Origin of the sequence: Streptomyces humicola (genome assembly GCF_024436035.1) — a bacterium.
Taxonomy (GTDB): Bacteria; Actinomycetota; Actinomycetes; order Streptomycetales; family Streptomycetaceae; genus Streptantibioticus_B; species Streptantibioticus_B humicola.
Genome location: NZ_JANFNG010000043.1, coordinates 1 through 48,323 on the forward strand (window position 1 = coordinate 1; position 48,323 = coordinate 48,323).

Sequence of the window (48,323 nt, forward strand, 5' to 3'; positions counted from 1 at the left end):
GAGCGCTACCGCACCCGCGCTGGCGTCGAGGGCAGCATCTCCCAGGCCAAGGCGCACCGGCGCGCGCCGCACCCGCTACCGAAGCCTCCCCAAAACCGCTCTGGGCCACATCCTGACGGCCGCTGCCCTCAACCTCTACCGCCTCGACGCCTGGTGGACCGGCACCCCGCTCGGCACAACCCACGTCTCCCACTACGAACAGCTCGCCCTCACGTCAGCGGCATGAGCCCGACCATTAGGTCACATCGGCCAACAAGGTCTTACAGGGATCAATGTGTGGACAGCCCTATTCCGGGCGAGCGAAGGATAGGTATCGGCCTTGGCCTCCCTGGGGCCAGGACCAGAGGGTGTCACGCCTCGATCCGTCCGAGGCGCACCGAGCTCGGATGGCGCTTTCGCCACCGTGCGTACGCCGGGGAGGCGGCACATGTGGCCAGATAGCCCTCGCCGACCCTACGGAGGATGTCGTCGCCTTGTGCGGCCAGCGGGCCGTCACGGTGCCAGGCCAGCACATGGCGGTACCAGAGTGGATCCCCGGCGAGAGGGCGGACCGCCACTCCGGGCACCTCGATGAAGGTCGCCTGGCAGAGACTGACGGCCAGACCCGTCCGTACGATCTCGATCAGCTGACGGCCTTCCGCCTCGTAGGGGGTGCGGGGCTGACGGTCCATCAGGGAGAAGACGGAGGCCCAGTACTCCCGGGTGCGGTCACTGTCCGGGTGAGGCATGGCCCAGTCGTCCTCGACGAGCTCGGCCAGGGTCGCCTCTTCTCGTCCGGCCAGCGGGTGGCCGGCTGGTAGCAGAGCGAAGACCGGCTCGGTGACGACCGGATGCAGGACGACTCCGTCGCGAGGCGAGAGCTCCTTGCCGGGGTTGTCGCCGAGGACGGCCGCGTCCAGACGTCCTGCGACGAGGTCGTCGAGGAGTGGCGTGGCGGAGTACTGGCACCGGGCCGTCACCTCCGCCCCGGGGATCAACTCCCGTACTGCCACGATGAGATCGGCCAGGAGCGGGGCGCCCACCGATCCGACGCGGATGCGATCGTGTGCCATGGCGGCGCGGGCGGTGTCGGCCAGCAGGCCGTCGATCCCTGGCAGGATGGCCCGGGCCCGGGACAGCACCAGCTCGCCGAACGCGGTCGGCACGGCACCGGCCTGCCCACGATCGAAGATCGACCCGCCCAGCATGGCCTCGATGCGCCGCAGCTGGGCGCTGAGTCCGGGCTGGGTCATGCGCAGCGATGCGGCGGCCCGGGTAAGACTTCCGGCGTCCGCGATCGCGCAGATCACTCGCAAGTGCCGTACCTCCAGATTCATGGCGCGGATAGTAGGGCGGAGCAGGAGCTTTCGAACAGCGCCGGGACATGTGAAATGTCACACGTGATCTGGCTAGTGCGAGGTGGCTGTCGGGGCCGACCGGGCTGATCTCGGCAGACTCTTGGCAGCGGCTGTGCAGTGTGAAATATTACTGTGAATGTCCACAAGAAACTCCTCGGACGCCATCGTCGTCGGCGCAGGTGTGGTCGGTGCGGCCTGCGCCTACTACGCTGCGCAGGCCGGTCTTTCGGTCACCGTGGTCGACCGCGGTCCGATCGCCGGCGGGACCACCGGTGCGGGCGAGGGGGTGGAAAAGGTCCCGTCGGACCACCGGCTACTGCGGGAGGAGGTCTTCGGCCCGATCGCCGCCGTGCTGTCCGCGGACGACCTGGCCCACGCCGTACGGATCACCAACTGCGTCCCCTACGGCCTGGTCACCTCGGCCCACACGGCCGGCCTCGACGCGGTACCTCGAAGCCGGCGCACAGTCCACCGGCGTCGACTTCCACCTGCCCTTCGGCGGCACCAAGGCATCCAGCCACGGCTCGAGGGAACAGGGCAGAGAGGCCCTGGATTTCTACACCACGAGCCGGACGTACACACTGGCGCCCGCGAAAACAACGTGACATTGTACGCTGGTGCTCCGGTTAGGCACGGAGGGAACACCATGGGGCAGATGACATCGCGCAAGCTCATCACCGCCGGGGAGCGGCTGCGCGACCAGGTCGCCCATGCCCTGCGAGCTGCCCTCATCTCGGGTGAATTGCGCCCCGGCCAGGTCTACTCCGCGCCGGGGCTCGCCGAGGAGTTCGGCATCTCGGCGACACCCGTGCGCGAGGCGATGCTCGACCTGGCCCGCGAGGGCCTGGTCGAGCCCGTCCGTAACAAGGGCTTCCGGGTCACCGAGGTCAACGAGCGCGACCTCGACCAGTACACTGAGATCCGCACCCTCATCGAGGTCCCCATGGTGGGCCGGATCACGAAGACCGCGTCCCGCGAGGATCTCGAAGCGCTGCGCCCGATCGCCGAGGAGATCGTGCGCGCCGCACGCGAACACGACCTCATCGGCTATCTGGAGGCCGACCGCCGGTTCCACCTCTCCCTGCTTGCGCTCTCCGGCAACAACCGCCTCGTCGAGACCGTCGGCGACCTGCGCAAGCGCTCCCGCCTGTACGGCCTGACCGCCCTGGACTCGCGCGGCGAACTGATCCCGTCGGCCGAGGAACACCTGGAACTGCTGGACCTGATGCTGGCCGGCGAAGCCAAAGCGGCCCAGAAGTGCATGACTAGGCACCTGGGCCATGTGCGCTCACTGTGGGCCAAGGGCGAGAGCGAGGAAGGGTCGGCCAAGCACACGCCAAAGAAGAAGTTGGACGCGGCGTGCTGAGATGTGGGCTGCGCCCATGACCGAGCCGACGCCAAAATTTTCCCTTCAGGTCCCGAGAGCCCACCTTCGAGCAGGAATACTCACTGCATCTATGCGGACGTGAGGCGAGGAATCCCTGCCATCGCAAGGACGCGCGCTCCGGGGCCTGAGCTCCCTTCCAACCTCCATTTGAGGCGTTGAGACGCAGGGTGAGGCCATTCCGCGCCGCGACCGTGTGCTTGGAAACTGCCCAGCCCGCCTCGCGCCGGTCGCGAGTGATCCTCGGGGGACCCGTAGGTGCCGCGCGAGGTGCGCGACGCCAAATGCGCTTGCCGTTGGCGACGATGCCGGCGGTGTGGGGGTCGTACAGGTAGGTCGGGGAGAAACTGACCGCCTTCGCGGCCTTGTTGGCCACGATGTAGAGCATGTCGTACTTGGAGAAGTTGACATACGGCTTCGCGGCCTCGACCGCCTCGCGCACATACAACTCGTGCTGCTGGAAGGTGATGCCACGCTGGAAGCCGTAGGTGGTGGAGTCCTGCGGCATACGCACCCAGCGCTTCAACGGGGTGATGTCGAGCTGGATTCGCCCGTAGGAGTCCTTGCGCATCCAGTCGGGCGCCCCGGCGAGTTCGTTGTAGTACGCGGCGGTGGAATCCGTGGCCTGTGCGTCGGGGAAATCGACGAACAGCATCAGCACGTGCTTGGTGCCGATGGGCCGCTGGAACTGGGTGTAGTCGGTGTTGTGCCCCTCATCGGTCCAGCCGGTCTTGCCGGGAAGGGCGCAGCCGGCGGCTGGGGCGGTGCTGCCGGTGGTCGGGAGGTGTGAGGCGGCAGCCGCCACCGGTATGGTCGCCATCAGGGGGATGAGCACGCTCAGAGCAACACCGAGCGGACGAACCTTGCGTCTGATCTTGGACATATCTCTCCTTGCATTTCTTCTTGCGGTGGCTCCCGAACGTCAGGCCCGTCCGGCGGCCATGTCCATCAGGCGGTCCAGAACGCGGTCACTTGAGGCGGTGACCCCGTCGTGCTCCCACTCGTTGGTGACCCAAGCGCGCAACCCACCGACCGAGCGTGCGGTCTGCAACGACAGGTCCGCGTCCACGTACATGTCGTCGTGGTAGATCACCGCAGCCACCGGGACGCGGTTGGCCGCCAGCTTCGGCAGGTCGTAGAGCGCGGGCCAGTCGGACCGCTCGGCCAGCAACTCGACCGCCCCCGCAAAAGGGCGGAGCCCCGCGATCTCCCCGAACATCCAGGGGTAGAACATCTCACCGGTGAACAGCAACGGGTCGGCGTCCTCGTCGAACTCCGGAAAAGCGTCCATAACGCGGGCGGCTGCCCAGTCGGTGGACTTGTCTCCCTGCCCGAAGATGGATTCCTGCAAGACGACGAAAAGCGGGTTGTCGGCGAAGGCCGTCAGGTTCATCACTTGGTACAGGAACGTCGCCGAAAGCTCGCCTTCAGGGCCGATGGCCTCGTCCAGCAGCCAGTGCAGGCGTTCAAAGCCGTCGCCCATGCCCAGCATCAGGCCCAACGTGCGAAACCGGCGCACGGTGAGCTGGTCGCCGTCGGGCAGATGGACGGTCTGCCGGTCGAGCAGGTCGGCGATCCGCCGGACCAGCTGACGGTCACCGGGGTAGCGGTCATAGTAGGCGGTCACTTTGTCGCTGACCCGCGGATAGGTCGCGGCGTACACGGCGTCGGCGGTGGCGTCCAGTCCGGGCAGACCGCCGGTGATGTAGCAGGCACGCAGCCCATCAGGGGCCTGGGAGAGATACGTCAAGGTGATGAAGCCGCCGTAGCTCTGGCCGAGCGTCTCCCACGGCTCGTCTCCACACAACTGATGCCGAATCAGTTCCGCGTCCGCGGTGATCGAGTCGGCGCGGAAGAAGGAGAGATAGTCGGCCAGCTCCCGGGCGGAGGAGAACCGCTCGGCCGACCGCGAGGTCACCGGGGTGCTTCGACCGGTGCCCCGCTGATCCAGCAGCAGCACCCGGTGGGTGGTGAGGGCACGGGCCAGCCAGCCGGAGGTGGCGTTCAACGGCCGCGGCGACTTGCCTCCCGGTCCGCCCTGAAGGTAGAGCAGCCAGGGCAGCTTCTGTCCGGCCAGAGCCGGGTCGACGAGCTCGCGCGCGAACACCTGAATCGAGGGGCGGGCCGGATCGGCATGGTCGAGCGGCACGGTGAAGGCATGATCGGTCACCGCGAGACCAGGCAGGCGGTAGGTGCGGGTCATGGGGTCCCTTCGACGGTAAGCGGCTCGGGAAAGTGGCAGGCGACCTCCTGGCCCGGAGCGATCAACCGCAGTGCGGGCCGCTCGGCGGTGCAGATCTCGGCCGCCTTGGGACAGCGGGTGCGGAACGGGCATCCGGTCGGTGGATTCAGGGGACTGGGCAGGTCGCCTCGGAGCACGATGCGCTCGCGGGCTCGCTCGGCGTCCGGGTCCGGCAGCGGCACGGCCGACAGCAGGGCGTGCGTGTAGGGATGCGCGGCGTGGGCGAAGAGCGCGTCACGATCGGCCGCTTCCACGACGGTGCCCAGGTACATGACGACGATGCGGGTGCTGATCTGACGGACTGCGCCGAGGTCGTGGGCGATGAACACGTAGGCGAGCCGGTATTCGTCCTGCAGGTCCTTGAGCAGGTTGAGGATCTGAGCCTGCACAGAGACGTCGAGAGCGGAGACGGGTTCGTCGCAGACAACGAGCTTCGGTCGCAGGGCCAGTGCCCGGGCGATGCCGATGCGCTGTGCCTGGCCTCCGGAGAACTCGTGTGGGTAGCGGGCGGCGTGCTCTGGCCGCAGTCCGACCCGCTCCAGCAGGTGCTCCACCGGCTCGTCAGGGGCCAGCCCTTGGTAGCGGAATGGAGCGGTCAGGATCTGCCGGACCGTCTTGCGGGGGTTCAGCGATGAGAAGGGATCCTGGAAGATCATCTGGAGGTCGCGGCGGACCGTACGTATCGCCGCCTCGTCCAGCTTGTGCAGTTCCCGGCCGGCCACGCGGATGGTGCCGGAGGTCGGCTCGATCAACCGGGTTATCAGACGGGCGACCGTCGACTTGCCGCAGCCGGACTCGCCGACCACGCCGAGCGTCTCCCCGGGCTCCACCCGCAGTGATACACCGTCAACGGCCGTGACGTATCCGGCCAGCCGCCGGGTCAGTCCATGCCGCACCGGGAAGCGCTTGACCAGGTCCTGGACTTCGAGCAACGGCGCATTCACGGCGTCACCTCCGGTGTCTCGAGCGATGCCTGTTCCTCGACCGGTGCCTGCAAGGTGGGCAGACGGAGAGGCAGCGCGCCGTCGACGCGGGGCACGCAGGCGAGGAGGCCCTTGGTGTAGGCGTCCCGGGGGCGATAGAACACCTCACGGACCGCGCCGCGCTCGACCGCACGGCCGCGGTACATGACGACGACGTCATCAGCGAGTCCGGCGATCACACCCATGTCGTGGGTGATGAGCATGATCGCTGTGCCGGACCGCTCGCGCAGCCCCTGCAGCAGGTCCAGGATCTGGGCCTGCACGGTCACGTCGAGCGCGGTGGTCGGCTCGTCCGCGATGAGCAGGTCGGGCTCCAGGCAGAGTGCCATGGCGATCATCACCCGCTGCCGCATGCCACCGGAGAACTCGTGCGGATATGCGCGGGCGCGCCGGTCGGGCTCGGGGATGCCGACCTCGTCGAGCATGCGCACCGCGACGTGGTGGGCCTCGCGGCGTCCCGCCCGGCGGTGCGCCCGGTAGGCCTCGGCTATCTGGAAGCCGACCGGGTAGTAGGGGTTGAGGCAGGACAGTGGGTCCTGGAAGATCATCGCGATGCGGTTCCCGCGGATCCTGCGCAGTGCGCGCTGGCCCAAGCCCGTCAGGTCCTGCCCGGCGAATCGGATCTCCCCGGTGACACGGGCGTCGGGTAGCAGGCCCATGACCGCCAGGCTCGTGACGGACTTCCCGCTTCCGGACTCCCCGACCACGCCAAGAACAGCGCCCGCGTCGAGCTCCAGGTCGAGTCCGTCCACCGCGCGTACACCGGAGCGGAATTCAACGCTCAGACCGCGTACTGACAACAGAGTCATCCCACGGCCCTCACTCTCGGGTCCAGAACCGCGTAGACCAGGTCCACCACGAGGTTGGCCAGGACCACGAAGCCCGCGGCGAACAGGGTTACTCCGAGGATCACCGGCTGGTCGGCGCTGTTGATCGCATCGGCGGCGAGCTTGCCCACGCCGGGCAGGCCGAACACCGACTCGGTGATGAGCGCGCCGCCCAGCAGTGCGCCGAGGTCCATCCCGAAAATCGTCACGATGGGCATGAGCGCCGGACGAAGTGCATGCCGACGCAGCACGGTCGGCTCTGGCAGACCCTTGGCGCGTGCGGTGCGCACGTAGTTCTGGCCCAGGCTGTCGAGCATCTCACTGCGGGTGATCCTGGCGTAGACCCCCGCGTAGAGCATCGCGAGCGTGATCCACGGCATGACCAGCGATTCGGCCCGGCCGACGGGATCGCTGGTGAGCGGGACCGCCTGCGGGTAGGGCAGCAGCCCGAGCTTGACCACCAGTAGGTACTGCAGTACCAGGGCGGTGAAGTAGATCGGCAGCGAGACGCCGCCGAGGGCGGCCACCATGGCGGCTCGGTCCCACAGACTGCCGCGCCGCAGCGCGGACACCACGCCGGCCGTGACACCCACGGCCAGCCACAGCACCGCGGCGCCCACCGCGATCGAGATGCTGACCGGGAGCCGATCCGTGAGCAGTGTCCAGACGGGCTGGTCGGTCTGGAAGCTGAAGCCGAGACAGGGGAACGGGCATCTGACGGCTTGCGCTCCGGTGCCGTAGCTTCGGCCGGCCACGATGCCGACGAGATAGTCACGGAACTGCACGGGCGGCGAGTGGTTCAGCCCGAGGGTCGTGCGGATCTCGGCAATCCGCTCGGGGCTGCAGGCCTTGCCGCAGGCCGCTTGGGCCGGGTCGGCCGGCATCACGTAGAAGATGGTGAAGGTGGCCGCGCAGATCACGAGGAGGATCGCCGCTGTCGCGGTCAGCCTGCGAAGCATATAGAGAATCATCGTCGCTGGCTCCGTGGATCGAGCACATCCCGTATGGCGTCGCCCAGTACGTTGAACGCGAGAACGCTGACGAACAAACAGGCGCCGGGGATGAGGAAGTAGACGGGGTCGGCGGCGTACCAGGGCACCGCGGAGGCAATCATCTGGCCCCACGACGGGGTGGGCGGGCGCACGCCGATGCCGAGGAACGACAGGCCAGCCTCGGTGGCGATGTAGCTGGGGATGGACATGGTCGCCACCACCAGAACCGGTCCGCTCAGGTTGGGCAACACCTCTCGCAGCAGCAGTGCCCGCCGGGAGGCGCCGAGGACCCGGGCGGCAGCCACGAACTCCCCTCTGGCCAGGACCATCGCTTGACTGCGAACGATCCTTCCGACATACGGCCAACCGAAGAAGCCGAGCACGACCACGAGGAGCAGTTCCCTGTTCACGCCGGGCGCTGCGGAGATCAGCGCGATCATGAAGATGAGGCTGGGAAAGGACAGCAGCAGGTCCATCAGTCGGCCGACGACCGCGTCGGCCCAGCCGCCGAAGAATCCGGCGGCAAGGCCGAGCGTCGTTCCCAGCACCAGGGACAGGCCGGTGGCGAGGACGGCGATCAGTAGCGAGACCCGGGCACCGTAGACGACACGGGCGAGGATGTCTCGGCCGCTACCTGGCTCGACTCCCAGGAGGTGCTTGGCGCTGATGCCCCCTGCGGCCCCGCGAGGCAGTCCGCCGAGCGCCGGGTCCACTGCTTCGCTGTGGAATTGGGTCGGCGAGGTGCCGGTGGCCAAGGTGATCAGCGGAGCCATGAGTGCGATCAGCACCAAGATCGCCACCACGGTCAATGCGGCAGCCGCCGAGGGTTGTTTCAGCAGCCTCCGCAACGCGGATACCTCTTGCCGTCCGACACTCCGCGTCGCGCCGGACGGCACCGAGGTGGTCAGTGCGGTGGTCACTTGCGCAGCCCCAGAGAGACGAGATCGAGTCGGCCGACGTACGCGATGTGCCCGTAGGCGCCCGTGACGTGAGGCCCGATCAGGATCGCTGCCTTGTCCCACAAGAACGGTACGACGGGGGCGTCCTGCATGATCTCCTTGGCCAGCTGGCCGTAGGCGGTTGCGGCGGCGGCAGGGTCGGTCATCTTGGCGATCTGGTCCAGCCGGGTGTTGACCTTGTCGGAGTTGTACTGCGAGTAGTTGTTGTTGCCTTGGGCGGTGATCTGCCGTCCGTCGAACACGATCGGCAGGTAGGTGGAGGCGCCAGGCCAGTCCGGCGTCCAGCCGGCGATCACCAGGTCATGCTCCTGGGAGGTGTTCCCTACGGTGCTGTAGAACGCCGATGTGGCGATCGCGTTGATGTTCACCTTGATCCCGGCCTGGCCCAGGGATGCTTGCACCGCCTGGGCCTGCGCCTCGCCCGTCGGCGTTGCCGGAGCGTCGAGCGTGAGGCTCAGCCCCGAGGCATGGCCTGCCTCGGCGAGCAGCGCCTTGGCCTTGGCGGGATCCCCCTTTTCGCCGGGGCTCGGGTAGGGGTCGTCGGGCACGAAGCCGGGTGTCGAGGGCGGAAGCAACGTGGTGGCGATGTCTCCGGCGATCGGGCCGCCGCGAGCGGTGCGCAGCGCGTCCTTGTCCAGCGCGTATTCGATCGCCTGCCGTACCCTGACGTCGTTCAGCGGCTTGTGCGTGGTGTTGATGCTGATGAAGCGGGTGTTGATCGATTCGCCGATGACCAGACGCTGGCGTACTGCCGGGTTGGCCATCACCGGACCGACGGAGGCCGGGCCGATCGGCTCGAACGCGACCGCGTCGGCGTCCTGCCCCTGACCGGCGATGAGCCGCTGGTCGACCACCGCGGGATCCAGGTTGAGATCGATCACGATCTTGTCTGGAAGGGCTTTGCGCACGGAGTCGGTGGCCGCACTCCAGTAAGGGTTGCGGACCAGCGTGAGCGCCTTGTGGGGTTCGAAGCTGGCGATCTTGTACGGTCCGGAGGAGAAAGGCCTGGCGTCGTAGCCGACGCCGGTGTCCTTGTCCGGAGGTACCGGGGCGAACATGGGCAAGGACACCGCTGAACCGAAGTCCGCCACAGGCCGGTTGAGTTTGAAGACGATGGTCTTGTAGTCAGGGGTCTCGATGGATGCAAGTCCGGTCTTGTCCTTGTAGGGACCCTTGTATGCGTTGCCTCCGGCCAGCCACATGCGAGCGTAAGGCGGCCCTTCGGGCAGTTCGGCGGCGAACGTCCGCTCAACGCCGTACTTGATGTCTTCACTGGTGATGGGACGGCCGTCCTCGAATCTGACGCCGGGCTTGAGCGTGAAGGTCCAGGTCCGGGCCCCGTCGCTCGGGCGGCCGGTGTCTGTAGCGAGGTCCGGCACGATCTTACCGCCGGCCTCACCGGGTGCCGCCGCGTACGTTGTCAGCGTCCGGTAGATGAGCCGACTCACATCTTCCGACGAGGTGACGTAGTTGCGGGCCGGGTCGAGGTGTTCCAGGTCAATGCTTGACAGCACGTACAGGGTGCCGCCCTTCTCCGCACTCCCACCATGGCCGCCATTGTCTGCTCCCCCGCAACCGGCAATGGCGACGAGCCCAAGGGCCGCCATCATGAACAGCCCGACTCGTCTTGTTCTCACAATGGACTCCCTTTGTGATGTGACATTTCACAAATTTGAAATAAGGCTGGCCGGTATCTGCCCTCTTCAGGTAGCTCCCAGATCCCCATAACGTGCGGTTATGGGCTTGAAGTACGGCACCTTCGGATCGTCTGGCCTTCGCCGAGACCGGGAGCCTGACCCGCGCCGCCGCCACACTGCGGCTGACCCTGCCGGGCCTCAGCGCCCAGCTGAGAAGGATCGAAATGGCGCTCGGCGGGGACTTGTTCGAGCGGATGCCATCAAGGGTGGCCCCTGTGGCGCTCGGAGAGGTGGTGGCTCTCCCATCCCGCTCGTCGACGACACCGACCACGGCCGCCTCGAGTGGGCCGCGGTCGGCGGCAGTCCCGGTTACGAGCTCGCGGCCCGGCCCGGCGTCGTTCTCCAGCCCATTGCGACCGAGCCGGTCTTCGTGGTGTTGCCCGCAACCTTGGCGGCACTGGAGGAGCTTGCGCTGGATGATCTCGTGGACGTGGACGTGGACGTGGACGTGGACGTGGACGTGGACGTGGACGTGGACTGGGCCGCCCCTCGCCCCGACAACGACCGGTCCCGTAAGTACTGGGCCACGACCCTCCTGCTTACCGGCCGCCCGATACGCAACGTCCACGAGGCGGAAGGCCGGCTGCTCGTGGAGATGGTCCGAAGCGGCCACGCGATGGGTTTGTGCCAAGCCGCCTTCGATGAAGTCCCGGGCAAGGCATCGCCGTACGCCCGATTGCCGGCAACCCCCTGTGGTATCGGCACCTGCTCGCCTGGCATCACGAGGGCCCGCTCGCACCGATGTGCTCGTCGCTCCTGCACTACGCCGCCGAGGCGTACCAGACGGCCTCGGCCCGCAGCCCGGTCCACCAACGCCGGCTGGAACGCCTACCGTCCGAATCGCCGCCTTCAAGGGCTGGAATTGCCCGGCCCGCTGCCACGTAGACGGCCCGAACCCCGCCCGGCCAACGGCCGTGGGCGGTGTGGTCGACGCATGCGCGCCGACCACACCGCCCCAGGATTCAGAACCTCCCGTGTTTCAAGATCACATGGATGTATCCACCGTGTCACCGTTCGAGTCGGAGAGGCCGCTCACTACGGAGATGGTGACATTGGTGCTGGAATCGGTGAAGGTCTGACCGGGCTGCCAGGTGTCCATGTCCAGCGCACTGCAGCCCGAGGGGGGCGCTGCGGCGTTGGGGTTGGCCACCACCTGGATCGGCCCGTTGCCGGTGGTAACGGACCAGTCGACCTTGTAGATGAGTACGCCTGTGGAGCAGAGGCTGGGGTCGTTCAAGGCCGACCTGCGCGACTCGACGACGTAGGCGGAGGTTGAACCGGTCTTGAGCACCACGATCCGCCATCGGCCACTGACCGGTGCGTACTCGACCGGGTTCAAGGGGGTGCGCAGCGATGTGCCTGGCGTGGTCATGCAGGAGACCTCGCTGTCATTGGTCCAGCCGAGCTTCCAGGACTGCCAGCCGAAGTACTGGTTCCCCGGCCCGCCGATATTGCCCATGATGTCCCAGCCGCCGACGTACTGGTGCGTGTCGCCGGTGAAGGAGTACAGGTCGGGCAGACCGAAGGTGTGACCGGTCTCGTGGTCGGCGATGTGGTAGCCCCACGGCCCCCAGATGTCCTGACCGAACGTGACGGCCCATTTGACGGTCGTGCCGTTGACGACCACGCCGGGGTTACCGGAGTTCCAGATGTAGGTGGGCGAGTTGTTGATCGCGGTCGCGTTCTTGGTCGGCACGATGTAGAACATGTCGTACTGGGAGAGGTCGACACCGGCGATTGCGGCGGCTGTGGTCGCGTCCAGCACGTATTGCTGTTGGCTGGCGTAGGGCGGAGTTCCGGGCCAACCGTAGGAGGTGGAGTTCGACGGCATGTGCAGCCACTGGTTGAGCGGGGCCCGGATGTTGAGCCAGGTGTGGCCGTAGGAGGCGTTCCACATCCAGTTGGCGGCAGGCGAAAGCTGGTTGTAGTAGTCGGCGAGATTCCCGGTGCCCACGGCGTCCGGAAAGTCGACGTACAGCATGCCCACCCGAATGGTCTTCGAGGTCGCCGTCCCGGTGGGGCCGAAGGGCACCTGGAACCGATTGGGGTCGCTGGCGATGTTGTTCTGCTGGCCTTCATCGGTGTAGCCGGTCGTCCCTGTGAGTGAACACGCAGACGTGCTCCCGTTGTACGCATGGGCGGGGTTGGCAGGGACGATGACCAGGGCGAACAGAGCAAGCAGGGCGGATAGGACCAGTAGGGGCGCGGTGTGCAGCCGGCGTCCCGCGCTGACTGGGAAGCTCATGGGAGTTCTCCTGAATGCAGGGATGGATCCGGGCTTCGGGCCCCGGCGGCTGCGATTACCTAGCTCGCAGCCGTTGTGAAGTGGCGCGGTTGAGGGCTCGCCGGGGAGCTCCCAACTGGCCTTGACAGCACACCGGACACGGAAAATTTCGCCCTCCGGATCAGGTGCGCGACCGGACGCCTCCCCGAAGGTCCCGGGCGAGTACTGCCCGGGAGCGGCGGCTCACGCGGGGAGGCAGGTTAGTGGGGGTTACCGGCTATGTTTCAGTGCCAGGGCCTGTTGTGAAAGCGTCACGACGTGGATGCCTTCACCATCTCGGATCGGCTCGCGGAGCAGCTCTACGCGTTGCGAGCCGTGCTTGGTCGGGGCTGGTAGTTGTGAAGCGGAGCGCTGCGTAACCGTCATGCCTAATAGCGTCTTCGATAGCCTCCTGCACGGATGGCTGGAAGCGGGAGGATTTCATACCTGTCCGCCGATCACAGCCCTCGAGAGGGATGAGGCTCAGGCGCCCAAGACAGGACCCCGTTGTCCCTCGCCCTCGTTGGTCGCCGTCACTCAGGCGCGTAGCGTGCCGACCGTGTGGTGTGCGATGACAGGACGGCTCTCCACCCACCGTCGTGGTGGATCGCCGCGGCCGCCGCCGGGTACCTGGCAGCCACCGTCGGCGGATTGCGGCTTGTCCACACTGCCGCCAGTAGGACTGGCTCGTTCTATTCGGCCAATAGTGCCGATACACCAGCACTTCCGGGAGCTCTCACTTCCTCATAACAGTGCATTATGTACCTGCGCTTCCCCTCGTAGCGTGGAGACCGCGTATCGGGTGAGGTCAGGGATCAACTTGCCGCTAAGTCCGAGGTGTGTGTTGTTGCCGCACCTGAATGAGCGGCAGCGGCGTCTGCGTCCGAGACCCCAGCCCACCCCCTGACCGCGCGCACGTGTTTGCACACCGACTGCCGCACTCGGGCCGATCTTCCCGGCGGATTCACCGCTAGAGCCTTGACCGGTACACGGCGATCATAGAACCTTAGGCCACTCGTCGCGCCGCCACAGGGTGGTGGCACGACCGCGTTCCGAAGCGGAGCGCGGGAGGAGGTCGAGTGGCCGTGAGCCAGCCCGCACAACAGCACGCCCGAAGACCTTCGATGGCGGCATCGTTCGCGGCCGCCGACAATCGCGCGGTGTTTCCCGCTCCCCGACGCCGCTCCCGGGCACTGGAGGCAGTGCTGCGCTCGGGACCGTTCGACGTCGCGCTGCATCTGGCGATCGCGGAGTCAGGGCTGAGCCTGGAAAGCCTGCGCCGGAGGCTGGGCGCGCAGGGCATCCAAGTGGGCCTGTCCACGCTCAGTTACTGGCAGCGCGGGACGCGCAGGCCGGAGCGCGCAGAGTCGCTGCGCGCAGTGTGCGCGATGGAGGACCTGCTGGGGTTGCCCCGCGCCAGCCTGATGACCCTGCTCGGCCCGCCCCGTCCGCGCGGCAGGTGGTGTGGGGCCAAAGGGAAGGTGCTGAGCTTCGACGACATGATCGACCGAGAGCGTGGGCTGTCGACCGTACTCATGGATCTAGACGCGACGGCCAACAGCAAACTCGAACACATCAGCATGCAGGGCGACCGGTGGATGCGCACGGACCGCTCCTGGTCGGTCGAACGGATCCGGCGTGTCGTCGCGCCCCTTGTCGCCGGAGTAGACCGCTTCATCGCCATCAGCGTGCCGGACGTTCCAGGCGAAAGGCCGCCCACCATCCGACCGCTCTACGGCTGTCGGCTGGGCCGCGTACGCAATGATCCGGACAGCGGACTGCACGCCGCGGAACTGCTCTTCGACGCCCGACTCCGGGTGGGCCAGGCCCACGTCTTCGACTACGAATACCGTGGAGGCGACGGAACTTGCGGCGTGGCCGAATATCTCTACCTCTCGCGTCAGCCGCTGCGGGAGCTGGTGCTGCGCGTTCACTTCAAACTGGCCGCACTGCCGGTGCGCTGCTATCACGTCCGACGACGCCGGCATGACGAGGAACACCGCGAGATCGCCGAACTGCAGCCAGGCGCCGGTGGCGCGATCCATCTGGTATCGCTCGACTGCCGGCCCGGAATCGAAGGACTCCACTGGGAGTGGGACTGACCCGGACCGCACGGCCCGTCACGAGAATTTACGAGCCCCGCACACGGCCCGGCCACACCGCAGCGGCGCCGGGGAAAACTGTGAAACTGCGAACCTTCACGGAATGACATTCCGTTGATCTGCAGCCGTCGAGGCCCATGACTGGCCCTACCGCAGCTCGATGCCTCCCGAGAGGCCGCTGGTCCAGTTGCGCTTCACAGAGTTTCCAGCAGCAGAAGCATGGCCGTTGTCTCCGCGCCGGGACAGACAGCAGCATGCTACGCGATCAGCTCGAATGGACGGCAGCCCGCCTCAGAACGGGAGCACCCCGCCCGCTCCGTGACGGATGCCACAGTCCCGCAGACCGGAAAGGGTTTCACTTGACCACCACACCTCGCCGAATCCGCCGTGGCATACGACGGATCGTCGCCATGGTCGGTACGGGTGCCACAGTGCTCCTGTTCGCCACCTTGACGGCAGGCCCGGCACACGCCGGGACCGAGCACACCCAGACTCCCGCCACGGCGCACGGCCGCACTGTGACCGTGCACCTGGACGGCAAGACGTTCGACGTCCAGCTGAACCGCCCCACCGGGGTTGTCCCCATGCGCGAACGGCACGCAGGGGCGCACTCCGCCTCGAGCGACGACACTTCCGCGACGGTCTACCCGCCCGTCACGCAGACCAGCGGACTGCAATACGGCGGCGGCCCACTCGAGACCACCCCGGTGATCTACCTCGACTTCTGGGGCAGCCAGTGGGACGGCGACTCCAACGGCGTCCAGAGCTACATGCAGAGCCTCTTCAACGGCCTCGGGGCGCAGGGCGACACCTGGTCGACGGTCACCAGCCAGTACACCGACAGCAACGGCAACGCCCCGACCTTCAACGGCGCGGTCCTCGGCGGAACATGGGTCGACAACTCCTCCGCGGCCCCGTCCAACGCCCAGCAGCAGGACATCGCTGCCGAGGCTGACAACGCGGCGCAGCACTTCGGCGTCTCCGGCCCGAACGTCGACATCTTCGTGATGAGCCCGAGCGGCACCCAACCGGACGGATTCCCCAACGCCGGCTTCTGCGCCTGGCACGACTGGAACGGCAACGTCGCCTACACCAACATGCCGTACGTGCTCGACGCCGGCTCAAGCTGCGGCGCCAACTCCGTCCAGAACCAGCTCGACGGCTTCAGCATCGTCGGCGGGCACGAGTACGCCGAAGCGGTGACCGACCCCGAGCCCTCCAGCGGCTGGGTCGACTCCAACAGTGAAGAAATCGGTGACCTGTGCGCCTGGGACAACGACCAGACGGTCAACTTCTCCACCGGCACCTTCGCCATGCAGCCGCTCTACAGCAACAATGACAACGGTTGCGTCTTCTCGTCTCAATAAACAATCCTCTGCTTCGCGATCCGAGGTTCCTCCCGGCTCCCCGCCGGGAGGGACCTCCCCACGCTTCATCCGCCGAGGACCGGCCCGCCGAGCTTCCGAAGGCCGTCCGGGAGCAACTCGCCGACACGTTCACCGACCGGACACCCACGAGCCTTCAGTTGTCCGGCGGGCAAACGCGCAGGGTCAGGAGTGTGGCGGCACGGAATGCGAGACCCGAGGGCTGGTGATGCGGGCGTTCATGCGGCGCATCCAATCCCCGTCGGTGTGCCACATGGGATGGTGGGGGGCGGCGTGGCCCCGCAAGCCCGCGCGAAGGCACCGGTCTACTGCGAACTCGACGATGTTCTTGCCCACCGCGTCCTCTTCGAATCGGGTCAGGCGGGGCGTGTACCCCACGACGCCTTCACCGAGGACGGCGGGTACCGCACGCCGTCGAGCGTAGTCAGCGACGGAGTCCGTCCATTTGGTCAACGTGTCGCGCATGGAACCTTAATGGGCAGAGTAGTGATCGTACAGCCACTGGTCCCAGCGGTCGGGGTTCACCCAGTCGTGGGTGTAGAACAGTTCGCGGGGTATGCCGGTTGCGGCCAGTTGCCAGGGCTGGTCCGGATGGTAGGTGTCGAAGTCCGGCGCGTCACGCCGCAGCATGGACGCGAGGTCGGGCGTGGGCCAGGTCGGGTTCTTCGGCCGTTCTGGGTACCGTGTCCCAGTCCTACGGCCTCGTACAGCGCTCCGAGTACGCCATAGACGTAGAAGTGGAAGTGCGCGACCTGTCCATCCGGGAGGTCGCCAAGTTCCTCCGGCCAGGTTTCGCCGAGCGAGTAGGTGGCCGGGATGTGGGGATGCCGAGCCTTCAGCAGGTCCATGGCACGGGTCAGGGGCCGGAACAGTCGCCCGTAGTGGCTTGCAACTTCGTTGTGTACCTCGACGTAGGCGATGCGGTCGGCCAGTCCGTGGTCAGAGAGGAAGTCCAGGAGGTCTGCCATAGCCTGAGCCATCACTTCGGATCGTTCGAGGGTGGGTACGGCGGCCAGGGCGCGGTGCCAGAGGTCGGTGTCCGCGAAGCACGGCGATTGCTGGTATTCCCAGGAGGACACAATGAGCCGGCAGTTGTGGCGGCGTGCTGCTTCAAACAGCTCCAGGAGGCGTCGACGGCCATCCAATCGGTAGCTGCCGCGTACGTCGTACCAGCGCGTGCGCTGGCCGAAGTCCTTGCCGAGACCTCGGATGCAGATGGCGTCCGGGTCCTGGACCCGTCCCGAGAAGAGCAGGAAGGGCATGGCGCAGGTGCGGACGGTGTTGAAGCCGTGGTCCACCGCCTCCGCGAAGGACTGGTCGAGTCGGCGAATGGCTCTCCGGGGCCGGCCTGCGTGTACCAGCTGAAGTCCCACAGCGTGATGGCGAGCCCCTCGGAAGGATGCTCGAAGGTTCCGCCTGAGGCGGGCATGGGAGGGGTCATGGGTCACCTGTGTCTGGGAGTCGGAGACAGTGCAGATGGGGGAGCGAGGTGGTGTGGTCACCGGATTCGGGCGGCGCCGGCGGGAACGCCCGCGACTTGGGAGCGATGCACGAGCGTGCGCCCGTCCCAGGGGGAGGCGTAGGCCAGTTGGTAGGTGGCGGTGGTGATGAACAGGTCTGTGCCGTGTGGCCCGCCGAAGGCGCAGGAGGTGGGCTGCGTCGCCGGAAGCGGGAGCGTTTGGACCAGCTGTCCGTCCGGGCTGTACCGGCGTAGCCGCGCTGCGCCCCATTCGGAGGACCACAGGTGGCCGTGCGTTTCGACGGCCATGCCGTCGGGGGCGCCGTCCTGCGGGCCGAGTTCGGCGAAAAGATGGGCTGGGCCAAGCGCGCCGGCCAGCGTGTCGTAGTCGTAGGCGAAGATCTGGCGGCGGGCGCTGTCGGCGAGGTACATGACCGAGCCGTCCGGGGAGAACACCGGGCCGTTGGGGATGGTGAGCCCGTCCAAAATCCGCTCGACGGAGCCGTCGATGTCGACCCGGTACAGCGCCCCGGCGCCCGGCGTGCCGTCGTAGGCCATGGACCCGGCGAGGAAGCGCCCGCGTGGGTCCGCACATCCGTCATTCATGCGCATGCGGGTCCGCGCGCCGTCTTCGGGACGGGCCAACCAATCGAGGTGTCCGTCCTCGTCGAGCAGGGCGATCCCGGTGCCGCAGGCGGCGACCCAGCCGGGGTCTTCCGCACGAGGGGGCCTGACGCCGAGCGCAGCAGTGATGCCGGAGGTGTGTACCACCTTGGGGGAACGTACCAGCGCGGGCGCGAGGTCGGCTGCTCGGAGTCGGGAGCCGGCCGAGCCGGACCGGTAGTAGTTGACGCGCGTGAGCGCGGCGGTACGTGGCAGGCGTATCAAAAGGCCGGTCGGCGCGTCGGGGTCGGTGACCACGGCGCGGGTGTCAACCCCCGATCCGCGCAGTGCAGACAGCACCAGTGTTCCGGCGTCATCGGCGCCGATCCGGCCGCACCAGGCAGTGTCGTGGCCGAGCCGGGCTGCGCCGATCGCCACGGTGGCCTCGGCCCCGGCGATGGATGAACGCAGCTGTCCGCCAAGGCGAAGCGGTCCGGGATCTTCCTGCCGGAGGGCGAGCATGGTCTCACCAAAGGTGAGCAGATCGGTCACGGCAGCTCTCCGATGGTGTCCAGGAAGGTGGCGGCGCGAGTCCTCAGCGCGGTAAGCGAGCCGCCACTCGCGGCGTCGCCGACCAGAGGCGATCCGACTCCGACCGCGAGGGCGCCGGCGGCGAGCATCGTTCTGGCTTCTTGGTGGCCGATACCGCCAACGGGGACGAACGGAACGTCGGGGAACGGCTGCCGGAGGGCTCTCAGATAGTCGGCACCGCCGAGCGACGCGGGAAACAGCTTGATTGCCGCTGCTCCCGCCGAACGGGCGCATGCCACCTCGCTCGGTGTCAGTGCTCCGGCGACCACGGGCAACCCCAGGGAGGCAGCCGCCGCGACCCCGGGGCCGAACCCCGGAGTGACCGCGAAGTGGGCGCCCGCGCTATGGGCATCGGCGGCGTCGGCCGCGCTGAGTACGGTTCCGGCTCCGATGAGTGCGGCCCGCCCGATCTCGCGCACCACCGCCGCGAGCACTTCCTGGGCCTGTTCGCTGGTAAGCGAGACCTCGACCAAGCGCACGCCACATTCCACGAGGGTCACGACGGTACGGACGGCGGCCCCTGGGTCGTCGCCGCGGACGGTGGCCAATAGCCGCTGCTGTCGCAGCGAGGAGAGGAGCTCAAGGGTTGTCAACGCATCATTCCTGGCGACCGCTCCGGCCAACGGCGTACCCACCGCGGGCACTGCCCCCGTCGCGGTCATCGACGCAGGAACCTGGAGACGAAGCCGCAGGGTTGGGTGCCTTCGGCTGCGAGCGGAAACTTCTCCTCGGCGAAGTCGTCGGAGGTTCGCGGTCTGCAGTGCCACGGTGCCAGGCCAGTCCTCCCTAGCCTCAGCAGTCGTCAACGAGGAACTGCTCGCACCAGATGGTCTTGCCGCTGCGGGTATGCCGCGTGCCCCACCGTTGTGTGAGCTGGGCGACCAGGAGGAGCCCGCGTCCTCCCTCGTCGCAGATCCGTGCTCGGCGCATGTGCGGGGCCGTGATGCTGGAGTCGGATACCTCGCAGATAAGTGTTCTGTCCCGGATCAACCGGAGCTGGATGGGTGGGTGGGCGTAGCGGATCGCGTTGGTGACGAGCTCGCTCACCACCAGTTCGGTCACGTCAACTTCGTCGCGCAGTTCCCATTCAGCTAGCTGCTGAGCGGCCCAGGCGCGGGCATCGGCTACGACCGCTGGATCAACCGGGATGTCCCGGACGCGAACGCGGTTGCTTGTCATGGTGCGCGTGCGAGCTATGAGCAGGGTCACGTCGTCGGAGGAGTGCTCAGGAAGCACGCTTTCGATGATCCTGTCGCACAACACGTCTGGGGACACTGAAGTTTGGGCCAGCGCAGAACGCAGCCGTTCGAGTCCGTCATCGATGTCGCGTTCGCGAGTGGTGATCAGCCCATCGGTATAGAGGGCTATGAAGCTTCCTTTGGCTAGTTCGATTTCGGCCGACTCGAACGGAAGACTGCCAAGTCCAAGTGGTGGGCCTTCGGGCAACTGGAGGTACTCGGCTGTGCCGTCTGGGGCGACAATCACCGGTGGTGGATGCCCGGCGCGGGCTACGGAGAAGCGACGGGAGACCGGATCATAGATGCCATACGTGCACGTGGCGCCGAGCTCTGCGGCATCGACATGGGCGTCGTCTTCGGCAGCGAGGCATGAGACGAGGTCATCGAGGTGGGTCAGGAGTTCGTCCGGGGGCAGGTCGACGTCGGCGAGGGTACGTACCGCGGTGCGGAGCCGGCCCATGGACGCGGCCGCGCTGATGCCGTGACCAACGACGTCGCCGACCACCAGCGCAACGCGGGCGCCTGACAGCGGGATGACGTCAAACCAGTCGCCGCCGGCACCGGTCCCGCCACCCGCGGGGAAGTACCGAGAGGCGATGTCGACGGCCAGCTGCGGAGGCATCCGGCGGGGGAGAAGACTGCGCTGAAGCGTGAGGGCGGCGGTGCGCTCCCGAGTGAAGCGTCGAGCGTTGTCCAGGCAGACCGCGGCAAGCGCGACCAGCTCCTCAGCGAGCAAACGGTCGCCATCAGTGAAGGGCTCGGTGGTGCGTCTGAAGAATATGGTGACGCCCAGGACTGCGCCGCGGGCGCAAATAGGCACGGGCATGATCGACTGGAACTTGTAGGTGCGGAAGCGCTCAGCCCGCACGGGGTCGATGGCCAGCCACGACTGGATGGTGGGATCAGGAGCGCTGTACACGGCCGATTGTCCGGTAGCCATGCAGCGGACAGCCGGTGACTGGGGAGGGTAGAAATCCACTTCCCCCGGTAGGCGGACGGCCTCGGGCGCTCCCTCAAGGATGGATTGGTTGGCCATGCGGCGCAGTGCCACGCTTCCGGTGAAGGCGCTGGGCTCGTCGCCGTTGAGCACGGTGTCCAGGAGGTCGACGGTAATCCAGTCGCACAGTCGGGGAACGGCGGTGTCAGCGAGCTCCTGAGCGGTACGCATCAGGTCGAGGGTGGTGCCGATGTGAGTGCTGGCCCGGTTGTGCAGAGCCAGACGCTCCCGTGCACGGTACTGCTCGGTCACGTCGTCCACTGCCGTGCATACGGCGAAGACCTGCCCTCGCTGATCGCGCAGAGGAGAGGCTGAGACAGCGAAGATGCGGTCATGGCCCGGATCGACGGCCGTGCGCCCAACAACCTCTACAACCTCTGCGGTCGGGACCGGCTCACCGATGGCGAGTGCCTGGCGCATGCAATCTTCCCAGGCTGCGACATCAGGCCCATAGATCATCTCTGACAAGCGCGGCCCCCGGGCGTCTGTCTGCGACGGTCGCCCGATGAGGCGGGCCATCGCGGCATTCTCCCGTACGCAATGCAGATCGGCGTCGTACACCGCCAATGGCATCGGTGAGTGGCTGAACAGCCAGTCCAACAGTGCCTGCTCCTCTTCGCAGGACAGGAGCCGACGGGGCATTGCCGTCATCAGCGGTCACCGCCCGGACCACACGGCGGGATGATCCACTCATTGATCATGACGGCCCCGCGAATCCTATGAAGCCGGGCCGATATCCGCATGTGCGTGTGGACACGTGGGAACCCATATCGCCTCGTTTCACTGCGGGCAGTCATGTTCCCACCTCTGGGCTGGCGCCAAGAGACTAAGAATAAGAATGCCTCCCGAAAACGACGGATTCAACCAGATCAGCGGTTGATTCTCTTCGCTGGCGACATGCCGCCGCTGTGGGCGTGGCGCGACGGGTGACCGGGTGACCGGGTGGCCGGGCTCGGCAAGCCGCCGCCCGATTGCGCCGCTGAGCTACTCCCCGTCACGTCGAGATCAACGCCGTCCTTCACTAGCCGCGATCCCTTTCGACCACTCCCGTTGATCATCCGGGGCCACAGTGACATGTGGGCATGGCCCACAGCAGGCCGATTACTCTATGGAAGTTCGCAGAAACCAACGGTTAAGGGGGTCTGCGCATCTCAGAAGAGTGGTTTCCCCAGCCCATCGACGAGAGAGTGTAGACGCCATCTTCCCCTACCTGATCCCCTACCCGGGCTGCCTTGATCTGCGACAGGCCCCACGAGAGGGGACCTGGTCGCCGGCGGAGAAGCCGCGGGCCGTCCGCAGCTCGACGCCGGCCGTGAGGTCGGCACCACCGCGGGTTTCTCTGCCGGGCTCGAAATACACCCCAGGAGTGGCGTCTGATGCGTCTTGAAGGACCTCGCACAACGGCAACGAAGATCAGCGCGGCCTGACGGCAGGCGGGGGAGCACCGCTGCCAGGATCGGGATCTGCCTCAGGAGAGTGGCCACACCGGTCCGCTTGCGGCCACTGAGCGAACCCCCCGTCGCCGCACTCCACCAGAATCCGATTGCCAAGTGCGAACACACCGCGCGGACGCAGCCCGATCAGACTTGCGGTCGAGTATGCGGTACTCAGAGCATTCAAGTCGTGGACGATGCCGATCCTGAACAGCGAACGAGTCTCCGCGATGGCTTCGTGATCACCCGCGCGAATAACGACGCGCAGTTTGGGAGTGACGGCTCGTGCTGCTACGGACACGGCGATGTTGTCCAGGTCGTTCGAGGCGACGGCAGCCATCGCCTGCGCGTGCTGAAGGCTGAGTTTGCGCAGCACGAACTTGTCGGTCGCGTCGGCGACTACTACGGGTACGCCGAGTGCCCTGGCCAGGCGGAGGTTAGGGGCGGTCGGATCCCGCTCGACCGCCACGACGCCTATGCCTAGAGCCTGCAGTTCAGTGCATAGCCTCAGTCCTACCTGTCCGAGCCCTACGACGACCACGTGGCCGGCTCGCGGCACTGTCCGGGCCCCTACGATGCTGAGGGGGCGTGGGGCCAGCAGACGGTCGACCATACCCGCTGTGAAGACGGCTGTGAAGACAACGGTGACGAGCATCGCGGCAGCGGAGAACATCATGTACGCGTTGGAACCATGTCCCGATGCGGGGCCGACCGCAGATACCGTTCGCGCTGCTTCGAACAATGCCTCGACCGGCGGCCGGCGGCGGAGAGCCACGGACCAGACAAAGTCCGCCAGGAGTACTGCGAGAAGTCCAGCCAGACCGGTTAGCATGATCCTTGAGCTGCCGTCGTGTGGTCGGAGCTGTCCTCGGATTCTCCCCATCCGCGCCCTGTATCGCAGCGAGCGCGGCACCCGATACGGCTCGAGGCTCACGACCCCAGCATTCCAGCGAGCGCCGACATCGCCTGCGGGCGTCCGGGTGAGTGCGAGTAGGTCGGGCTGGAGGCAGGCAGCCAAGAGGGCCGGCGCGGCAACGTCCGCCGGGGATGTGACCCGGCAGTTGGAGACCACGCGTTCCAACTGCTCTGCGACCGTTCTATCAAAGATGGCCACTACGAGTGCAACGTTGGGATAGATGTGCTCAACCGCGAGCGCGTAACGCAGGGACCGGACGTCATCATCGAGCAGGATTGCCACGCCTGCTACCGGACGGCCCAACGCCCGGCGAAGGTCTTCGTCCGTGGGTTGAGCCAGGTGACGCACACGATGCCCTGCCGATTGCAAGGAGCCGCAGACCCTGCGTGCCATGTCGCTGCCGATCACGACGAAGTAGTCCCCTACTAGCGGGCCGTCGCTGAGCGAGGTGGCGACCGACCCTTGGAGGCTCTCTTCCGCAGGAGCAGCACGAGAATGATCAGGGTGCGACGTTGCAGTCAGTGGAACGGTAGAGGCGCAGGCCGACCCACCGGAGGATTCACTGCCTGCTACGGCGGATGATGGGGAGGGCGTGCGAGCGCCGATGTTGTGTCTGGCGTTTGGACTGCGGGGGGAGTCGACATAACCGACGTTGCCCGTCTTCCCCACTGGCTTTGCGCCTCCCTGGTTCTGTGCCTGCGAAGGTGATTTGATGGTAATCAGTATGTGAGTTTCCGTCAGCCTTGGCCCGTCAGCGCACGAGAGTTATGGCTGATCCCAGGGCCCTCGCACACGCGTCGTCAGCGCAGGTCGGCTCGCGCGTGGCTGCGGCGCAACATCTCGCGCTGCTGAACGTATCGCAGCCGGGAGGGTTGGTCCGCTGGCAAGGATGCTCCGAAGAGGCGCCAGGGATCGCCCAGCGCACCGAATTGCGTGCACGAGAAGGTAGAAGCGGGCGATGTTCGCACGGTCGCGGACTACTGATGGGCGGGTGTGCCTGGGCACCCGCCCCCGTGCTTCGGAGCCTCCATGGCCCAAGTGCACCGTGGACGCCGGGCCGCCGGCCCGAGATATGGCTCGGTCCGGCGGCGCACGCGTTACGTAGTGATCGCGACCGGGTGGCCAGGTACCTCGGTCAGGCCGGTCTCATCATTGCCCACAAGTCGGCTGACTTCACTGGCCGGGACCGCAAGGTTAACCGCCCAGAAGTAGATGACCAAGCTCACCGCGGAGACTACCAGCAGGTCCAGCAGGTTCGGCAGCACCGTCAGCTCGCCGCCACCGGAGCGGAAGCCACCGCTGTCGTAGTTGCCGAGGTAGCCGAGGAGCACGTTCGCTGCCAGCCACACTGGGACCCAGACAAAGCCTTTCCAGTCCGATGCACTTACCGGCGAGCGTTCATTTCTGAACAACTGAGTCGCCGCGAAGATCAGAAATCCCGCGCCAATCCCTGTCTCGATCTTCCAGGTTGTGTCGAAACCACCCCAGTAGATGACCAGGTTCGCGGCGATGAAGCCGATCGGCGCGATCACTGCTGCACCCCTCAACCGGTACGGACGTTTCCGCTCCGGGTCCCGCCGGCGCAGCGCCGTCAGCGACACCGGGGCGAAGGCGTACATGATCGCGGTGGCAGATGTGATCAGGCCGACCAGGCTCTGCCAGCTTGGGAACGGCAGGAAGGCGACCTCCCCGATAACGAAGGCAAGGATTACCCCCCAGACCGGGATGCCGCGGAGCGTGAGCCTGGCAGCGCCCTTCGGCAGGTCGCCGGCATGGCCTTGGGCGTAGGTGAAGCGAGAGGCGGTGCCCAGGTAGACCAGAGCAGTACCGGCTGGCGAGATGAGTGCGTCGGCGTACAGAATGTAGGCAAGCCAACCTGCGCCTGCCGCCGTGGCTAGGGTTGCGTACGGGCCGAAGGCGCCCTTGACCATTGGCTTGTCCCAACCATGCACGAGGTCGGCTGGGTTGAGCGAGCCGATAAACGCGACCTCCAGCAGGATGTACGTCAGCGCGCTGATGACCATGGCGATCAGGATCGCGCGGGAGATGTCTTTCTGCGGGTTGCGTGCCTCACCACCGAACTGTATGCACTGTTCGAAGCCCTGCGCGGCGAACACCACACCCGCTGGTAGTGCGGCGAAGACGCCCTGTGGGCCCTTGGCGAAGAAACCACCGCCCGCAGCAAAGTTGCCGGGGTGGAAGGAGAGCGTGAGCAGCACCACGATGGTAAGCAGTGGGATCGCCATCTTCCACATCACGGTGATCGAGTTGCTCTCGGACAGGAATCTGACGCCGACCAGATTGATCACTGTGAACAGCGCCATCAGTACCGTTCCCCAGAGCAATCCGCTGCTGGTCAACGTGGAGGTCTGCTGGTTCAACAGATGCAGGTGGGTGTTGGCCCAACCGATGTTGTCCAGGTAGGTCAGGCTCGCCTCTACCTCGACCGGCGCGAGCGTAACTGCCTGCAACCAGGCCGCCCAGCCAGCAGCGAAGCCTGCCAGTCGACCGAATGCGAAGGCGGGAAACCGTGCGGTGCCGCCGGCGACCGGGTAGGCCGTGCCGAGTTCGGCGTGGATCAGCGCGAGTACACCGAGGATCGCGGTGGCCAGAAGCCAGGAAAGCAACGACGCAGGACCTGCATGTGTTGCCGCCTTGTACGCACCGAGCAGCCAGCCAGACCCGATGATCGAACCCAGCGAGATCATGGTCAGTCCGAACACCCCGACGGACCGGTGCAGCTTCGCTTGACGAGGGGCTGACATGCCGGAGTGTTTCACTTTTGTCATGATGTGCTCCTAGTTCAGTGATCAGTTCGGCGCCCCGGCTTGTGCCCACCTGTCACAGCTCGAAGTGAACCGGCGGGTGGCTGATGGTCCGAATCCGAGAGGGACGGCCCCGTGTTGCGGTCAGGGGAGGAGTGAGGAGGGGGAGCTCCCTCCCGGGAGCCTCCGTCGTCGCATCCGCGGTCGGGTCGGAAGGATGATCCGCCGACAAGGGTGGGTTTGGCGTGGTAACTGCGTACGTGACTTGGACGGCAGCTCTTAGGCGTTCGGGCCGTCAGTGTGGAGGCTTTGGCGCCCGATCCTTCTCCCGGCCGCCGCCTCCCAACTCTCCCTGAAACCGGGTGAGGAGCGATATGGCGAGCAGAGTATGGCATGGCGGGCAGCAGTGCAATATGACATGGCGCAATTCGTGGAGGCATCTTCTCGCGGCTCGCCACCTGGGACGGTGCCATGCGGGCGGACCGAGCCCCACCGTCGAGGCGATGGAACCGGAGGACAGAGAGATGCCCCTGAACTACTCCGTCGGCTCCTTGCGGCGAAGGGATTCCAAGGCTGGGCGGGGCGGGCTGTGAGGGCCAGGCCGGGTTATACGCCACATTCGCTTATCGACGCGGCCGCTGTGGAGGCGACGTTGCCGATCAAAGCGGCGATCAGAGCACTCCAGCAGGCACTGCGGGACGGGATCGATCCCGAGCAAGACCCTCTCCGCAGCGTGCTGCCGGTAGAGCACGGCCAGCTCTTGCTCATGCCCGCCCATGGGCGGGCGTACGCGGGGGTCAAGATCGCCAGCGTCGCACCAGGCAACCCGGCGCGGGGACTCCGCGCATCCAGGCGCACCATATGTTGTTCGAGGCCGAGACGCCGGCACCGGTCGCCCTGATTGACGGTATCGCGCTGACCAATATCCGCATCGCAGCAGCCTCCACTGCCGCGGCCGACTACCTCGCTCCTCGTAAAGCATCCCGGGGTTGGTGATCTTCGGTGGTGGTCCGCAAGCGCTCAGCCACCTTCGGGCGCTCCGCGCTGTCCGTGCCATCAGCCACGTCACTGTTGTCGGCCGCAATCTCGCCCGCGCTCGGCAGCTCGTGGAGCACTTTCCGCGCACCAGCGGAGTACGCATGATGGCGGGGGCCGACGGCGGTGGCAGCAGCCGATCTGATCGCGTGCTGTACGACGGCCCGCACACCGTTGTTCGACGCAGCCCTGCTGTCGGCTCACAGCGCCGTGATCGCTGTCGGTTCACATGAACCAGACGCTCGGGAAGTCGATGCACACACCGTCTGTAGTTCCATCGTGGTTGTGGAGTCATGCGCCGTCGCCACTCGAGAGGCCGCCACGTCCGAGGTATCTGGGCCGGAGAGCACGGCGTGGATCGTGAGATCGGCCGCTCTGAGCCAACCCCATCTGGGTGACCGGAGGTTCCCCGAAGCTTCCGGACAAGGACCCAATAGGGTTGCCCTGAAGAGGAAGAGGGAGAAGGCGCCACCGAGCAAGTACTCGCCGGAGTTCCGTGAGGAAGCTGTCCCAGATCGCGCTGAGGTCGAGCAAGACGATCTCGGAAGTTGCCCGAGAACTTGAACTGAACCCAGAGACACTTCGGGGCTGGGTGAAGAAGTACCAGAACAGCGGGAACCGTCGCCGAGAACGCGGAATTGTCGGTGAGCGAGCGGGCTCGTCTGAAGGAGCCCGAACGGCGCAACGTGAGCTTGAGATGGAAGTCGCCTTCCGGAAAAGAGCCACAGCGTACTTGGCGAAGGATCCCCAGCAGCGAGCAAGTACGAGTTCATCGATGAGATGCGACTCGGCATGGTGGAGTACGCGTACAGCGTCGGGGTCATGTGCGACCGGCTCGGCGTGTCCAGAGCCGGCTACTACGACTGGCGATCCCGTCCGGAATCCGTGGCAAGAGGTGGTACTGGCGGTCTTCAGCCCGGGCGACACGGCGGGAGCTAGCCGCCCGGGCAGGAGAAGCGCAGGATGAAGCGCCTTGGATCGGCCCACTCCGACCAACCTGGTGGAGCGGACTGCCGGGTTCGACGGGTCGTTCGTAATTCAACCACCAATCCCGCCAGACGCCGGTTGGCTATGGCTGGGCTGACCATGCTGTTCGGACGGCTACCCCTCCTTCCGCTTGGTGGTTGCCTTGGCAGAGCATCCCGCTTCAGGCATGTTGCCGGGGAGATCCCAAAACCCCATAACTAGCGGTTATGGCTGGACGCGTTGACCGTCCCTGGCCGACAAGCCGCGGGAGAGCGACCGGGGGATCGTCAGATCGGTTGACCGGGGCACGTGGAGACGTATTCGCGCAGTTCACAGGAACCGGGCTGATCCGGACTCGGGGGTATCTGCTCTCGACTGCCGGACGGCGGACGGCGACGTGTCCGGCCTGAGCGATGTTTGATTGGGATAGCCGCGAGAGCGGTCCTTCGCCGACGCGAGCAAGTTGGGCCTGTACGAGCCACGGCTGATCCTCTACTCTTCACCGGCGTCCTGTGGTGGCGGGAGCACCGCGCGACTTGGAAACGCGCTCACTCATGCCCAGGAGGCATTTGATGCTCCAACGCCCCAGCCTGCTCGTGACTGTTCTGGCAGTCGCAGCAGTCCTAGCAGGCGGTCCAGCTGGTTTCGCTGCGCCGAAATCCGGCTTCCCGTCTGCCAACCGTCAACTGGCCGCGCTTGCCAGGAACGTGCATCACAACACCGCTGACCGTATCAACCCCGCCGACGATGGCGGAGATCCGGACGACCCAGTCGCCGGAACGCTCCAGTTCGCCACTGCTCGAACCGCTCCGGCCAACGTCGTCTCTGGCGCCGCGCTCGCCGCCGGAGCGGCTGCCGGCGACCAACTGCCGGTTCGCGGAGGCACCTGGTCCGAGGTGACCAGCGGCCCGGCCAACAGCGAGACTCCCGGTTACGCTGACCCCTCCTACTCCGACTACGGCTCCGGATGGGGGCTGGTGACCGGGCGGGCATCCGCGCTCGTTACAGACGGTCCGTGGATCTACGCCGGCTTTGCTGATGGTGGCGTCTGGAGGTCCAGGGATGCCGGCAAGACCTGGACTCCGGGTTTCCAGAACAAGAGCACCGAATCAATCGGCTCACTGTGGATAAATCCGACAGACCATTCGTTGTGGGTCGGCACCGGCGAGGCTAACACGAGCGCGGACAACTACACCGGCCAGGGGGTATTCCGGTCGACCGACCACGGCAGGACGTTCCAGCGGGTCGGTGGATCCGAGCTCCTGAACGCCCAGGTCGCCACGCTGACCACGAATGGCGCCTACGTGTTCGCGGCGACGAGCCATGGCCTATGGCGCCGTCCGCTGGCCGGTCGGTTGGACGCCCCCTGGCAACTGGTGCTCAGACCCGACCCCAATCCGGACAAGGACCCGACGCGCACCTCGATCATCTCGAGCGTCACGGTCCGGCCAGGCAGCCATGGAAGCACCGTGCTGGCCGCGCTGGGATTCCGCAACGGCACACCGTACGACGGGTTCTACCTGTCCACGAAGGGGGGTGCGCCGGGTACCTTCACACGGATCCAGCCGACGGGGCTGGACAACTCCGACATCGGCCGCACCAGCCTTGACTATGCGCCCGACGGCAGGTCCCTGTATGCCGTGATCGAGTCACCGGCCTACTACGCCGGCAAGCGTCCCTCGCCCATGCAGTCGACCTCCCTCAAGGGCGTGTACAAGTCGGCGAACGGCGACCCGAACGGGCCGTGGACGCTCGTTGCCGACGCCAGCACGCTTGCCAAGTCCGGGTCCGCTGAGGAGTTCCCGTCCGGCTACGAGCCGGGCGTCGGCTCCTGGTACAACCAGTACGTCAAGGTGGACCCGCGCGACCCCAAGCACGTCTACGTCGGTCTGGAAGAGATCTACGAGACCCGCGACGGCGGGACGACCTGGAAAACCATTGCGCCGTTCTGGAACTACACGCTGCCGTGTTACGGCACGGCCGCGGGGTGCCCGCCCACCGTCCACACTGACCAGCACGCCATCGCGATCAGTGGAGACGGAACCGTGTACGTCGGCAGCGACGGCGGGATCTGGTCCCGGCCGGCCTCCGACAGCACCGCGGTCGGCTGGAGCGACCTCAACGCGGGTCTGCACACGCTTCAGTACTTCTACATCGGCGCGGGACACGACCCCGCCGGGGGTACTGCGCTGTGGGGAGGCCTTCAGGACAACGGCAACACCGTGGTGCGCGGCAACTCCCACAACGTCATACAGGCAGTCGCCGGTGACGGGGGCGACGTCATTGTGGACCCGAGTAACGCCGACCGCGTGGCCCTCGAATACACCTACGGCGACATCTCCGTGACCACCGCCGGTGGCCGCTCCGACGGTACGCAACAGGTGTTTCGGGAGATCAGCCCCAGCTGCCAGATCGCCTCACCCATCGCCGGATGTGATCCGAACATGCAGTTCATCGCTCCGTTCACGGCAGATAGAGCGAATCTGAACCGCTGGGTCATCGCGGGCCGGTATGTTTGGGAGACCCAGAATGGGTTCGACACGGTCTGTTCGAAGGCCGCTGCTGGCTGCGACTGGAAGATCGTCTACGATCTCGGCTCGACCGCCTCGACTACCGCGATAGAGGCGAACAAGGGCGTCGACTACGTCGGCTGGTGTGGGCCGTGCCTGCCGTCGGACGAGAACGGAGGCGGATTCAAGAGCGGCATCGCCACGAACTTCGGTGGCACCTGGCACGCCATCACCGCTCCGAACCTGCCCAACCGCTACATCACGCGCTTGGTGAGCGACCCTGCTGATCCTGCACATGTCTACGCCGTGTACGGCGCGTACTCGCGCAAGTGGATACCCGGCGCCGGTGTCGGTCATGTCTTCGAGTCTCTGGATGGCGGGGCGACCTGGAAGGACATCAGCGGCAATCTGCCCGACCTTCCGGCCGATTCCCTGGTCATCGCGAAAGGCCGGCTGGTCCTGGCTACCGACCACCTCGTGTACGTTGCGGACGTCAGGAACCCGACGCACTGGGCGCGGCTCGGCCGCGGTCTGCCCAGCTCGGTGGTGACCGACGTCACCCTCTTCCCATCGGGTGACACGGTGATCGCTGCCACGCACGGCCGTGGCCTGTGGAAGCTCGATCTCGGCAGGTGATCCCGGCTGCCCGCGGATGCCGACGGGCAGCCAAGGGCCCCGGTGCGCGTCCGCGCGGACGCGCACCGGGGCTTCGCACCCACGGTTTCGCTCGGCGCCCGGGCCACAGGCGGGACAAGGTCGGCGCGAGATCGCCCTGGCTACCTCGTGCCGCGCTGGCAGGTCAAGTATCCGATCGCGCAACACACCCGTTCAAAGAAACGAACTGACAGGCAGTCGCGCACGGCGATCCCGAAACGTTGACCGGAGCCGAAAGAACTGACCCTTGGCAGCCGGCCGGGACAGCCGTAAGGCGTCCAGAGTCCGCCGCCGTCCAGTGAAGACGACGCTCGACCGACATCGCCGTCGCCACCGGGGCAGCCCGCGTGTCACGATGACCTCAGCGGTCGGTTTAACGAACGCGGGTCGCATCTAGCTCGTTCGATAAAGCGAACGGCTTTGGGTCTCGAAGGGGAGAGCGGTGGAGCACCAGGGCGAGTCGGTACGGGGCATGCTGGCGGAGAATCTCCGTCGGGCCAGGGTGCAGCGTGGGCTGTCGCTTTCGGAGCTGTCGCGGCAGTCGATGATCGGTAAGGCGACCTTGTCGCAGTTGGAGGCGGGTACGGGGAATCCGACGATCGAAACGGTGTTCAGTCTGTCGCGGGCACTGCAGATGCCGATCTCTGACCTGCTGGAACAGCGGCCGACCGGCGGTATGACTGTGGTGCGGGCGGCTGAGGCGGAGGTGCTCCGCGGTGAGGCGGTCGAGCTGCGCCCGCTGCGGCGCATCGAGTGCGGGAACACCGTGTTCGAGGTCTACGACCAGCGGGTTCGGCCGGGGCGCAAGCAGGATTCGCTGGGTCATGTCGGCATCGAGCACACCATCGTGCAGGCCGGGGCCCTGGGTGTGGAGGTCGACGGCCGTCAGGTGGAGCTCGGTCCGGGTGACTATGTGGGGTTCGACGCGGCCTGCCCGCACAGTTACACGGCGGTGGACGGGCCGGTGTGGTCGGTGCTGCTGCTGCAGTACCGCGCCGATCAGCGGTCCAACGCAGCCCTGCCGCATCATCCGGGGGGCTCTTCCGCCGATCCCCTCAAGGGCGGCTGTTGACATCTCTGACCTGCCGCCGTAGCCTCAGGTCGTTCGCTTTATCGAACAAGGAGGTTCTGTGTACGGAACGCGGGTCGTGGTGCTGGGGGCCGGGATCGTCGGTGCCGCATGCGCTCGCGAGCTGGCCGAGGCTGGGCTCGAGGTCACCGTCATCGAGCGTGACCGTCCCGCAGGTGGCACGACCTCACATGGCGAAGGCAACGTCTTGGTCTCCGACAAGGGGCCGGGTCCCGAGCTGGCGTTGACGCTGCTGTCTATGCGCCTGTGGCCGCAGGTTCTCGCCGCGCTTGCCGACCGCGGCGCGGCCGACACTGCCGCGGTGGAGTGGGATCCCAAGGGTGGGATCGTCGTCGCCACGACCGAGGACGGTGCCGCCGAGCTGGACCGGTTCGCGGCAGCCCAGAGGGCTGCCGGGGTGCTGGTCGAGCGGCTGGACTCCGCGGCGTTGGCCGCGGCCGAGCCTCGGCTGACCCGGGAGGTCACTGCAGCCTTTCACTATTCCGGTGATGCCCAGGTCCAGCCAGCCGGCGCCGCGACGGCCTTGTTGTCGGCTGCGGTCGCGGCGGGGGCCACCGTCCGCACTGGTTGTGAGGTGCTGGGCGGGACGGTCCGCGGTGGCAGGCTGATCGGGGTGCGAACTTCAGCTGGAGCGCAGGACGCCGACATCGTGGTCAACGCGACAGGCCCGTGGTCCGGTGATGTATCGGCGCGGATCGGGGCGCCGATCGCGGTGCGCCCCCGTCGAGGTGAGGTCCTGGTGACCACGCCCATGCCGCCCACCGTCTTTCACAAGGTCTACGGCGCGGACTATATAGCCGCGGTCGGCAGCGGTTCGGCCGCGCTGCAGACCTCGGCGGTGGTGGAGTCCACCCGTGCGGGAACCATTCTGCTCGGTTCCTCGCGCCGCCAGGTGGGGTTCGATGACCGGCTTCGCCCGCACGTGCTGTCCGCCATCGCCGTCAAGGCGCTTCGTCTGTTCCCGTGCCTTGCCGACACAGCGGTGATGCGTTGCTACGGCGGTTTCCGGCCCTACGTGGACGACCATCTGCCGGTGATGGGACCGGATCCGCGGCTGCCCGGGCTGTGGCACGCGACCGGTCACGAGGGTGCCGGGATCGGCTTGTCCGTGGGCACCGCCAGGTTGCTGCGCCAGCTTGTCCTCGGTGAGACGCCGGACATTGACACCACCGCGTTTCGGGTCGACCGTCCGGCCGTGCTGGGCGCGTCCAACGCCACGACCACTCACAAGGAAAGGGGTCTGGCATGAGCCCTCATCTCGTCCCCGTCGAGCACGACAGCGTGGGCAGGAACGACCGACCGCTACAGATCACGGTGGACGGGGAGCCGGTGCCCGGGATCGTGGGGCAGAGCCTGGCCGGGGTCTTGCTCGCCGACGGGCGTCTTTCGTGGCGGCGCGGCCCGTCCGGCGCGCCGCGCGGGGTGTTCTGCGGGATCGGCGCCTGCTTCGACTGCCTGATCACGGTCAACGGCGTACGGGACGTCCGTGCCTGTCGACGGCGCGCCGCCGACGGCGACGTGGTGGAAACCCAACGTCGCGACGAGGAGCGTTGAGATGGCGGTGCGTCAGGTAGCGGTCGTCGGAGCAGGTCCGGCGGGACTGGCGGCCGCAGAAGCGGCGCTGAGTGCCGGGGCCACGGTGACGGTGATCGAGTCGGCGGAGCAGCCCGGCGGGCAGTACCACCGCATGCTGCCTCGTGCCTACCAAGCCACTCATCCTCAGCGGCTGCAGCACCACTGGCGGGCCTTCGAGCGCCGCCGCCGCGCGCTGCTGCACCCGGATTGCACCTGGTGGCCGGAGTGCACGGTGTGGGCGCTCGAACAGGCCGAGCCGGGGATGCCGCCGCGGGTACACGTCCTTGACGGCTCTGTGGACGGCACCGGCAGGCCGCGCCGGGTCCTCGAGCCGGACGCGCTGGTGCTGGCCACTGGCGTACATGACCGGGTTCTCCCCTTCCCCGGCTGGGAGTTGCCGGGCGTATTCACCGCCGGCGCCGCCCAGGCCCTGGCGAAGGGCGAGCGGGTGGTGGTCGGCGACCGGGTGGTGATTGCGGGGACCGGCCCCTTCCTCCTGCCCGTTGCGGCCTCGCTCACCGAGGCCGGGGCCGGCGTGCTGGCCGTGCTGGAGGCCAATCGGCCGGCCACGGTGCTGCGGGGCTGGGCTTCCCGGCCGTGGGAACTGGCCGCGCAGGTCGGCAAGGCGGCCGAACTAGCCGAGTATGTCGTCGGCCAGGTGCGGCACAAGGTGCCTTACGCAATGGGGCAGGCCGTGATCGAGGCGCGGGGCGACGGCCGGGTCGAGGAGGTGGTCATTGCCCGCGTCGACCCGGACTGGTCGGTGATCGCGGGCAGCGAACGCACCCTCGCCGTCGACGCGCTCTGCGTCAGCCACGGATTCAGCCCCCAGCTCGAGCTGCCCATGGCGGCGGGCTGCGCGTTGACCGCCGCCGGGTTCGTCGAGGTGGACGAGGACCAGAGGTGCAGCGCGCCCGGGGTGTACGCGGCGGGGGAGATCACCGGCATCGCGGGCGCACCGGCGGCCGTCGCGGAGGGTACGGTCGCCGGGTGGTTCGCGGCAGGCGGGGCCCCTGCCGCGGTCTCCGCGGCTCGGCGCCGGGCCGCGGCAGGGCGGGCCTTCGCACGGCGGCTGGCCCGCGCGCACCCGATTGGCACCGCCTGGCCGGACTGGCTGCGGGAGCAGACCGTGGTCTGCCGTTGCGAGGAAACCACCTATGCCGCCCTGTGCCGTGCGGCCGGCGCCCCAACCCGGGAAGACCCGCGCGCCGTCAGGCTCGCTACGCGTGCCGGCCTCGGCCCTTGCCAGGCGCGCATCTGCGGCCAGACCGTCACGGAAATCACCGCCCGCGCGCGCGAACAAGCGGACGCACCACGGGCTGAGCCGCACCGCAGACCGATAGCCCAGCCGATACGTCTCGGCGAACTCGCGGCACCCGCCGCACAAGCCGGCCCGTCCGACAGGCCGAACATGAAGGAGAGCGAATCATGAACCAGAAGTCCCGCGACACCGATCTGGGCGGCGTCGTCGTGGCCACTGCTCTGCCGTACCGCGAGGATCCCGCCGCGCCTGCGGGGCTCGCGGTGGACTACGACCGCTATGCCGAGCACTGCCGCTGGCTGGTGGACAACGGCTGCGACGGGGTCGGCCCCAACGGCTCGCTCGGCGAGTACTCCTCGCTCACCGACACCGAGCGGCGGGACGTGGCGCGCACCGCCATCGAGGCCGTGCGGGGTCTGGGCATCGTGGTCGTCGGCGTGCACGGCGTCGGAGCCCACCAGGCCAGGCACTGGGCGGAGGTGGCAGCCGAGGACGGGGCCGACGGGGTGCTGTGCCTGCCACCCACGATGTACCGGGCGAACCGCGGTGAGATCATCGAGCACTACGCGGCGGTCGCCTCGGTCGGCCTTCCGGTGATGGTCTACAACAACCCGATCGACACCAAGGTCGACCTGACCCCCGACCTGCTCGCCGAGATCGCACAGATCGACAACGTGGTCGCGGTCAAGGAGTTCTCCGGTGACGTGCGGCGGGTGCTGGAGATCAGGGAGGCCGCGCCCGGCCTCGACGTGATCAGCGGTGCCGATGACGTGGTGCTGGAGAGTCTGCTGATGGGCGCGCGCGGATGGTTCGCCGGATTCCCCAATGTCTTCCCGGCCGAGTCCGCCCGGCTGTACGACCTCGCCACTGCAGGACGGCTCGCCGAGGCGCGGGAGCTGTACGCGTCGCTGGTCGCGGCCTTCCGCTGGGACTCCCGCACCGAGTTCGTGCAAGCGATCAAGCTGGGAATGGAACTCGTCGGACGCTACGGCGGCCCCTGCCGCCCACCGCGCGGTCCGCTGAGCCTTGAGCACGCCGAGCGGGTCCGGGCCGACATGGCCCGTGCCGTTGCAGCCGTCGAGAAGCTGGTCGTCTGATGCGCACCATCCGGGCCATCAGCGCTGTCGACTCGCACACCGAGGGCATGCCCACCCGGGTGATCACCGGGGGAGTCGGCCCCATCCCAGGAGACAGCATGGCAGAGCGCCGACGGTACTTCGCCGAACACCTCGACGGTCTGCGGCGGTTCCTGGTCAACGAGCCTCGCGGCCACGCGGCGATGAGCGGCGCGATCCTCCAGCCGCCCACCCGGGACGACGCCGACTGGGGCGTGCTCTACATCGAGGTCAGCGGCCTGTTGCCGATGTGCGGGCACGGCACCATCGGTGTGGCGACGGTACTGGTGGAGACCGGTATGGTGCACGTCACCGAGCCCGAGACGGTCATCCGGCTGGACACACCCGCCGGGCTGGTAATCGCCAAGGTGGCCGTCCGCGACGGCGCCGCCGAGCACGTCACCCTGCGCAACGTGGACTCCTTCGCTGTCGCCCGCGACGCCACCGTGCGGGTGCCCGGCATCGGCACCGTTCGCTACGACCTGGCCTACGGCGGCAACTTCTACGCCATCGTCGAACTCGACACCATCGGGCTGCCGTTCGACCGTGGTCGCAAACAGGAAATCCTGGCGGCCGGGCTGGCCATCATGGAAGCCATCAACGAGCAGGACCGGCCCCGGCACCCGGTCGATCCTCTCATCTCCGGCTGCAAGCACGTGCAACTGCTCGCACCCGGCTCCACCGGCCGCCACTCCCGCCACGCCATGGCGATCCACCCCGGCTGGTTCGACAGGTCGCCGTGCGGCACGGGCACCAGCGCACGCATGGCACAGCTGCACGCCCGCGGCGAACTGCCGCTGCACACCACGTTCGTCAACGAGTCCTTCATCGGCACCCGGTTCACCGGCCGTCTCGTCGGCGACACCACCGTCGGCGGAATCCCCGCGGTCATCCCCGAGATCACTGGAGGCGCCTGGATCACCGGCATTGCCACCTACCTGCTCGACCCGACCGATCCCTTCCCCCACGGGTTCGCGCTGTAAGCGGTCGAACCCCGACGACGGCGGTTGCCGCGAAAGGACCGCATTGACCACGACGCAGACCACTGACATCGAGCCGATCGTCGAGACGGCGGCCACCGCGTCCCACGCCTGGGCCGCCACGGCTCCGGCGGAGCGGGCCGTGGTGTTGTCGGCGATCGCCGACGCCCTCGACGCCGAAGAGGGGACGCTCGTCCCCCTGGCCGACGCCGAGACCCACCTGGGCCGGACGCGGCTCAGCGGCGAGTTGAGGCGCACCACTTTTCAACTCCGCTTCCTCGCCCAGACGGTGCGCCGCGCGGCCTTCTACGACGTACGCATCGACCGCGCCGACGAGACGTGGCCGCCGGGCCCCCGCCCTGAGCTGCGGCGATACCGCACCGCCATAGGCCCCGTCCTCGTCTTCGCCGCCAGCAACTTCCCGTTCGCGTTCAGCGTCGCGGGCGGGGACACCGCCTCGGCGTGGGCAGCCGGCTGCCCGGTCACGGTCAAGGCCCATCCCGGCCACCCGCGGCTCTCCAGGCACACCGCGCGCACTGTCAGCCGGGCCATCGCCGAGGTCGGCGCACCGGCCGGCCTGTTCAGCCTGATCGAGGGCGAACAGGCCGGGGTCCAAGCACTGCGACACCCGAGAATTCGTGCCGCGGCTTTCACCGGTTCCATCACCGGCGGCCTGACACTGGCACGCATCGCCGCCGAACGGCCGGAACCGATCCCGTTCTACGGCGAGCTGGGCAGCATCAATCCCGTCGTGGTCACCCCCGGCGCTGCCCGGGCGAGGATCGAGGAAATCGCCCTCGGCTACGTGGCGTCACTGACCCAGGGCGCCGGACAGTTCTGCACCAACCCCGGACTGCTGTTCGTGCCCGCAGACAGCCCACTCGCCGAACGCGTCGCGGAACTGCTGCACGAGGTGGCCGCCGCACCCATGCTCAACCAGCGCATCGCCGACGCCTACCTGGCCGTCGCGCACAAGCTCGCCACCCGCTCCGGAATGCAGAAACTCTGCTGGCCGCAGGATCCTGCCTCGCTCGCTCCGCGACTGCTGCACACGACGCTGGAGGTGTTCCGGGCCGACCAGGAGGCCATGGCGGAAGAGTGCTTCGGCCCTCTCGGGGTGGTGGTGAGCTACGACAACCTCACGGAGGTCACTGCCGGCATCGTTGCGCTGCCCGGTCAGCTCACCACCACCGTGCACGCCGAGGAGGACGAGGCACGCAGTAACCCAATCCTGGCCCTTCTCGCCGATGCCCTCACCGACCGCAGCGGCCGGGTCATCTGGGGTGGTTGGCCGACCGGTGTAGCTGTCACCCACGCCATGCACCACGGCGGCCCGTTCCCGGCGACCACAACACCTGCCGGCACATCGGTCGGCACAGCAGCCCTCGAACGCTTCCTACGCCCAGTGGCCTACCAATCCTGGCCACAGCACCTGCTGCCACCACCACTGCGCGACGACAACCCATGGGGGATACCACAGCACAGAGACGACTCGTGAAACTCTCGGAATCTGGCCAGGCTACCGCCACCACCGACCGCTGGCGGGGAGGCCGGCGACGTCGGCCGCGTGTATCGCTTGGCCGTCGTCCGGGAGACCTGGATGCGCTCGGCGGTCCGTCGCAGAGGCGGCTGGCCAGGTGGTGGGTGGCCCAGGCGCGGGCGTCGGCTACCTGTCCCGGGTGAAAACTCCGGTTCGGGCTGTTGACCAGGACGTTTGTCTTGGCGTGGTCAGGCTGCTTGCTGGTACTCGTTGATGAGCCCGCCGAGTAGTTGGGTGCGGCGGATGCGACCGTCGAGCGGTATTACGGGGGCTGGCAGTCCGGACTCTGCGGCCTGGGGTGGTCGTTGATGAAGGGTTGGTGGGGGCGGTGCCGGTTGTAGTGGTCGGTGTAGGTGTCCAGGACGATGCGTAGGTGCCGCTCGTTCATGATGAGGATGCGGTCGGTGCACTCGCGGCGGACGGTGCCGACCCAGCGTTCCGCGAAGGCGTTTGCCTTCGGCGATCTCGGCGGGGAGAGGAGGACCTGCACTCCTGCCCCGGCGAGGACGGCGTCGAAGGCATGGGAGAACTTCCCGTCCCGGTCCCGCAGGAAGAACCTGAACCGATGGAGTTGGTCTTCGAGGTCCGTCATCAAGTTCCGCATTTGCTGGGTCACCCAGTCCCGGTTCGGGTGCGCGGTGACGCCCAGGATGTGCACTCGACGCGTGGAAACTTCCATGACGATCAGCACGCACAGGCTGCGGCAGAACGCGGTGTCGACATGGAAGAAGTCGCACGCCAGTAGCCCGGAGGCCTGGGTGTGTAGGAAGGAGGCCCAGGTGTCGCGCGCCCGCTGGGTTGCGGGCGGGATGTTGCCTTGCCGCAGTACCGCTCGGACGGTGGCGGCGGAGACGGTGATGCCCAACCGGGCAAGCTCCCCCTGCACCCGCCGGTGGCCCCACAAGGGGTTCTCCCGCCCGAGACGTAGGATCAACTCTCGTGTCTCGTGCGGGATTGGCGGCCGACCGGGCCTGTTGTGCGGGTCTCCTGCAGGGAAACGTCCTGATCAGGGGCACGAACCCGGGTTTTCACGGGACAGGCTACCGGTACATGTCGTGGACCAACACCAACAAGCTGCTCGGCAGCTACGCGGGCACCATGGGCATCAAGACCGGCTCGGGCCCTGCGGTCGGGTACTGCCTGGTCCTCGCCGCCGTCCGGGGTGGCAAGACGGTCATTGGCACTGTCGTCGCTTCCAGCTCCGAAAGCACTCGCACCGCGGATGCGGAGAAGCTGTTGGACTACGGGTTCAAGAAGTAGCCGACCTCGGGCAGGGGGCCTGCCTGCGACCACGGCCGCGGGCAGGCACTGCGGGCGCCGATGGGAGCCGCGATTACCAAGCCCCTGTTCCCTGGCGCAGGCGGCAGTCGTCAGTGGCCACGACCGATCGGTGCTGGCTTCGCCGCGTCATGTCGGCCGTACCCGGACCGCTCACTCAGGCATACTCCCCCCGGAGCGGTGCTCCGACCGCTGGATCCGTTCCATCAGCTGAGCGGCCATCGTCTTAATGGTCTCGAGCCCCTGCCGACCCCAGGGGCGCGGGTCCTGGTCCACCACGCAGATCGTGCCCAGCGCCATGCCCGTGCGGTCGATCAGCGGTGCCCCCAGGTAGGAATGGATGCCGATCGCGTCGATCACGTAGTTTCCGGCGAAGCGCGGAAAGTCGCGAACGTCCTCCAGCACCAGGGCCTTGCGCCGCCTGACCACGTGTGGGCAGAAACCCAGGTCGAGGTCGCGAGGCATCACTCGGCCCGGCACGGGGTCCGCGAGAAGGGGGGAGTCAAGCCGTACGGTTGTGTCGGAGGCAACGCTGTACAGCCCAGCAAAGTACTGGCGGTTCTCATCGAGGAAGAAGTTGACGCCCGCGTAGCAGCCCCCGGTCCGTCTGGCCAGTTCGCGCGCGAAGTCATCGAACTCCGGGACAGGCCTGTCGGTTATCCCCAGCTCCCGAAGCCGTTGAGCCCTGGCTCGTACCTCGAGGTCTTCGGGCGGCAGCAGCAGATGACGCGTGGCGATCCCTCCCTCCGGACCGGGGGGTGGGTTATACGGCTGCGCTGTCATGGGAACTCCTTGAGGTGATCAGATGCTCCACTAGTGAAAGCAGGACCCGGACGCCGGAGCCGCGTACGCGGGCATCGCATAGCACCACGGGTACCTCTGGATCGAGGTCGAGCGCCGCCCGCACCTCGTCCGGTCGATAGCGGTGCGCCCCGTCGAACTCGTTGACCGCGACGAGGAACCTGATGCCGCGCCGTTCGAAGAAGTCCACCGACGCGAAGCTGTGCTCGAGTCGGCGGGTGTCGGCGAGCACCACCGCACCGAGCGCACCGGTCGACATCTCGTCCCACAGAAACCAGAAGCGCTCCTGGCCGGGCGCGCCGAACAGGTAGAGCACGTGGCGGGGACTGATGGTGATGCGGCCGAAGTCCATCGCGACCGTGGTGGTGGCCTTGTTCTCCACCCCGTCCAACTTGTCCGTGGCAGCGCTGACCTGGGTCAGCATCTCTTCCGTGCTCAGCGGTTCAATCTCGCTGACCTCACCCACGAAGGTGGTCTTGCCCACCCCGAAACCGCCGGCGACCAAAATTTTGATCCCCATGGGAAGGGAGCCGCCGCCTTGCGGCTCAAAGGAGTTTGAGGAGCCCATCCCGCACTGCCTCCAGTAGATCCAGATCGAGGGTAGAGTTCGGCCCGAACCGTGCACGGTCAAACGCCCGTGTGGCGACCGCGCGGCAGTCCACCAAGTCGGACAGCAGCACCTTGATCACTGTTGCCGGCAACCCCATATGCGCCGCAATCTCGGCCACGGTGACCGGCCGCTCACACAATACGAGCACATTGCTGTGGTCCAGGCCGAGTTCGCGCCGAGGCACGGCACCGGTGGCCGTCACCATGGTCATCAGGTCGAAGTGAGAAGTGGGTCTGGTACGTCCGTCGCTGACGGTGTATGGGCGGACCATCCGCCCGAGGGAGTCGTCGAGCAACGGTCCATCGGAGGCATTCGGCATCGCTCACTCCACTGGTTGACGATCCGGAGTCACCAGATGGGGACGGACGCTCTTGACCATCATCGCCATCTCGTATCCCACCACCGACGCATCCGCCTCGCGCCCGGCGAGCACCGCCAGCACGGCGCCGTGCCCGGCCGTGGAGACGAAGAGCAGCGAGTTGCTGAGTTCGACCACGACCTGCCGCACATCCCCGCCGTCGTCAAACCGTTTGCCGGCACTGCGAGCCAGTGAGTGCAGACCGCTGGCGAGGGCTGCCAGATGATCCGCTGTGGCGTTGTCATCCAGGCCGTACGCGGCTTTCACCAGGCCATCCGAGGACAGCAGCAGCGCACTTCGCGTGTACCGGACCCGCTGCAAGAGTCCGCTCAGCAGCCATGAAAGGTCTTCGCTCACCACGATCGAGTACTCCTCGTCGACGACATGAAACTGCTGTGGGGCCAGGCCCCGTGGGCTGCCCTCCGCCGGGGGCGGAGAGGTTCTCAGTTGTCTCCGGCGTCCTCAGCCAGGCGGAAACCCGCCTGGAAGGCAGCAATCAGACCTGGATCATGCTCGATCTCCTCCGGCGCCCCTGCGCTGTCGGAGGGCTGCCGCAGTTCCGGAACGAGGTGCTCCTGGCGGCGGCGCGTGGGCAACGCGGGACGCATGCCTTCCGGCGCCGCGATCTGAGGCGCGGGGGCCGTGCCGGACGGACGAGGCGGCTCATCCGCAGGTGTCTTCGATTCCGGCGCGGTGTGCGTGCCAGGCCCGTACCTCGGAGAGGCCGCGATGTCGGCGTGCCCCTGCGGGCCGGGAGCGGTGGCACTCGACGGCTGCCGCGCCGAATCCGCTGGATCCGGTTGCTGACCCAGCAACTCGTTCGGCAGCACGAGCACCGCCTGGGTACCGCCGTAGATATTGCCCTCGAGCTGCACGACGATACCGTGCCGCCTGGCGAGAGCGGAGACCACATACAGACCGATCCGGCCGTCCCGGAGCAGCTCGCCGAGAGCGATCCCATCAGGCGAGGCGAGCATCGCGTTGAGCTGGTTGCGCTCGGTGGGGCCCAGACCGAGACCGCGGTCCTCCACCTCGATCGCCAGCCCCGCGGTGACAGGCTGAACGCGCAGCAGCACCACGGTATGTGGGGGAGAGAAGACCGTGGCGTTCTCCACCAGTTCCGCCACCAGGTGAACCACGTCGACGACCGCGTGCCCGGCAACCATCCCCTCAATGGGAGGAACCAGCTTGACCCGCGAATACTGGTCGATCTCGGCGACCGCCGATCGCAGCACATCGCTGATGCTGACCGGGCGGGTCCACTGCCGGTGGGAGACGGCACCGCCGAGCACGGACAGGTTCTCGGCGTACCGCCGCATTCGGGTAGCCAGATGGTCCACCTGGAACAGACCCCGAAGCAGGTCCGGGTCCTCGACCTCGTTTTCCAGGTCGTCCAACTGTCCGATCTCGCGGTGCACCAGGGACTCCAGCCTGTGGGCCAGATTGGCGAAGACCTCGAACTGCTCACTGGGGCGTGCCTGTGCAGCGAGCTCCAGGACGGCCTCCTCGGCAGCGCGGTCCAGGGCCTCGATCTCATGTCCAAGCCGGTCCAGCGCGTCGTGCGCCGCCTGGGGCAGCGATTCCCGCTGACGCGGTTGCGGCAGGCGGCCGTCTGTGATCTGGCGGCGCAATTCGGCCAGTTCGGCTTGGCCGCGCGCTGCCAAGCCGCTTAGCTCCGCATAGCGGCCCGATATGGCCCGCGCCTGGGCGGATGAGTAGAACCCCGCGCCGACTAGGGTGGCGCAGACCAGCAGCAGCGTCGCCGCCAGCAGCGCCCCGGCGGCGTGCATGTCGACGCGGGCCGCACCCGCGGCGTACACCGCAATTAGGGCCGACGTCCCAGCGATGGCGATCACCCCGGCGGGCAGCACCGCAAGAAGTACCATGCGGTGTTGAACCGCCCTGTTTTCCAAGCTGTATGACGGTGTGCCCGGATCGCGCCACGCCTGGCCGCCGACTGGCGCCGTCTTGTCGTGGGCGCCGACGGGCAGCATCGAAGGTTCGCGCATCTCAGTCCCTGGTTGCGTCACGGTCGGCAGGCCGAAAGTCTGCGGCGCGCACGTTACCCCACACAGCACCGGGCGTCACGAGTCGGGGAACAGCTTGTAAGGCGGCCCGTGAACTTTGCATCCCGGTCGCGGACCAAGTGGGTGAACTCGGTCGCCTTGTCGCCGAGTTGCCAGAGCAACTGGCGGGCCTGCTGGGTTGCCCAGGCGGCGGTGGGGTGGGCGGTGACGCCGAGGATGTGCACGGTGCGGATGCGGACCTCCATGACGAACAGGGCGTACAGGCGGTGCAGGCTGAGGGTGTCGAGGTGAAACAGGTCGGTGGCGAGGAGGCCGTGAGCCTGGGACTTCCCGAACGCTGTCCACTCGCCGTGTGCGGTGAGGCGGCATGGGCGGGGCCGAGGTCGGCGCCGCGCAGGATGCGGCGGATGGTGGCCGGGCTGACCTTGTGCCCGAGGCGGCGGTGCTCACCGTGGACGCGCCGGAATCCCCCACCGGGGATTCTCGGTTCCGAGCCGGGTGATCAAATCGTGCAGTTCCTCGTGCAGGGGAGGTCGGCCCGGGGACAGGGGCTGAGTCCATTTGCTCTTGACTAATCGCTGGGGCCACGCGAGCGGGGTGCGCGGGGAGACGATCCGATGGCCACGCAGCGTCCGGGGGACGAGGCGAGCGAGGGCGGCGAGCAGTGCCCGGTCCGGCCAGGTCGGCATCGGGGCAGCGACCTGGCGGCGCAGGACCGCGACCTCGTGGCGCAAGATCAGTATTTCGACCTCATTCGCGGCGGACGATCGGCACAGCAGGACCAGCCACGCGAAGATCCGCGTGGTTACCAGGTAGAGCATTCGTACGAGCAGAACAACCGATGGTGCCGGATCGGCTCATCGGAGCGTCGTCCCAGGTCACCGGCTATGCGATCATTCTGAAGCGGTACGAGGGTCATTCCGCACACTGGGACCGCTTCCGGCGCTTCGGAGTAGTACTGCTGGCGATTACGCGGCAGAGCGCATTCCGTGAAGCACCGCCGCCGACGCCTTACCTTCACGGACTTGCAGTCCATGCCGCAATCGCTCCGCACGCCTCGGGCCGACCGGATCCCTCGCTTCAGCTACGCTCGCCCACCGGTACTCATCCAGCTCATCCTCTTGCAAGGGCACCGGCGTGCCCGCAGGCGCCGTGCGGGCGTCGAAGGGGATTGTGATCCGGACTCAGAACAGGCACTGGACGTTGTCCCATAAGTGATCTTTATGTGGGGCGATCTCGGTGCGTCTGGTGTGATCACTGCGTCTGGCCTAATCAGCGGTGCAGTCGAGGTGGAGGGCGCCCACAGCCTGTCGCAGCTCGGCTGCCCGGTCGGCGAGCGCGGTGGCCTCGGCGTCACCGACACTGCGCAACTGCAGCTCGACACACGCGAGTTGTTCGGCGACCGTCGGCTTGCCGCTTTCTGTCAGCAGTCGGCGCAATTGCTCGGCCTGTGCGGCGAGTTGGCTCTTCTTGCGGTGGAGGTCGATGAAGACGTTGACCTTGGTACGAAGCAGCCAGGGGTCGAATGGTTTGGTGAGGAAGTCGGCGGCGCCGATCGCGTATCCGCGGTAGATGTGGTCGGTGTCCACCTCGGCGCCTGTGAGCAGGATGATCGGCACATCCTTCGTCTGGTCCAGGCGTTTGATGTTGGCCGCGGTCTCGAAGCCGTCCATCCCCGGCATGAGCACGTCGAGCAGCACCAGCGCGAACTCCTCGCGCAGTAGGGCTTTCAGCGCCTCCTCTCCGGAGTGTGCTCGGACCAGACGCTGGTCGAGGGAGCTCAGTACGGCCTCGAGGGCGACCAGGTTCTCCTCCATGTCGTCGACGATGAGGATGCCGACCTTGTCGGGCCCGGCGGTGCTCATGGGCCCTGCCCTGAGTCCGGTTCCTCTTGCGCGGACTCGTGATCCGGGTCGAGCAGGTCGTAGATGGCGGTGAGGAGTTGGTCCACGTCGACCGGCTTGGGGACGTAGTCGGAGGCGCCGCTCTCGATCGCCTTCTCCCGGTCACCGGGCATGGCCTTGGCCGTGAGGGCGATGATCGGCAGATCGGCGATGCGGGGGGTGCGGCGGATGGCCCGGATCGTCTGGTAGCCGTCCACCTCGGGCATCATGATATCCATCAGGACCAGAGAGACGTCGGGACTGCGCTCGAGCAGCCCGATGCATTCGCGGCCGTTCTCCGCGTAGGCCACGGTGATGCCGACACGGCCCAGTACGTGGGTGATGGCGAAGACGTTGCGGATGTCGTCGTCGACGATGAGGACGCGGCGTCCCGACAGCACTCGCCCGCGGCGGCCGGTCAGCCACTCCTTGAGCCGGGTCGTTTCCGGCCAGGTCTCGTCGCGGGACTCGGCGGTTCCCGGAACCCGCGCGGTGATCAAGGCGTCTGCGCCGCCGAAGAGTCCGCTGGGCACGTACTCGACCGACGACGGTGGCGACGTCGTCGACGGTGACGCCGAGGTTTCGCGCGGCTCGGCGACCGGGGCAGGGGCCGTCGTACCCGCCGGGGCCGCGGCCTTCAGCGGCCCGGGGCTCGATGCGGGCAGCACGTCGGCGGAGCGTGAGGGGACGTAGAGGGTGAACCGGGAACCGACGCCCACCTCGCTCTCGGCGTCGATTCGGCCGCCAAGGAGCGTGGCGATCTCCCTGCTGATGGAGAGCCCGAGCCCGGTGCCGCCGTACTTGCGGTTGGTGGTGCCGTCGGACTGCTGGAATGCGTCGAAGATGACGTCGAGCTTGTCGGGCGGGATGCCGATGCCGGTGTCCTGCACCGAGAAGGCGATGACGGAATCGGCGCCGCGTAGCGTCGGGTCCTCGAACTGCGTGGATGGCACGCACTCCACATGCAGTTCCACGCGGCCGGACGGGGTGAACTTCACGGCGTTGGAGAGCAGGTTGCGCAGGATCTGCTGGAGGCGCTGTTCGTCGGAGAACATCTCGCGCGGGACGTTCTCGCCCACCGTGACCTCGAAGGCCAGCCCCCGGTCGATGGTGAGCGGCCGGAAGGTGGCGTGCACATAGTCGAGCAGTTTGATCAGGGGAAGCGGCTTGGGGCGCACGTCCATCCGACCCGCCTCGATCTTCGACAGGTCCAGGACGTCGTTGATCAGCTGGAGCAGGTCGCGGCCGGAGCGGTGGATGGAGGCGGCGAATTGGACCTCCTGGTCGGACAACCGGTCCTGGGGGTTGTCGGCGAGGAGCTGGGCGAGGATCAGGAGGGAATTGAGGGGGGTGCGCAGCTCGTGAGACATGTTGGCCAGGAACTCGGATTTCGACTGCGACGCGGTCGCCAGCAGGGCCGCCTTCTCCTCCAGGGCGGCATTGGACCGCTGCAGCTCGTTGGAGCGTTGGCGCAGTTCGGTGGTGAGGCGTTGCGACTCCGACAGCAGCGATTCGGTACGGGCGTTGGCGATGATGGTGTTGATCGAGACGCCGATGGTGTTGGCGAACTGGTCGATGAAGGCGAGATGGACCTCGTTGAACTTGCTGAACGAGGCGAGTTCGATGACGCCCAGCACCTGGTCCTCGAAGAGGACCGGCAGGATGACGATATTCGCCGGCAGCGCGGCGCCGAGGCCTGAGCTGATGGTGATGTAGTCGCGCGGCACATCGGTGATGAGGACGCGCTTCTTCTCGAGGGCGGCCTGGGCCACCAGACCGCCTCCCGGTGTCCCGGACTCCAGTAGTTCTCCGTCCGGCTGTTCGGTGCCGTATCCGGCGATGAGCTTCAGTCCCTCACCGGGCTCGGCGCGCGCCTCAGCGAGGAAGAAAGCGCCGAATTGGGCGTTCACCAGCGGTGTGAGTTCGCGCAGGATCAGATCGGCGACCTCGACGAGATCGCGGTGGCCCTGCATGAGGGCGGCGATCCGGGTGAGGTTGGACTCCAGCCAGTCCTTGGCGCGGGTGGTCTCGCGGAGGTTGGTCACCATGAGGTTGATGTTGTTCTTCAGTTCGGCGACCTCGCCCTGCGCCTCCACGGCGATGGAGCCGGACATGTCCCCCTGGGCGACGGCGCTGGCCACCTCGGCGATCGCCCGGACCTGGGTGGTCAGGTTCAACGCGAGGTCATTGACGCTGGTCGTCAGCTGCTTCCACGTACCGTAGACGCCTTCGACACGGGCCTGGCCTCCGAGGCGACCCTCGGTGCCGACCTCGCGGGCGACGCGGGTCACCTCGGAGGAGAACGAGGAGAGCGTGTCGACCATGGTGTTGATCGTCGACTTCAGCTCCAGGATCTCGCCGCGCGCGTCGACGTCGATCTTCTTCGACAGGTCGCCGCGGGCGACGGCGGTCGCGATCTGGGCGATGTTGCGCACCTGGGAGGTGAGGTTCAGCGCCATGAAGTTGA

Annotated in this window: 38 protein-coding genes and 5 pseudogenes; 17 read left to right on the plus strand and 26 right to left on the minus strand. The window is 67.2% G+C overall.

The window, feature by feature from the left end; genetic code table 11:
• Window positions 1–226 (plus strand): annotated as a pseudogene (locus NGB36_RS30865) (hypothetical protein); the annotation flags it as partial.
• 124 nt (window positions 227–350) lie between these two features.
• On the opposite strand, the gene NGB36_RS30870 reads toward NGB36_RS30865, so the two are convergent.
• Complete coding sequence (locus NGB36_RS30870) at window positions 351–1,316, minus strand: LysR family transcriptional regulator (protein ID WP_255923904.1); 966 nt, start codon at window positions 1,314–1,316, stop codon at window positions 351–353.
• Between the two features lie 157 nt (window positions 1,317–1,473).
• Between NGB36_RS30870 and NGB36_RS30875 the strand changes: the two are divergent.
• Both NGB36_RS30875 and NGB36_RS30880 read left to right on the plus strand, forming a co-directional pair.
• Window positions 1,474–1,755: pseudogene (locus NGB36_RS30875) on the plus strand (FAD-dependent oxidoreductase); the annotation flags it as partial.
• Between the two features lie 228 nt (window positions 1,756–1,983).
• The gene (locus NGB36_RS30880) at window positions 1,984–2,703 is read left to right on the plus strand and encodes a GntR family transcriptional regulator (protein ID WP_255923938.1); all 720 of its coding nucleotides are present in this window, start codon (window positions 1,984–1,986) and stop codon (window positions 2,701–2,703) included.
• On the opposite strand, the gene NGB36_RS30885 is transcribed toward NGB36_RS30880, so the two are convergent.
• The 7 genes from NGB36_RS30885 to NGB36_RS30915 are packed head-to-tail and all read right to left on the minus strand — an operon-like array spanning window position 2,603 to window position 10,361.
• The gene (locus NGB36_RS30885) at window positions 2,603–3,604 is read right to left on the minus strand and encodes a hypothetical protein (protein ID WP_255923905.1); all 1,002 of its coding nucleotides are present in this window, start codon (window positions 3,602–3,604) and stop codon (window positions 2,603–2,605) included. The two genes, NGB36_RS30880 and NGB36_RS30885, sit on opposite strands and share 101 nt — an antisense overlap.
• Window positions 3,605–3,643: 39 nt before the next feature.
• Complete coding sequence (locus NGB36_RS30890; RefSeq protein ID WP_255923906.1) at window positions 3,644–4,924, minus strand: alpha/beta fold hydrolase; 1,281 nt, start codon at window positions 4,922–4,924, stop codon at window positions 3,644–3,646.
• Entirely contained in the window at window positions 4,921–5,907 is a 987-nt protein-coding gene (locus NGB36_RS30895) for an ABC transporter ATP-binding protein (RefSeq protein WP_372509571.1), read from the minus strand. Before NGB36_RS30895 ends, NGB36_RS30890 begins: the two co-directional genes overlap by 4 nt.
• Window positions 5,904–6,755, minus strand: coding sequence for an ABC transporter ATP-binding protein (locus NGB36_RS30900; RefSeq protein WP_255923907.1), 852 nt, complete (start codon window positions 6,753–6,755; stop codon window positions 5,904–5,906). The genes NGB36_RS30895 and NGB36_RS30900 overlap by 4 nt, the downstream gene beginning before the upstream one ends.
• Complete coding sequence (locus NGB36_RS30905) at window positions 6,752–7,744, minus strand: ABC transporter permease (protein WP_255923908.1); 993 nt, start codon at window positions 7,742–7,744, stop codon at window positions 6,752–6,754. Before NGB36_RS30905 ends, NGB36_RS30900 begins: the two co-directional genes overlap by 4 nt.
• Window positions 7,741–8,685, minus strand: a complete 945-nt coding sequence (locus tag NGB36_RS30910) for an ABC transporter permease (RefSeq protein ID WP_255923909.1) — start codon at window positions 8,683–8,685, stop codon at window positions 7,741–7,743. Before NGB36_RS30910 ends, NGB36_RS30905 begins: the two co-directional genes overlap by 4 nt.
• Window positions 8,682–10,361 carry an ABC transporter substrate-binding protein gene (locus NGB36_RS30915; RefSeq protein WP_255923910.1) on the minus strand — a complete coding sequence of 560 codons (1,680 nt, stop codon included), beginning with the start codon at window positions 10,359–10,361 and terminating at the stop codon, window positions 8,682–8,684. The genes NGB36_RS30910 and NGB36_RS30915 overlap by 4 nt, the downstream gene beginning before the upstream one ends.
• 87 nt (window positions 10,362–10,448) lie before the next feature.
• On the opposite strand from NGB36_RS30915, the pseudogene NGB36_RS34110 reads away from it, so the two are divergent.
• Window positions 10,449–10,657: pseudogene (locus tag NGB36_RS34110) on the plus strand (helix-turn-helix domain-containing protein); the annotation flags it as partial.
• A gap of 749 nt (window positions 10,658–11,406) precedes the next feature.
• Here NGB36_RS34110 and NGB36_RS30925 read toward each other — a convergent pair.
• Complete coding sequence (locus tag NGB36_RS30925; protein WP_255923911.1) at window positions 11,407–12,666, minus strand: M6 family metalloprotease domain-containing protein; 1,260 nt, start codon at window positions 12,664–12,666, stop codon at window positions 11,407–11,409.
• 1,103 nt (window positions 12,667–13,769) lie between these two features.
• On the opposite strand from NGB36_RS30925, the gene NGB36_RS30930 reads away from it, so the two are divergent.
• On the plus strand, window positions 13,770–14,786 hold the full coding sequence (locus tag NGB36_RS30930; protein WP_255923912.1) for a hypothetical protein: 1,017 nt from the start codon (window positions 13,770–13,772) through the stop codon (window positions 14,784–14,786).
• A gap of 359 nt (window positions 14,787–15,145) precedes the next feature.
• Window positions 15,146–16,153 (plus strand): hypothetical protein, encoded by a 1,008-nt coding sequence (locus tag NGB36_RS30935; RefSeq protein WP_255923913.1) that lies wholly within the window; start codon window positions 15,146–15,148, stop codon window positions 16,151–16,153.
• Between the two features lie 539 nt (window positions 16,154–16,692).
• Here NGB36_RS30935 and NGB36_RS30940 read toward each other — a convergent pair.
• The 6 genes from NGB36_RS30940 to NGB36_RS30965 form a co-directional block, all read right to left on the minus strand.
• Complete coding sequence (locus NGB36_RS30940; protein ID WP_255923914.1) at window positions 16,693–17,469, minus strand: hypothetical protein; 777 nt, start codon at window positions 17,467–17,469, stop codon at window positions 16,693–16,695.
• Window positions 17,470–17,669: 200 nt separating this feature from the next.
• Window positions 17,670–18,785, minus strand: coding sequence for a PfkB family carbohydrate kinase (locus NGB36_RS30945; protein ID WP_255923915.1), 1,116 nt, complete (start codon window positions 18,783–18,785; stop codon window positions 17,670–17,672).
• On the minus strand, window positions 18,782–19,417 hold the full coding sequence (locus NGB36_RS30950; RefSeq protein ID WP_255923916.1) for a bifunctional 4-hydroxy-2-oxoglutarate aldolase/2-dehydro-3-deoxy-phosphogluconate aldolase: 636 nt from the start codon (window positions 19,415–19,417) through the stop codon (window positions 18,782–18,784). The genes NGB36_RS30945 and NGB36_RS30950 overlap by 4 nt, the downstream gene beginning before the upstream one ends.
• Before the next feature lie 199 nt (window positions 19,418–19,616).
• The gene (locus NGB36_RS30955) at window positions 19,617–21,710 is read right to left on the minus strand and encodes a SpoIIE family protein phosphatase (protein ID WP_308288957.1); all 2,094 of its coding nucleotides are present in this window, start codon (window positions 21,708–21,710) and stop codon (window positions 19,617–19,619) included.
• 762 nt (window positions 21,711–22,472) lie between these two features.
• Window positions 22,473–23,690, minus strand: coding sequence for an NAD(P)-binding protein (locus tag NGB36_RS30960; protein WP_255923917.1), 1,218 nt, complete (start codon window positions 23,688–23,690; stop codon window positions 22,473–22,475).
• A gap of 815 nt (window positions 23,691–24,505) precedes the next feature.
• On the minus strand, window positions 24,506–26,197 hold the full coding sequence (locus NGB36_RS30965) for an APC family permease (RefSeq protein ID WP_255923918.1): 1,692 nt from the start codon (window positions 26,195–26,197) through the stop codon (window positions 24,506–24,508).
• A 549-nt stretch (window positions 26,198–26,746) separates the two neighbouring features.
• On the opposite strand from NGB36_RS30965, the gene NGB36_RS30970 reads away from it, so the two are divergent.
• The 10 genes from NGB36_RS30970 (at window position 26,747) to NGB36_RS31010 (ending at window position 38,857) form a co-directional block, all read left to right on the plus strand.
• A complete protein-coding gene (locus NGB36_RS30970) occupies window positions 26,747–27,169 on the plus strand; it encodes a hypothetical protein (RefSeq protein WP_308288958.1) in 423 nt (140 codons plus the stop codon).
• A gap of 535 nt (window positions 27,170–27,704) precedes the next feature.
• On the plus strand, window positions 27,705–28,175 hold the full coding sequence (locus tag NGB36_RS33990) for a transposase (RefSeq protein ID WP_372509572.1): 471 nt from the start codon (window positions 27,705–27,707) through the stop codon (window positions 28,173–28,175).
• 706 nt (window positions 28,176–28,881) lie between these two features.
• Window positions 28,882–31,320 carry a beta propeller repeat protein gene (locus tag NGB36_RS30975; protein ID WP_255923919.1) on the plus strand — a complete coding sequence of 813 codons (2,439 nt, stop codon included), beginning with the start codon at window positions 28,882–28,884 and terminating at the stop codon, window positions 31,318–31,320.
• 460 nt (window positions 31,321–31,780) lie between these two features.
• Window positions 31,781–32,410, plus strand: a complete 630-nt coding sequence (locus NGB36_RS30980; protein WP_255923920.1) for an XRE family transcriptional regulator — start codon at window positions 31,781–31,783, stop codon at window positions 32,408–32,410.
• A 58-nt stretch (window positions 32,411–32,468) separates the two neighbouring features.
• The gene (locus tag NGB36_RS30985) at window positions 32,469–33,677 is read left to right on the plus strand and encodes an NAD(P)/FAD-dependent oxidoreductase (protein WP_255923921.1); all 1,209 of its coding nucleotides are present in this window, start codon (window positions 32,469–32,471) and stop codon (window positions 33,675–33,677) included.
• Window positions 33,674–33,982, plus strand: a complete 309-nt coding sequence (locus NGB36_RS30990) for a (2Fe-2S)-binding protein (RefSeq protein WP_255923922.1) — start codon at window positions 33,674–33,676, stop codon at window positions 33,980–33,982. The genes NGB36_RS30985 and NGB36_RS30990 overlap by 4 nt, the downstream gene beginning before the upstream one ends.
• Before the next feature lies 1 nt (window position 33,983).
• Window positions 33,984–35,435, plus strand: coding sequence for an FAD-dependent oxidoreductase (locus NGB36_RS30995; protein WP_255923923.1), 1,452 nt, complete (start codon window positions 33,984–33,986; stop codon window positions 35,433–35,435).
• Entirely contained in the window at window positions 35,432–36,361 is a 930-nt protein-coding gene (locus NGB36_RS31000; RefSeq protein WP_255923924.1) for a dihydrodipicolinate synthase family protein, read from the plus strand. Before NGB36_RS30995 ends, NGB36_RS31000 begins: the two co-directional genes overlap by 4 nt.
• Window positions 36,361–37,362, plus strand: coding sequence for a proline racemase family protein (locus NGB36_RS31005; protein ID WP_255923925.1), 1,002 nt, complete (start codon window positions 36,361–36,363; stop codon window positions 37,360–37,362). Before NGB36_RS31000 ends, NGB36_RS31005 begins: the two co-directional genes overlap by 1 nt.
• Before the next feature lie 43 nt (window positions 37,363–37,405).
• Window positions 37,406–38,857, plus strand: coding sequence for an aldehyde dehydrogenase (NADP(+)) (locus tag NGB36_RS31010; protein ID WP_255923926.1), 1,452 nt, complete (start codon window positions 37,406–37,408; stop codon window positions 38,855–38,857).
• 304 nt (window positions 38,858–39,161) lie between these two features.
• Here the strand turns inward: NGB36_RS31010 and NGB36_RS31015 are convergent, their stop codons facing one another.
• The gene (locus NGB36_RS31015; RefSeq protein WP_308288959.1) at window positions 39,162–39,578 is read right to left on the minus strand and encodes an integrase core domain-containing protein; all 417 of its coding nucleotides are present in this window, start codon (window positions 39,576–39,578) and stop codon (window positions 39,162–39,164) included.
• 156 nt (window positions 39,579–39,734) lie between these two features.
• Window positions 39,735–39,869: pseudogene (locus NGB36_RS33545) on the minus strand (integrase core domain-containing protein); the annotation flags it as partial.
• A gap of 68 nt (window positions 39,870–39,937) precedes the next feature.
• On the opposite strand from NGB36_RS33545, the pseudogene NGB36_RS31020 reads away from it, so the two are divergent.
• Window positions 39,938–40,159: pseudogene (locus NGB36_RS31020) on the plus strand (D-alanyl-D-alanine carboxypeptidase); the annotation flags it as partial.
• A 171-nt stretch (window positions 40,160–40,330) separates the two neighbouring features.
• Here the strand turns inward: NGB36_RS31020 and NGB36_RS31025 are convergent.
• The 9 genes from NGB36_RS31025 to NGB36_RS31065 all read right to left on the minus strand — a co-directional run.
• Entirely contained in the window at window positions 40,331–40,960 is a 630-nt protein-coding gene (locus tag NGB36_RS31025; protein WP_255923928.1) for a GAF domain-containing protein, read from the minus strand.
• The gene (locus tag NGB36_RS31030; RefSeq protein ID WP_372509573.1) at window positions 40,941–41,546 is read right to left on the minus strand and encodes a GTP-binding protein; all 606 of its coding nucleotides are present in this window, start codon (window positions 41,544–41,546) and stop codon (window positions 40,941–40,943) included. The genes NGB36_RS31025 and NGB36_RS31030 overlap by 20 nt, the downstream gene beginning before the upstream one ends.
• Window positions 41,524–41,907, minus strand: a complete 384-nt coding sequence (locus NGB36_RS31035) for a DUF742 domain-containing protein (RefSeq protein ID WP_255923931.1) — start codon at window positions 41,905–41,907, stop codon at window positions 41,524–41,526. The genes NGB36_RS31030 and NGB36_RS31035 overlap by 23 nt, the downstream gene beginning before the upstream one ends.
• 3 nt (window positions 41,908–41,910) lie before the next feature.
• Complete coding sequence (locus NGB36_RS31040; RefSeq protein WP_255923932.1) at window positions 41,911–42,306, minus strand: roadblock/LC7 domain-containing protein; 396 nt, start codon at window positions 42,304–42,306, stop codon at window positions 41,911–41,913.
• A gap of 83 nt (window positions 42,307–42,389) precedes the next feature.
• Window positions 42,390–43,940, minus strand: coding sequence for a sensor histidine kinase (locus NGB36_RS31045; RefSeq protein WP_255923933.1), 1,551 nt, complete (start codon window positions 43,938–43,940; stop codon window positions 42,390–42,392).
• A 68-nt stretch (window positions 43,941–44,008) separates the two neighbouring features.
• Window positions 44,009–44,218, minus strand: coding sequence for a hypothetical protein (locus NGB36_RS31050; protein ID WP_255923934.1), 210 nt, complete (start codon window positions 44,216–44,218; stop codon window positions 44,009–44,011).
• 201 nt (window positions 44,219–44,419) lie between these two features.
• Window positions 44,420–44,794 (minus strand): integrase, encoded by a 375-nt coding sequence (locus NGB36_RS31055; protein WP_255923935.1) that lies wholly within the window; start codon window positions 44,792–44,794, stop codon window positions 44,420–44,422.
• A gap of 447 nt (window positions 44,795–45,241) precedes the next feature.
• Window positions 45,242–45,838, minus strand: coding sequence for a response regulator (locus tag NGB36_RS31060; RefSeq protein ID WP_255923936.1), 597 nt, complete (start codon window positions 45,836–45,838; stop codon window positions 45,242–45,244).
• A partial coding sequence (locus NGB36_RS31065; protein ID WP_255923937.1) for a hybrid sensor histidine kinase/response regulator occupies window positions 45,835–48,323 on the minus strand: 2,489 nt, incomplete at its 5' end. The genes NGB36_RS31060 and NGB36_RS31065, both read right to left, overlap by 4 nt.

Coding starts and splice junctions, on each gene's coding strand:
- NGB36_RS31045 (WP_255923933.1), bottom strand. CDS start 43,940: ATGCTGCCCGTCGGCGCCCACGACAAGACGGCGCCAGTCGGCGGCCAG.
- NGB36_RS30995 (WP_255923923.1), top strand. CDS start 33,984: ATGGCGGTGCGTCAGGTAGCGGTCGTCGGAGCAGGTCCGGCGGGACTG.
- NGB36_RS31035 (WP_255923931.1), bottom strand. CDS start 41,907: ATGCCGAATGCCTCCGATGGACCGTTGCTCGACGACTCCCTCGGGCGG.
- NGB36_RS31015 (WP_308288959.1), bottom strand. CDS start 39,578: ATGGAAGTTTCCACGCGTCGAGTGCACATCCTGGGCGTCACCGCGCAC.
- NGB36_RS31050 (WP_255923934.1), bottom strand. CDS start 44,218: ATGGAGGTCCGCATCCGCACCGTGCACATCCTCGGCGTCACCGCCCAC.
- NGB36_RS31055 (WP_255923935.1), bottom strand. CDS start 44,794: ATGCTCTACCTGGTAACCACGCGGATCTTCGCGTGGCTGGTCCTGCTG.
- NGB36_RS31030 (WP_372509573.1), bottom strand. CDS start 41,546: ATGGGCTCCTCAAACTCCTTTGAGCCGCAAGGCGGCGGCTCCCTTCCC.
- NGB36_RS30880 (WP_255923938.1), top strand. CDS start 1,984: ATGGGGCAGATGACATCGCGCAAGCTCATCACCGCCGGGGAGCGGCTG.
- NGB36_RS31060 (WP_255923936.1), bottom strand. CDS start 45,838: ATGAGCACCGCCGGGCCCGACAAGGTCGGCATCCTCATCGTCGACGAC.
- NGB36_RS31000 (WP_255923924.1), top strand. CDS start 35,432: ATGAACCAGAAGTCCCGCGACACCGATCTGGGCGGCGTCGTCGTGGCC.
- NGB36_RS30885 (WP_255923905.1), bottom strand. CDS start 3,604: ATGTCCAAGATCAGACGCAAGGTTCGTCCGCTCGGTGTTGCTCTGAGC.
- NGB36_RS30890 (WP_255923906.1), bottom strand. CDS start 4,924: ATGACCCGCACCTACCGCCTGCCTGGTCTCGCGGTGACCGATCATGCC.
- NGB36_RS30900 (WP_255923907.1), bottom strand. CDS start 6,755: ATGACTCTGTTGTCAGTACGCGGTCTGAGCGTTGAATTCCGCTCCGGT.
- NGB36_RS30955 (WP_308288957.1), bottom strand. CDS start 21,710: ATGACGGCAATGCCCCGTCGGCTCCTGTCCTGCGAAGAGGAGCAGGCA.
- NGB36_RS30870 (WP_255923904.1), bottom strand. CDS start 1,316: ATGAATCTGGAGGTACGGCACTTGCGAGTGATCTGCGCGATCGCGGAC.
- NGB36_RS31025 (WP_255923928.1), bottom strand. CDS start 40,960: ATGACAGCGCAGCCGTATAACCCACCCCCCGGTCCGGAGGGAGGGATC.
- NGB36_RS30905 (WP_255923908.1), bottom strand. CDS start 7,744: ATGATTCTCTATATGCTTCGCAGGCTGACCGCGACAGCGGCGATCCTC.
- NGB36_RS31005 (WP_255923925.1), top strand. CDS start 36,361: ATGCGCACCATCCGGGCCATCAGCGCTGTCGACTCGCACACCGAGGGC.
- NGB36_RS30965 (WP_255923918.1), bottom strand. CDS start 26,197: ATGACAAAAGTGAAACACTCCGGCATGTCAGCCCCTCGTCAAGCGAAG.
- NGB36_RS30990 (WP_255923922.1), top strand. CDS start 33,674: ATGAGCCCTCATCTCGTCCCCGTCGAGCACGACAGCGTGGGCAGGAAC.
- NGB36_RS30925 (WP_255923911.1), bottom strand. CDS start 12,666: ATGAGCTTCCCAGTCAGCGCGGGACGCCGGCTGCACACCGCGCCCCTA.